Annotated in this window: 59 protein-coding genes (1 of these 59 running past the window's edge); 31 read left to right on the forward strand and 28 right to left on the reverse strand. The window is 51.2% G+C overall.

Translation table 11 applies throughout. The features are described 5' to 3' along the window. Positions 1-6 precede the first annotated feature (6 nt). The 11 genes from KG631_RS02895 to hemB all read left to right on the forward strand — a co-directional run bounded on the left by KG631_RS02895 (position 7) and on the right by hemB (position 8,638). A complete protein-coding gene (locus KG631_RS02895) occupies positions 7-1,083 on the forward strand; it encodes a GGDEF domain-containing protein (protein ID WP_301003554.1) in 1,077 nt (358 codons plus the stop codon). 96 nt (positions 1,084-1,179) lie between these two features. Next, the gene (gene ubiE / locus KG631_RS02900) at positions 1,180-1,935 is read left to right on the forward strand and encodes a bifunctional demethylmenaquinone methyltransferase/2-methoxy-6-polyprenyl-1,4-benzoquinol methylase UbiE (RefSeq protein WP_213995132.1); all 756 of its coding nucleotides are present in this window, start codon (positions 1,180-1,182) and stop codon (positions 1,933-1,935) included. Continuing rightward, positions 1,935-2,543: an SCP2 sterol-binding domain-containing protein gene (locus tag KG631_RS02905; protein ID WP_213995133.1), complete on the forward strand. Its 609-nt coding sequence runs from the start codon at positions 1,935-1,937 to the stop codon at positions 2,541-2,543. Before ubiE ends, KG631_RS02905 begins: the two co-directional genes overlap by 1 nt. 3 nt (positions 2,544-2,546) lie before the next feature. Next, the gene (gene ubiB / locus KG631_RS02910) at positions 2,547-4,175 is read left to right on the forward strand and encodes a ubiquinone biosynthesis regulatory protein kinase UbiB (protein ID WP_213995134.1); all 1,629 of its coding nucleotides are present in this window, start codon (positions 2,547-2,549) and stop codon (positions 4,173-4,175) included. A 53-nt stretch (positions 4,176-4,228) separates the two neighbouring features. Next, positions 4,229-4,474: a twin-arginine translocase TatA/TatE family subunit gene (gene tatA, locus KG631_RS02915; protein WP_213995135.1), complete on the forward strand. Its 246-nt coding sequence runs from the start codon at positions 4,229-4,231 to the stop codon at positions 4,472-4,474. Further along, on the forward strand, positions 4,475-4,840 hold the full coding sequence (gene tatB / locus KG631_RS02920) for a Sec-independent protein translocase protein TatB (RefSeq protein WP_213995136.1): 366 nt from the start codon (positions 4,475-4,477) through the stop codon (positions 4,838-4,840). Next, the gene (gene tatC, locus KG631_RS02925) at positions 4,830-5,588 is read left to right on the forward strand and encodes a twin-arginine translocase subunit TatC (RefSeq protein ID WP_213995137.1); all 759 of its coding nucleotides are present in this window, start codon (positions 4,830-4,832) and stop codon (positions 5,586-5,588) included. The genes tatB and tatC overlap by 11 nt, the downstream gene beginning before the upstream one ends. Then, positions 5,585-6,112: a hypothetical protein gene (locus KG631_RS02930; RefSeq protein ID WP_213995138.1), complete on the forward strand. Its 528-nt coding sequence runs from the start codon at positions 5,585-5,587 to the stop codon at positions 6,110-6,112. The genes tatC and KG631_RS02930 overlap by 4 nt, the downstream gene beginning before the upstream one ends. Beyond that, positions 6,113-6,913 (forward strand): TatD family hydrolase, encoded by an 801-nt coding sequence (locus KG631_RS02935; protein WP_213995139.1) that lies wholly within the window; start codon positions 6,113-6,115, stop codon positions 6,911-6,913. Then, a complete protein-coding gene (locus KG631_RS02940) occupies positions 6,910-7,644 on the forward strand; it encodes a GGDEF domain-containing protein (protein WP_213995140.1) in 735 nt (244 codons plus the stop codon). The genes KG631_RS02935 and KG631_RS02940 overlap by 4 nt, the downstream gene beginning before the upstream one ends. Continuing rightward, entirely contained in the window at positions 7,634-8,638 is a 1,005-nt protein-coding gene (gene hemB / locus KG631_RS02945; protein ID WP_213995141.1) for a porphobilinogen synthase, read from the forward strand. Before KG631_RS02940 ends, hemB begins: the two co-directional genes overlap by 11 nt. Here the strand turns inward: hemB and KG631_RS02950 are convergent. The 6 genes from KG631_RS02950 to KG631_RS02975 form a co-directional block, all read right to left on the reverse strand. Further along, positions 8,635-11,055 carry an endonuclease/exonuclease/phosphatase family protein gene (locus KG631_RS02950; RefSeq protein WP_213995142.1) on the reverse strand — a complete coding sequence of 807 codons (2,421 nt, stop codon included), beginning with the start codon at positions 11,053-11,055 and terminating at the stop codon, positions 8,635-8,637. The two genes, hemB and KG631_RS02950, sit on opposite strands and share 4 nt — an antisense overlap. Positions 11,056-11,130: 75 nt before the next feature. Further along, positions 11,131-12,426, reverse strand: coding sequence for a glycosyltransferase (locus KG631_RS02955; protein WP_213995143.1), 1,296 nt, complete (start codon positions 12,424-12,426; stop codon positions 11,131-11,133). Next, on the reverse strand, positions 12,426-14,681 hold the full coding sequence (locus KG631_RS02960; protein ID WP_213995144.1) for a hypothetical protein: 2,256 nt from the start codon (positions 14,679-14,681) through the stop codon (positions 12,426-12,428). The genes KG631_RS02955 and KG631_RS02960 overlap by 1 nt, the downstream gene beginning before the upstream one ends. Beyond that, positions 14,678-15,451 (reverse strand): VTT domain-containing protein, encoded by a 774-nt coding sequence (locus KG631_RS02965; RefSeq protein ID WP_213995145.1) that lies wholly within the window; start codon positions 15,449-15,451, stop codon positions 14,678-14,680. The genes KG631_RS02960 and KG631_RS02965 overlap by 4 nt, the downstream gene beginning before the upstream one ends. 5 nt (positions 15,452-15,456) lie before the next feature. Next, positions 15,457-16,365, reverse strand: a complete 909-nt coding sequence (pip, locus tag KG631_RS02970; protein WP_213995146.1) for a prolyl aminopeptidase — start codon at positions 16,363-16,365, stop codon at positions 15,457-15,459. A gap of 22 nt (positions 16,366-16,387) precedes the next feature. Then, positions 16,388-16,615 carry a ChaB family protein gene (locus KG631_RS02975; protein WP_213995147.1) on the reverse strand — a complete coding sequence of 76 codons (228 nt, stop codon included), beginning with the start codon at positions 16,613-16,615 and terminating at the stop codon, positions 16,388-16,390. A gap of 285 nt (positions 16,616-16,900) precedes the next feature. On the opposite strand from KG631_RS02975, the gene KG631_RS02980 reads away from it, so the two are divergent. Continuing rightward, positions 16,901-17,515: a superoxide dismutase family protein gene (locus KG631_RS02980; protein WP_213995148.1), complete on the forward strand. Its 615-nt coding sequence runs from the start codon at positions 16,901-16,903 to the stop codon at positions 17,513-17,515. A 58-nt stretch (positions 17,516-17,573) separates the two neighbouring features. Here the strand turns inward: KG631_RS02980 and gppA are convergent, their stop codons facing one another. Together gppA and rhlB are read right to left on the reverse strand one after the other, a co-directional pair. Beyond that, a complete protein-coding gene (gene gppA, locus KG631_RS02985) occupies positions 17,574-19,133 on the reverse strand; it encodes a guanosine-5'-triphosphate,3'-diphosphate diphosphatase (RefSeq protein ID WP_301003555.1) in 1,560 nt (519 codons plus the stop codon). After that, on the reverse strand, positions 19,099-20,385 hold the full coding sequence (gene rhlB, locus KG631_RS02990; RefSeq protein ID WP_213995149.1) for an ATP-dependent RNA helicase RhlB: 1,287 nt from the start codon (positions 20,383-20,385) through the stop codon (positions 19,099-19,101). Before rhlB ends, gppA begins: the two co-directional genes overlap by 35 nt. A gap of 101 nt (positions 20,386-20,486) precedes the next feature. On the opposite strand from rhlB, the gene trxA reads away from it, so the two are divergent. The 3 genes from trxA (at position 20,487) to KG631_RS03005 (ending at position 23,649) form a co-directional block, all read left to right on the forward strand. Then, positions 20,487-20,813, forward strand: coding sequence for a thioredoxin TrxA (gene trxA / locus KG631_RS02995; RefSeq protein WP_213995150.1), 327 nt, complete (start codon positions 20,487-20,489; stop codon positions 20,811-20,813). Positions 20,814-21,005: 192 nt separating this feature from the next. Further along, entirely contained in the window at positions 21,006-22,271 is a 1,266-nt protein-coding gene (rho, locus tag KG631_RS03000; RefSeq protein ID WP_097112836.1) for a transcription termination factor Rho, read from the forward strand. 82 nt (positions 22,272-22,353) lie between these two features. After that, entirely contained in the window at positions 22,354-23,649 is a 1,296-nt protein-coding gene (locus KG631_RS03005) for an NAD(P)/FAD-dependent oxidoreductase (protein WP_213995151.1), read from the forward strand. Here KG631_RS03005 and KG631_RS03010 read toward each other — a convergent pair. The 5 genes from KG631_RS03010 to KG631_RS03030 form a co-directional block, all read right to left on the reverse strand. Next, positions 23,596-24,480: a hypothetical protein gene (locus tag KG631_RS03010; RefSeq protein WP_213995152.1), complete on the reverse strand. Its 885-nt coding sequence runs from the start codon at positions 24,478-24,480 to the stop codon at positions 23,596-23,598. The two genes, KG631_RS03005 and KG631_RS03010, sit on opposite strands and share 54 nt — an antisense overlap. Positions 24,481-24,550: 70 nt before the next feature. Then, positions 24,551-25,867: a thymidine phosphorylase gene (gene deoA, locus KG631_RS03015; protein ID WP_213995153.1), complete on the reverse strand. Its 1,317-nt coding sequence runs from the start codon at positions 25,865-25,867 to the stop codon at positions 24,551-24,553. Between the two features lie 2 nt (positions 25,868-25,869). Next, positions 25,870-26,301: a cytidine deaminase gene (locus KG631_RS03020; protein WP_213995154.1), complete on the reverse strand. Its 432-nt coding sequence runs from the start codon at positions 26,299-26,301 to the stop codon at positions 25,870-25,872. A gap of 79 nt (positions 26,302-26,380) precedes the next feature. After that, positions 26,381-27,160, reverse strand: a complete 780-nt coding sequence (locus KG631_RS03025; protein ID WP_213995155.1) for an amidohydrolase — start codon at positions 27,158-27,160, stop codon at positions 26,381-26,383. Further along, positions 27,148-28,335, reverse strand: coding sequence for a methionine aminotransferase (locus KG631_RS03030; protein ID WP_301003556.1), 1,188 nt, complete (start codon positions 28,333-28,335; stop codon positions 27,148-27,150). The genes KG631_RS03025 and KG631_RS03030 overlap by 13 nt, the downstream gene beginning before the upstream one ends. A gap of 91 nt (positions 28,336-28,426) precedes the next feature. On the opposite strand from KG631_RS03030, the gene KG631_RS03035 reads away from it, so the two are divergent. The 5 genes from KG631_RS03035 to KG631_RS03055 all read left to right on the forward strand — a co-directional run bounded on the left by KG631_RS03035 (position 28,427) and on the right by KG631_RS03055 (position 32,142). Further along, the gene (locus KG631_RS03035) at positions 28,427-29,065 is read left to right on the forward strand and encodes a methylthioribulose 1-phosphate dehydratase (protein ID WP_213995156.1); all 639 of its coding nucleotides are present in this window, start codon (positions 28,427-28,429) and stop codon (positions 29,063-29,065) included. Then, positions 29,062-29,745: an acireductone synthase gene (gene mtnC, locus KG631_RS03040; protein ID WP_213995157.1), complete on the forward strand. Its 684-nt coding sequence runs from the start codon at positions 29,062-29,064 to the stop codon at positions 29,743-29,745. The genes KG631_RS03035 and mtnC overlap by 4 nt, the downstream gene beginning before the upstream one ends. Then, positions 29,742-30,284: an acireductone dioxygenase gene (locus KG631_RS03045; RefSeq protein WP_213995158.1), complete on the forward strand. Its 543-nt coding sequence runs from the start codon at positions 29,742-29,744 to the stop codon at positions 30,282-30,284. The genes mtnC and KG631_RS03045 overlap by 4 nt, the downstream gene beginning before the upstream one ends. Before the next feature lie 234 nt (positions 30,285-30,518). Beyond that, the gene (locus KG631_RS03050) at positions 30,519-31,406 is read left to right on the forward strand and encodes a LysR substrate-binding domain-containing protein (RefSeq protein WP_213995159.1); all 888 of its coding nucleotides are present in this window, start codon (positions 30,519-30,521) and stop codon (positions 31,404-31,406) included. Between the two features lie 211 nt (positions 31,407-31,617). Continuing rightward, entirely contained in the window at positions 31,618-32,142 is a 525-nt protein-coding gene (locus KG631_RS03055) for a hypothetical protein (protein WP_213995160.1), read from the forward strand. Between the two features lie 324 nt (positions 32,143-32,466). On the opposite strand, the gene KG631_RS03060 is transcribed toward KG631_RS03055, so the two are convergent. The 13 genes from KG631_RS03060 to KG631_RS03120 all read right to left on the reverse strand — a co-directional run bounded on the left by KG631_RS03060 (position 32,467) and on the right by KG631_RS03120 (position 40,684). Further along, positions 32,467-32,826 (reverse strand): DUF1496 domain-containing protein, encoded by a 360-nt coding sequence (locus KG631_RS03060; RefSeq protein WP_213995161.1) that lies wholly within the window; start codon positions 32,824-32,826, stop codon positions 32,467-32,469. A 9-nt stretch (positions 32,827-32,835) separates the two neighbouring features. Continuing rightward, positions 32,836-33,129 (reverse strand): hypothetical protein, encoded by a 294-nt coding sequence (locus KG631_RS03065; protein ID WP_213995162.1) that lies wholly within the window; start codon positions 33,127-33,129, stop codon positions 32,836-32,838. A 16-nt stretch (positions 33,130-33,145) separates the two neighbouring features. Next, positions 33,146-33,349, reverse strand: a complete 204-nt coding sequence (locus KG631_RS03070; protein WP_213995163.1) for a hypothetical protein — start codon at positions 33,347-33,349, stop codon at positions 33,146-33,148. A gap of 78 nt (positions 33,350-33,427) precedes the next feature. Continuing rightward, positions 33,428-34,129 (reverse strand): signal peptidase I, encoded by a 702-nt coding sequence (gene lepB / locus KG631_RS03075; protein WP_213995164.1) that lies wholly within the window; start codon positions 34,127-34,129, stop codon positions 33,428-33,430. A 172-nt stretch (positions 34,130-34,301) separates the two neighbouring features. Beyond that, entirely contained in the window at positions 34,302-34,952 is a 651-nt protein-coding gene (locus KG631_RS03080; RefSeq protein ID WP_213995165.1) for a hypothetical protein, read from the reverse strand. A 9-nt stretch (positions 34,953-34,961) separates the two neighbouring features. Next, positions 34,962-35,177, reverse strand: a complete 216-nt coding sequence (locus tag KG631_RS03085) for a hypothetical protein (protein ID WP_213995166.1) — start codon at positions 35,175-35,177, stop codon at positions 34,962-34,964. 10 nt (positions 35,178-35,187) lie between these two features. Further along, complete coding sequence (locus KG631_RS19145; protein ID WP_213995167.1) at positions 35,188-37,293, reverse strand: ABC transporter transmembrane domain-containing protein; 2,106 nt, start codon at positions 37,291-37,293, stop codon at positions 35,188-35,190. Then, positions 37,294-37,590 (reverse strand): hypothetical protein, encoded by a 297-nt coding sequence (locus KG631_RS03095; RefSeq protein ID WP_213995168.1) that lies wholly within the window; start codon positions 37,588-37,590, stop codon positions 37,294-37,296. It abuts the gene before it with no gap. 55 nt (positions 37,591-37,645) lie between these two features. Next, positions 37,646-37,831: a class IIb bacteriocin, lactobin A/cerein 7B family gene (locus KG631_RS03100; RefSeq protein ID WP_213995169.1), complete on the reverse strand. Its 186-nt coding sequence runs from the start codon at positions 37,829-37,831 to the stop codon at positions 37,646-37,648. A gap of 1 nt (position 37,832) precedes the next feature. Next, the gene (locus KG631_RS03105) at positions 37,833-38,003 is read right to left on the reverse strand and encodes a class IIb bacteriocin, lactobin A/cerein 7B family (protein WP_213995170.1); all 171 of its coding nucleotides are present in this window, start codon (positions 38,001-38,003) and stop codon (positions 37,833-37,835) included. Between the two features lie 52 nt (positions 38,004-38,055). Continuing rightward, positions 38,056-39,306 carry an HlyD family efflux transporter periplasmic adaptor subunit gene (locus tag KG631_RS03110; protein WP_213995171.1) on the reverse strand — a complete coding sequence of 417 codons (1,251 nt, stop codon included), beginning with the start codon at positions 39,304-39,306 and terminating at the stop codon, positions 38,056-38,058. 350 nt (positions 39,307-39,656) lie between these two features. Continuing rightward, on the reverse strand, positions 39,657-40,409 hold the full coding sequence (gene mtnA / locus KG631_RS03115) for an S-methyl-5-thioribose-1-phosphate isomerase (protein WP_213995172.1): 753 nt from the start codon (positions 40,407-40,409) through the stop codon (positions 39,657-39,659). A 5-nt stretch (positions 40,410-40,414) separates the two neighbouring features. Next, positions 40,415-40,684: a hypothetical protein gene (locus KG631_RS03120; protein WP_213995173.1), complete on the reverse strand. Its 270-nt coding sequence runs from the start codon at positions 40,682-40,684 to the stop codon at positions 40,415-40,417. Positions 40,685-40,798: 114 nt separating this feature from the next. On the opposite strand from KG631_RS03120, the gene mtnK reads away from it, so the two are divergent. From mtnK to KG631_RS03160, 8 genes are all read left to right on the forward strand, one after another. Continuing rightward, positions 40,799-42,001, forward strand: coding sequence for an S-methyl-5-thioribose kinase (gene mtnK / locus KG631_RS03125; protein ID WP_213995174.1), 1,203 nt, complete (start codon positions 40,799-40,801; stop codon positions 41,999-42,001). Between the two features lie 168 nt (positions 42,002-42,169). Then, the gene (locus KG631_RS03130; RefSeq protein ID WP_301003557.1) at positions 42,170-42,862 is read left to right on the forward strand and encodes an ABC transporter ATP-binding protein; all 693 of its coding nucleotides are present in this window, start codon (positions 42,170-42,172) and stop codon (positions 42,860-42,862) included. Beyond that, on the forward strand, positions 42,838-43,821 hold the full coding sequence (locus KG631_RS03135) for a multidrug transporter (protein ID WP_213995176.1): 984 nt from the start codon (positions 42,838-42,840) through the stop codon (positions 43,819-43,821). The genes KG631_RS03130 and KG631_RS03135 overlap by 25 nt, the downstream gene beginning before the upstream one ends. Next, entirely contained in the window at positions 43,818-44,849 is a 1,032-nt protein-coding gene (locus tag KG631_RS03140; protein WP_213995177.1) for an efflux RND transporter periplasmic adaptor subunit, read from the forward strand. The genes KG631_RS03135 and KG631_RS03140 overlap by 4 nt, the downstream gene beginning before the upstream one ends. Further along, positions 44,839-46,044: an efflux RND transporter periplasmic adaptor subunit gene (locus KG631_RS03145; protein WP_213995178.1), complete on the forward strand. Its 1,206-nt coding sequence runs from the start codon at positions 44,839-44,841 to the stop codon at positions 46,042-46,044. Before KG631_RS03140 ends, KG631_RS03145 begins: the two co-directional genes overlap by 11 nt. Continuing rightward, positions 46,013-47,284 (forward strand): ABC transporter permease, encoded by a 1,272-nt coding sequence (locus KG631_RS03150; RefSeq protein WP_301003558.1) that lies wholly within the window; start codon positions 46,013-46,015, stop codon positions 47,282-47,284. Before KG631_RS03145 ends, KG631_RS03150 begins: the two co-directional genes overlap by 32 nt. A 61-nt stretch (positions 47,285-47,345) precedes the next feature. Continuing rightward, entirely contained in the window at positions 47,346-48,254 is a 909-nt protein-coding gene (locus KG631_RS03155) for an exo-alpha-sialidase (protein ID WP_213995179.1), read from the forward strand. Positions 48,255-48,326: 72 nt separating this feature from the next. After that, positions 48,327-49,208, forward strand: a complete 882-nt coding sequence (locus KG631_RS03160; protein ID WP_213995180.1) for a TraB/GumN family protein — start codon at positions 48,327-48,329, stop codon at positions 49,206-49,208. A 67-nt stretch (positions 49,209-49,275) separates the two neighbouring features. On the opposite strand, the gene KG631_RS03165 is transcribed toward KG631_RS03160, so the two are convergent. Next, positions 49,276-49,875, reverse strand: coding sequence for a redoxin domain-containing protein (locus tag KG631_RS03165; protein WP_213995181.1), 600 nt, complete (start codon positions 49,873-49,875; stop codon positions 49,276-49,278). A 48-nt stretch (positions 49,876-49,923) separates the two neighbouring features. Further along, positions 49,924-52,032 carry a protein-disulfide reductase DsbD domain-containing protein gene (locus KG631_RS03170; protein WP_213995182.1) on the reverse strand — a complete coding sequence of 703 codons (2,109 nt, stop codon included), beginning with the start codon at positions 52,030-52,032 and terminating at the stop codon, positions 49,924-49,926. A 216-nt stretch (positions 52,033-52,248) separates the two neighbouring features. Between KG631_RS03170 and KG631_RS03175 the strand changes: the two genes are divergently transcribed. The 3 genes from KG631_RS03175 to msrA form a co-directional block, all read left to right on the forward strand. Continuing rightward, entirely contained in the window at positions 52,249-54,471 is a 2,223-nt protein-coding gene (locus tag KG631_RS03175) for a TonB-dependent receptor (protein ID WP_301003559.1), read from the forward strand. Positions 54,472-54,647: 176 nt separating this feature from the next. After that, complete coding sequence (gene ltaE, locus KG631_RS03180; RefSeq protein WP_213995184.1) at positions 54,648-55,724, forward strand: low-specificity L-threonine aldolase; 1,077 nt, start codon at positions 54,648-54,650, stop codon at positions 55,722-55,724. An 87-nt stretch (positions 55,725-55,811) separates the two neighbouring features. Next, a protein-coding gene (msrA, locus tag KG631_RS03185; RefSeq protein ID WP_213995185.1) for a peptide-methionine (S)-S-oxide reductase MsrA crosses the window boundary here: on the forward strand, positions 55,812-56,421 show its 5' portion. The gene runs 683 nt beyond the window's last position; 610 of the gene's 1,293 nt are visible here — the first part of the coding sequence; its start codon is at positions 55,812-55,814; its stop codon lies off the right edge, out of view.

The raw sequence follows: 56,421 nt of genomic DNA on the forward strand, positions 1-56,421 counted from the left end.
GTTACTATGGAACCTGAAAATAATAATAAAGTGATTGGCCCCGGAGCTAAACATCGTCTTATGAAGTATCAGGATTCGCTGCAACAAGCGCTGGAAAAAGCGGGCTTAGTAAAAGCTTTCCTGCAGCATAACCAACTTGCTATCCACCCAATCAACTATGCGGTGGTATACGACTATATAAGCGGGAATAATGCAGGCTTGTGTCAGGCAATAGAGCAGAAGCTTGCCAGCAAAACGGCGTTAGATGACTTTATTATGGCTGAGTTGTACCAGCGCTGGCTGGCCGACGAAAATACCGAACAGGAACAATTACTGCAGGAAGTCACTGGTATCGTGGGCCGCTTATCCGGCTATACCGATTTAGCCGCAGAGGCAACGGGTCAGTTTATTCAGCAACTTGAGCAACATTTAGATAATTTAGCGACAGCACCGGCCAAAGTGTCTGATATTACCGGTGTCATTAAAGCGCAAGCCCAGGCTTATCAGCAACAGCAACAGCAATTACATAACCAGCTGGAGATGGCAAACAAGCAGAGCCATCAACTACGGCATGAACTGGAACAACTGAAATTACAACGGATGCAGGATCCGCTTACCGGCTTATATAACCGTATTGCCATGCAGAATCAGGTTGATCTCTGGTTAACTGAACAGCCGGAACGACGAATTGCCGCCATTGTGGTCGACATTGACCACTTCAGTCGTTTTAATCAGGATTATGGCCAGACCATTGGCGATGTGATTCTTAGCAAAGTAGCCCGTAAAGTCGGCAGCTATGTGCAGGCCAGTGGTATGCCGGTGCGCTCAGGTGGTGAAGAGTTTTTATTACTACTGCCTGATATCGATTTACGCACGGCTAATGAAATTGCCGAACAAGTGCGCAAAGGCGTTGAGAAACTGCGGTTTGTGTCATCCCGCGATAAAAAAAGTTTGCCAAAAGTCACTATTTCGCTCGGCGTGTCTTTGTTTCAGGCCAAGGAAAGCTGGTATCAGTTCCTCGCCCGCAGCGCCCAAGTCCTAAAACTGGCCAAAGAACGCGGCCGTAATCAGGTCGCTGACGAATTAATGTTGCAACAGGGCTGAACCCGAAGCCACCTTTCCCGTATGTAACCAGCAGTTGGCTAGTGAGGCCAATTCTTTTACACTAACCATTCTTTTAGTGCTGACACGGGCAACTTCATGACTGAACCTAAACACGACACGACTCATTTCGGATATAAAACCGTTCCCGCCGCTGAAAAAGTCTCGCTGGTGGCAAATGTGTTTCATTCAGTTGCCGCCAAATACGACATTATGAATGACGTCATGTCGCTGGGTATTCACCGCTTGTGGAAGCGTTTTACCCTGGACTGCAGCGGTGTCAGACCCGGCCAGCAAGTGCTTGACCTGGCAGGTGGTACTGGCGACATTGCCGCTCTGTTCTCACGCCGGGTCGGTCCTGCCGGTAAAGTGGTGTTAGCCGATATTAACGAGTCAATGCTGAATGTCGGGCGCGATAAGCTGCGTGATTTAGGCCTGATTAACAATATTGAGTTTGTGCAGGCAAATGCCGAGGCCCTGCCGTTTGCCGATAACAGCTTTGACATTATCAGCATTGGTTTTGGTCTTAGAAATGTCACCGATAAGGCGGCGGCGTTAAAATCAATGTTTCGGGTATTAAAACCCGGTGGCCGCCTACTGGTGCTGGAATTTTCCAAGCCAGAACAACAATGGCTGAGTAAAGTATACGACATGTACTCCTTTAAACTGCTGCCTGTTATGGGCCAGTTAATTGCTAATGATAAAGAAAGCTACCAATATCTGGCAGAGTCTATCCGGATGCATCCGGATCAGGAAACCTTAAAAGCCATGATGGTTGAGGCCGGTTTTGCCGAAGTTAGCTACCATAATCTGACGGGTGGTATTGTCGCTTTGCACCGCGGTTTTAAATTCTGATGATAACCGCCCTGTTGCCGCAACTGCTGTGTGCCAGTGCCGAACGCCTGTGCCAAAGCCTGATTAGCATGGATACCAGCGCGGCTGAGCGCTTAAAAAAACTCCAGGGTAAACAACTGGCTTTTACGTTGCGCGAGTTTAACCTGCGGTTAGTACTTACCGCCGGCAACGACCGCCTGTTATTTAACCAGCATAGTGAAGCGGTTGATTGTGCTATCAGTACCGATTTAGCCAGCTTGCGCCAGCTACGCGATGCCAGCCAGCTAACCCGCTTAATTAAGGCCGATGCGCTGCAGATTGATGGTGATATCCAGGTAGCTCAGCAATACAGCTACTTTTTACAAAGCCTGGATCCGGACTGGCAGGAAGCGCTGTCAGGCTACGTTGGCGATGCCATGGCGCACAAAATTGCGATAAGTATTGGCCAGCTACAACACTATTTGCAGCAAAAAACCCGCTTGCTTGAACAAAGTGTCACTATGCTGGCGCAGGACGAGTTGTTACTCAGCCCCGGCAGCCTTGAATTGCAACAGTTTAGCCAGGACGTCAGCGACCTCAGTGCCCGGGTTGACCGGTTGATCGCCAGCCTGCCGGGCCTTAAGGAGTAACAGGTGCGATTCAGCCGTTTTTATCACATTCAGAAAACGCTACTGCAATACGGTCTTGATGAGCTGATCCCTCCGACCTGGCAACCCTGGTATGCCAGGGGTATGCGCAAAAGTGCATTCTGGCTGAGCAACCGTTACCCTGATTATCCGGTCGGTAAACGGCTGCGACTGGCATTGCAAAGCCTGGGGCCGGTATGGATTAAATTCGGCCAGATGTTATCTACCCGGCGCGATTTATTACCCGCTGAGATTGCTGACGAGCTGGCCAGGCTGCAGGATAAAGTCGACCCTTTCCCCGGCGAGCAGGCCCAGCAGTTAATTGAGCAAGCCCTGGAGCTGACAGATATTAGTGAGCTGTTCAGTAGTTTCAGTGTCACCCCGCTGGCATCCGCCTCAATCGCCCAGGTGCATGCTGCTGTGCTGCGCCAGGCTGATGGCAGCGATGCTGACGTGGTCATAAAAGTGATCCGGCCGGATATTCGCAAGCAAATTATTGCTGACCTGGATTTAATGGATGGCCTGGCGGCTATTGCCGCCCGCTACTTACCCGACGGCAAACGACTGCGCCCACGTGAAGTCGTGTCGGAATACCGCAAAACCATCCTTGACGAGCTCGACTTGCAGCGCGAAGCGGCCAATGCCATTCAGCTGCGGCGGAATTTCGAAGGCTCGGATTCCCTTTACATTCCTTATGTATACAGTGATTTCAGCCGGCCGAATGTGATGGTAATGGAGCGAATTTACGGCATTCCGGTATCAGACATTGCCGCATTAAATGCGCAGCACACTGACATGGAGTTGCTGGCCAAACGTGGGGTGGAAGTCTTTTTTACTCAGGTGTTTCGCGACAGCTTTTTTCACGCTGATATGCATCCGGGCAATATTTTTGTCTCACGAGACCATCCCGAAAACCCAAAATATATCGGCATTGACTGCGGTATTGTCGGCACCCTGAACAGTGAAGATAAACGCTATCTGGCCGAAAACTTTGTCGCTTTTTTTAATCGCGATTATCGCAAGGTCGCCCAGTTACATCTGGACTCCGGTTGGGTGCCTGTCGACACCAATGTTGAAGAATTCGAAAGTGCGATTCGCACCGTTTGCGAGCCAATTTTTCAAAAGCCGCTGGCCGACATCTCTTTTGGCCATGTACTGCTGAATTTATTCAGCACCGCCCGGCGCTTTAATATGCAGGTGCAGCCGCAACTGGTATTGCTGCAAAAAACCTTGTTGTATGTCGAAGGGCTGGGCCGCCAGCTTTATCCACAGCTGGACTTGTGGAAAACCGCCAAACCCTTTCTGGAAAGTTGGGTTAAACAACAAGTGGGCTTGCCCGCACTTTGGCGCCAGGTTAAAGACAACGCACCCTTCTGGGCTGAAAAGCTGCCACAAATGCCCACCCTGCTGCATCGCTACCTGGAACAGGGGCCGAAGCAACAGGCAATGATGCTGCAACAACTGCAATTGCTGCAATTACAACAACACAAAGCCAACCGGCAAATTATTGCGGCAGCGCTTGCCGCAGGCACCCTGATAAGTGGTACTATAGCCTTTAGCGTTGGGGCGTTATGGCTGGCCGGAGCGCTGCTGGGCGGGGCTATCTTTTTCGGTGCAAAAGCACTATTGTCATAAACTTGTTGCAAACTAACGCAGCAATTTCAGCATAAATTACAGAGGGTGTGATTATGGGTTTTGGCGGCATTAGTATTTGGCAGTTACTTATTGTTCTGGCAATTATTGTCTTGTTATTTGGCACAAAAAAATTGCGAGGCATCGGTACTGATCTGGGTTCGGCCATTAAGGGCTTTCGCAGCTCTATCAAAGATGAACCAGCAGAAGAAGATAAGCCGGAGCAGCTGGCTGACCAAAAGCGTGAGCAAAGCGATATCCCGGCTGACAAAGCCAAACACACAGATAAAGAACCACACTAAATGGGTTTCTGGGAGCTGCTGGTAATAGGGGTTATTGCCCTGCTGGTGCTGGGGCCGGAACGGCTGCCCGGTGCCATCCGCAGTACCGTAAAAACCATTCGCAGTATTAAACAATTTGGCAGCCAGATGCAGGCCGAGCTTAGCGAAAACCTACGGGTGCACGAGTTACATCAGAAGTTAAAAGACGCAGAAAGCAAAAACCTGCTTAATCTGACCCAGGATGAACAAGCGGCGTTAGATGAATTGCGGACGGCGGCAAAATCCGTTAACCCGCCTGCAGATCTGGCTAAACCAGAAACCAGAGATACTGCAACAGTGAAAACTGACCCTGACCCCAAGTCTGTTGAAAATAAACATGAAAACTAAACCGGAAGCCGATAGCCTGCTTGGCCATTTACTTGAGTTACGCAACCGGCTGTTAAAATGCGTTATTGCTGTGGTTGTCGTTTTCGCCTGCCTGGCCTATTTCGCCGCCGATATATATCAGCTACTGGCCGCGCCACTGATTGCTGTGTTGCCCGAGGGCAGCAGTATGATCGCCACTGACGTTGCGGCACCTTTTTTTGCCCCTTTTAAACTCACCTTCATTGTCGCAATCTGTCTGGCGATACCTTACATTTTACTACAGGTATGGCAGTTTATTGCGCCTGCGCTGTACGGCAAAGAAAAGCGGCTGGTTGCACCGCTGGTTATCAGCAGCACCTTGTTGTTTTATGGCGGCATTGCCTTTGCTTATTTTGTGGTATTCCCACTGGTATTTGCTTTTTTTACCAGCGTAGCGCCGGTGGGTGTCACCGTTGCTACTGATATCAGTAGCTATCTCGACTTCGTCCTAAAGCTGTTTTTTGCCTTTGGCTTATCATTTGAAATTCCGGTGGCTATTTTATTGCTGGTCTGGACCGGTACAGTCACTCCAGCCACCCTGGCCAGCAAAAGACCCTATATTGTGGTCGGCGCTTTTGTGCTGGGAATGCTGCTGACACCACCGGATGTGTTATCTCAAACCTTACTGGCAGTGCCCATGTGGTTATTATTTGAAGCCGGTTTATGGTTAAGCCGCTTTTATCAACCCGCACCCGAGCCGGAACAGACTGCAGAGGAAGAACAACGATGAAAAAATCACTTTGCCTGATAAGTACCCTGGTTATAGCAAGCAGTTGTCTGCTAAGTACGCCAGTGCACGCCAACCCGCTGGCTGACGCCCTTGCCGAATGCCGGCAGCAAACAAACGCCTTAAAGCGCCTGGTCTGTTATGACGAAATAACGATAGCAACGACAGCAGAAACATCAGCCGGCCCGGCAGCGGCGAGTAAAGCAGCGGCTACCCCTGCCCGGGCTGCAGAGCCGGCTGCGACCCGCAAGGCAGCAGCACCTGCTGATAACTTTGGCCTGGAGCATAAAAAAGCGGCTAAGGAACAGGCAGACCAGCTTTACCTGACAGTGCAAAATATTAGTTACAGCCCCCGCAAGGAGCTGATTGTCGAATTTGACAATGGTCAAATCTGGCGCCAGAACGACAATAGCTACTACGATATAAAGGTTGGTGAAAGGCATTATATTAAACGCGGCATGCTGAATTCTTTTACCCTGGGCAACGACGAGAATAACCGGACCATTAAGGTTCGCCGGGTCGAGTAAATGGATAGTGCTACGCCAGGCTGGTTTGACTGCGGGGTAAACCTGTTCAGTGCTCAGTTTGCCGGCGCTGAGCAGCAAGTCTGGCTACGGGCACAGCAGGCCGGCGTCAGCAACATGCTGCTTATTGGTTCTGATATCACCGAAAGCCTGCTTAATCAGCAGTTCTGTACTTCTCACCAGGGTTGTTACACCACTGCCGGTGTCCATCCGCATCAGGCTGGCAAGGTAGCTGCAGACTGGCTGGCCCGGCTAACCCAGCTGCTGACACTACCGGCGGTAGTTGCCGTTGGCGAATGCGGCCTGGATTTCAACCGCGATTTCTCACCTCGTCCTATACAGCAACAAGTATTTGCCAGTCAGTTACAACTGGCAAAACAACTGCAAAAACCGGTGTATCTGCATGAACGTGATGCCTTTAGCACCCAACTGGCGATGCTAACAGAGCAGCAGATCAACCAGGGTGTTGCCCATTGCTTTACCGGCGATAGCAGGGAGCTTAGGGCCTACCTCGATTTAGGTTTATACATTGGTATTACCGGCTGGGTGTGTGACGAACGTCGCGGCCAGAGCCTGCAACAGGCCATTCAGTATTTGCCGCTGGATCGGATCCTGCTGGAGACAGACGCCCCTTATTTGCTGCCCCGTACCCTGAAACCCCGCCCCAAACATAATGAGCCAGCGTTGCTACCGGCTATTGCTGCAGAAGTTTGCCGCCTGAAAAATATCGATAGTCAGCTGCTGGCAGCCACCTGCGCCGCCAATGCCCGTCAATTGTTTGGTTTAAGCGGAGTAGCGGCATGAGCAGTTTACTCTGGTTGGCAGCCGGTGCCCTAACCGGTGCCCTGCTAACTGCGCTGGTAATGGCATGGCAGTGGCGCCGCTGGCAACGACAACATTCTGAACAACTTGAAAGCCGTATTCAGAGTCATAATCTGGAGCTGCAAATCGCCCTCGATGAACTGGCTGAAAAAAACCGCTTGCTCGAACAGCAAAATATGCTCGATACCTTAAGTGGTATTTATAACCGAGCGTGCTTTGACAAACGCTTAACCAGTGAACTTAAACGCAGCCGACGGGAAAAAACTACGCTGGGCCTGGTATTGGTTGATATTGACCATTTTAAAAAAATAAATGACACCTATGGCCATTTGATCGGCGATGCCGCTATTCAGCAAATAGCCGCAGCGTTAGCTGCCAGTTTGAAACGCAGCAGCGATGCGGTATTTCGCTATGGTGGTGAAGAGTTCGCCTTATTGTTGCCAAATACCGAACTGGCTGGCTGTATTGAGCTGGCAGAATATGTACGGCAAACAATCAGCAATACGCCCATTCAGATTGGCTCACTGAGCTTATCGGTCACCCTTAGCGCCGGTTGTTATGCCGCAGTTGCTGATGCCAGCACCAGCAGTAACAATTATATTGCCGCAGCTGACAGTGCTCTTTATCAGGCTAAACACCTGGGCCGCAACCGTACCGCTAGTGCCAGCGCTATCGTTACTCCTCTCATTCAGGAATCAGCAAATGAAAGCTAATCGTTTTTTTCCGGCCAGCCGGCCCCGCCGCCTGCGCGAGCACGACTTCAGCCGTCGACTGATGGCCGAGCATCAGCTTACTGTCGATGACTTAATCTATCCGATGTTTATTATTGAGGGTAAAAATCAGCGGCAAACTATCAGCTCAATGCCGGGCATTGAGCGGCTAAGCCTGGATTTACTGGTAAGCGAAGCGAAAGAGCTGGTGGCTCTTGGTATTCCGGCCATCGCCCTGTTTCCGGTAACCCCGGCTGATTGTAAATCGTTAGAGGCGGAAGAAGCCTGGAACCCGGATGGTCTGGCCCAGCGGGCGGTGCGACTGCTGAAACAACACACCCCGGAGCTGGGGGTTATTACCGATGTGGCGCTCGACCCGTTTACCACCCACGGTCAGGACGGCATTATTGACGAAAACGGTTATGTCCAGAATGACATCACTACTGCCGCGCTGGTTAAACAGGCGTTGTCACATGCCGAAGCCGGCGCCGATATTGTAGCGCCGTCAGATATGATGGACGGGCGGATTGGCGCTATTCGTGAAGCTTTGGAAGAGGCCGGTTTTGTTAATACCCGTATTCTGGCGTACTCGGCTAAATATGCCTCCAGTTACTACGGGCCGTTCCGCGATGCAGTGGGCTCTGCCGGCAATCTGAAAGGTGGCAATAAGAAGAACTATCAGATGGATCCGGCCAACAGTAACGAAGCGTTGCACGAAGTGGCAATGGATCTGGAAGAAGGCGCCGATATGATTATGGTCAAGCCTGGCATGCCGTATTTAGATATTGTACGGCGGGTAAAAGACGAATTTGGCGTGCCGACCTTTGCCTATCAGGTCAGTGGCGAATATGCCATGCATATGGCCGCGATTCAAAACGGTTGGCTGGCAGAGCAGCCTGTCGTTATGGAATCCTTGCTGGCCTTTAAACGGGCCGGCGCCGATGGCATCCTGACTTACTTCGCTAAAAAAGTAGCCATCTGGTTAAAACAAGCTTAGTTCACAGCGTCAGATAGCTGTGGCCGCGGTATAGCAAGGGCTATCAGTAGCGGCAGGTGGTCTGACGCCATTTTTGCCTGCTGTGACCCGGGTATGTCCACCGCAGTCACCTCCACGTTTTCACTAACGTAAATATGGTCAATTCTGATAGCGGCAAAGCGGCTGGGGAAAGTTCCTCTTGGCCGGTGACCTTCCAGCAATGTCTGGGCATCCGTCATTTTTTGGCCCAGTCGGCGGCAGACCTCTGAACCCGGCTGGGCATTTAAATCACCACAAAAGATGACAGGCCCGCTGCAATCCGGATGACCCAGCCACTCCTCACCCAGCAAAGCATCAATTTGCGCCAGCCGCTCCCGCGGTTGCAGCCCCAAATGGGTATTAATAATATTGATCTGCTGACCATGCAGTTCTACCGTTGCCCAGATTGCTCCCCGCGGCTCCAGTTTTGGTTTACTCGCCAGGCCGGGCAATGCGTCCGCCTTTACCAGCTTAAGCGGCAAGTGGGTTAGAATGGCATCACCGTACTTTTCTTCTTCCAGATGCATTGCCGGATGAAAATGAAACTCCATTTCCAGATAACGGGCAATCAGCTCGGCCTGATCGAGGCCCTGAGTGCGATCACGGCCAACATCCAGCTCCTGCAATACCACGACATCCGGCTTAGCCAGGGCGATGACTCTGGCGATCCGTTCTATGTCAATTTTACCGTCCAGACCGATACAGCTGTGGACGTTGTAGGTCATCACCCGCAGGCTGTCACAAGACTTTTTGCTGGCAGCAGTCCGACCAGCAAGCCTGGTTGCCCGGCCAAGTTGCTGCAACGCGGCATGGTAAATATCTGATGGTCGGATATAGCCATAAGGCGTGTCAGGCAACACCACATCTTCTGGCAGCAAAGCAAAACCATGGGTTTCAGCGGGCGTGGCGCCAGCATGGGCGCCATTTTCATCGGCAAATGACTGCGCCTTCACGCCTTTGCGCCAGCCCATAATTACCAGATCGCCAGCGTTGGGGTGCTGACACAACCGCAGAATATCCTCACTGACACTGTCCAGAAACGGGTGATCGGCACCAAATATTGCTGCTTTATCGGCCGGCAGATAAAACTCACCTTCCGCGGTGGTTGCCCGCAGCCGATCAGGCCCTTCCACCACTAACACCAGTGGTACCTTGTGCTCACCGGCCAGCTCTGTTGCCAGCAGCCGGCTGTCAGCCTCTGTCAGCGGCGCTCCGGCATAGATATGGCCCACCGGGCCCTGTGCAGCAACCTTGATCTCATTCTCGCCGGCAGCATTGTCATAACCATTATTAACCGTAAACAGTCGCTGTACTTTTTTGCCCCCCAGTAATCTGGCGCGCTGGGTATGCACGCTGCCAGTAACCTGATGCTGAAAATGGCGGGGGGTGGCGGTGAGTTTTTCAAAGCTTAAATCAATAGCCTGCTGCAACGGGTAACCCTGCATCTGATGATATGGCGTTACCTTCGCCTGGCCATGGTCAGAATACAGCCACACCTGATAGCTGCGCCACTGCGACCGATGCGCGGCACGCCACAGCCGGGCAATGCTGTCATCAATCCCTTTCAGGGTCCAGTGCGCGAACAACGAAGAGGGCCCGCGCCGGTGCGATTGCTCGTCGTATCCCAGTAAATTAATATGCACTACCGGCAGGCCCCGGGCGATATCCATTTTACCGCCAATAACACAAAGCTCGCGCAACACTATAGATACCGCAACCCGGGCCGGAATGAATTTTAATTCGCTGAGAAAATCCTGACCTTTAATCAGGCCCCGACAAAAATCAACGATTGCCAGTCCCAGCTCCAGAAAAAACAACGCAATGGTCCGCACGGCACTGTACAAATTACTTAAAACCAGCCCCAACAATACCAGAGGGTTGGCCGCGCGCAGCGCGGCGCCCCAGCCCATCGTTGCTGCGCAAAAGTGGGACTCAGCTGCGCCGCCAGTGTAAATATTGGAATAAGCACTACCGTCTTGCAGCAGCGCGGCCTCACTCTGTTGTTGCAGCTCTTGCTCCACCTTGGCGGCGGTATCGGGCTGCAACATCCGGACAATTTCCCCGGTTTGCTTATCGCGAAACGAAAATGCCGGTACCGCGGTTTTCACCCCGTAAAACAGTTCAGCCTGTACCGCAGGTGTGGTGGCCGGTAGCCCGCTGTAATGTGCCTGCAGTTTATAATGCTCTCGTTGCAGCAAGCGTTGCAAAAATGGCATTTTGCCGCGCTTTAATGCCTGCTGTAACTGCGGTTGCGATAAACCATCAATCTGGATCATAATCAGGCCGGAGCGCACGCCAGAACCTTCTGACACCGGTAATTGCAGCAGCTTTGTAAACCAGTGGCTACGACTAAGGCTGCGCCTCAGCCAGCGAAACCACACTTCAACCCGACTTATCATAAGCTCTCCGGACAGTATTAACGGATAAATAGTAAAACGGATAAACTAACCAAATGCTCTCACTGTGCACTGTCGTTACTTTTTGCTGGTAGCCAGTTTACTGTCAGCGAATAAGCCACTCCCTACCGCTGTGGTACCGGCTACCGCCACACTGCTTAAAATATCCCATTCAGCTTTTATCCATGCCAGCACATCTTCCCAGTCTCTTTCCGTTTTAGTGTTGACAGGCATACTGTCCATAACTGAACGAAAACAAAGTAGCGCCCGGGCCGCCGAGCGCGACATAGCAAATGTTTCAGCGGTGTTGCGGGCGCCCCGGCTCAGCGCAGTAAGCCGGCCGGGGTCGTCCAGTAGCTGAACAAGCGCGACAGCCATTGCCTCTGGTGTCTTTTGCTGTAACAACAAACCATTAGTGTCATTGTCAACCACCTCACGTACGCCCGGGGCATCAAAGGCCACTACCGGCAGACTTGCCGCCATCGCTTCGGTAATTACCATGCCCTGAGTTTCACTGGCCGAGGCAAACGCAAACACATCCATGGCATGTAATGCGTCAGTTAACTGCTGTTGTTGCAGGATGCCTGTCATATGTAACCGGTCAGCAACACCCGCTTCCGCAAATACGCTATGAATTGCCCGCTCAGACGGCCCTGCACCAACTACCAGAAAATGTGTTTCCGGCCTGGTGCTGACAACATCTGCTACCGCCCGGGCTAAGACTTCAAGGTTTTTTTCAGGCGCCAGCCGGCCCAAATGGCCGATGACGCAAGCGTTAACGGGAATAGCAAATTGCCGCCGCACCCGCTCACCATCACCATCAGCAAACTTCTCCAGATATACACCTGTCGGAATAACTTTTACCGGACTGGTAACACCGCGCTGCTGCAGTAAGTCGGCAATACTCTGGCTCGGAGCAATTACCTGATCGCACAGATTGGCATAGCGGGTTGCCAGGGTGATAGCGAATTGCTGCATCGTCAGTGAGTCACCCGGAACATAATGGGTATACTGCTCATACAACGTATGATGAGTGAATATCAGCGGTAATTTGCGATAGCGGGCAGTGCGCAGGGCACTCATCCCTAACAAAAACGGGTGCTGGGAATGAATAATATCGGGTTTAAAATCATCAAGGATCTGGCTTAGCTTATCGTGATACGGCAGGGCCACGGAAAAGTCAGTGGCGTTAAAATTCTGAATCGCAGCAATCCTTACTACATCCAGCTCATCTTCAGGCATATCTGCAAATTCCGGTGCTACCACTAATACCCGGTGCCCGAGTTTCCTGTATTCCGTCACAAACGCCTCGACTGAGCGCGCCACGCCACCCACATGCGGGGTATAAGTATTAGTAAAGATAACAATATTCATCAGTCAGTGCTCCGTTTTTCTAACCTGACGATACCTGTCGCCGCAGCTGCTGTAGTGATGGTCCGGTAGCCGGGTAAACTAATTTCCAATTGCGGCCCCTCAGGTTTATGCCAGTTAGCCTGCCACTCCAGTACCGGCTGTTCATCCTGCTGCCGCGAAATCTGCAGGCTGATGGCGCCAAAGCGAGTCGGAGCCGGGCCAAAACGGACCACATTATCTTGCCCCAGCCAGCGCTGTGGCACGCCAGCTGCCAGCACCAGATGATCACCCTCCTCGCGGACAAAACAGTTTCTGATCATCAACAGCCATTCCGCTGCAGCCCAGACATGATGGCCATCACCCATACAGCCACCACCCGTGCCAGGATGAATCGCCTCCGGCCACTGGCCGGTCGGCGAGGCAAGCCCGGCTACCGCGTCCATTAACACCAGATAGCGGGGGTCATTGGCCCGCAGCAAAATCTGGGCAACATGCAGGGTTAAGTAAGCATTTAAGCCTGAGTGAATCATATCCTGGTAGAACGCATCCTGAACAAAACAGCGTTTTAACAAAAATTCCACGGTATCCAGCAGCCGCGGATCGTCAGGGCGGCACAATTGCACCGGGTAACCGATAGCCAGTGAGCCAATGGCGCCCGCATCCAGCCGCCGGTAAGGTGATGCGGGCATGCCTGGCCGCTTCAGCCGGCTGGCACACTGCTGCAGACTGCTATCTATCGCCGTACTGAAATCCGCGGCGGCCTGACTAAACTCTTGTTGCAGTTTGGGATCGACATTTTTAAACAGCGCGGCGGCGGCCTGTAAGCCAGCTACTCCCCAGAAATCGTCCCAGTAATAATAATCGTTGGGCCCCAGATGTTCGGCACTAAAGCCAGCAGGTAATAAACCGGCATGTGGCGCATCCAGCTTATCTGACAGCCGCTTGTTGATGATCCAGCGGGCCCCTTTTTTCAGCGGGCTATGCCAGTCAGTTGATAATTCGCGGCCGGTTAATTCAGCATAGCGCTGCAGGATCCAGAGTACTTCACCATTGGCGTCCCACTCCCCTTCCTGGGAACGAAAGTAGCCCAGCAAAGTTTGCCTGGCTGGAAATTGTTGCAAGGCGCGGGCGGCACGCTCAGTCAGGCCGGCGCAAAGTAAGGCATGAATAATAAAGGCTGCATCCCGGAACCAGAAGCGTTTGTAGGTATAGGGGCCGGGATACACATCCTCTGGTGAATGCAGGATCAGTGAACTTAACGCCGCATCATATAAGAACTGATAGTGCGGGTCCGGGCAGGTCAGCTTGCAACATTTTTGCTGCTCGGCCGGCCAGGCACCAGGTTGCAGCTTTGGCTGAGCCGCAGACATTAACGGCACTGCCACCTCAACGTCATGCCAGTCATTATCTGGCAATTTAAACAGCGCTGCTGCCGTTACCATCCCGACATTACAGATGCCTTCGGCCTGCTGCTGCGCATCGGCAAGATGAATGTAAACGTCACCTTGTTTGTACGCAGACACATGATAACGATCTGCCGGTCGGCTGAACTGAATTCGTTTATCCTCATCAACCAGCCACTGGTTGCGCTGCTCGTTCAAGGCCACTTTATGAATAAAGCTGACACCCTCCGGGTTTTGTGGCCGCAAGGCCAGCACCAGATAACCGGGCTTGTCCGCTTTCGCCCTCAGCCGCATTTTTACAACTGGCACGCCTTGTTCAAGCGCCACCCAGGCCTTATTCTGCAAGGTCATTCCCTGCTGGCGGGTAGTGGTAGTAATACTGACATCTCCGGCGACGGTCAACTGCTGTTGGCACTCGTCCAGGCGGGATGGCAGCAGACAGTCCCCGTCTTCAGGCATTATCCAGCCATCGAGTGACCAGCTGTCCAGAAACGGGGTTAACAGACCGCGGGGGTCAACAATGGGTAGCTCAGGACAATCCGGATAACCAATTGCCGTCCAGTTGCGATGCGTCAGGTTAATATGGGTAATTGAAAATGCCCGGGGAATGAACGATTTATCACAAGGGTCAAACTGACGCTCAATCCAGTATGGCCACACCCAATCCAGGTTATGCTGGATAACTCTGCTGTTAATTAAGCCACGTGCGTGGAACACCACGCCAGCACGTAGCAATTCGATAGGTTCACCGACCTCAGAGGGCTGAGCAAAATTATGCAGTTTCGCCAGTAAAGCAATCGGGTCGATAAAACCATTTTTGTGGGCGACATACCGCACCACATAGCGCCAGGGCAACCACTTTAACCAGGTCATACCTTAGGCTCCTTTTCAGTGTCTTGCGTGGTATATTTGGCCAGCGCCCGGTTGGCCAGCCGGTTCAGATAAATCACAACCGCCACCGCCGCCAGAAAACCACCCAGATACAGGGCCCACTCCCAGCCAGAGCGCTGCTGCTGACCAAACTCAAAAGTGGTGATATCAGCAATCAGCGAGCCCAAATACACGTTATGCACGGTAAACGGGATAAATCCGAGCAGGGAGCCGGCAATATAGCCGCGCAAAGAAAATTGCGTTAAACCAAAGAAATAATTGGATATCTTGCTGGGAAAAAATGGGATCAGCCGGGTCAGCAAGACGATTTTCCAGTCATTTTTGCTCAGTTCGTCATTAACCAACTGCAGCTTCGCCCGGGCCATAATGAATTGTCTGGCGCGTTGGCCAAAGGTATAACGGGCAAGCAGGAAAGCAATGGTGGCCCCCAATGTCGTGCCCAGCACCACATACACTGAACCTTGCACCACACCAAACACAAAGCCGGCACCTATGGTAAACAGAGCGCCGGGTAGCAGTAATACCACTACGGCGGCCATAATCAGCATAAACAGTAATGGCGCCCAGGCCCCCTGCTGCTTAAACCACTGCAGCAAGTGCAATACTTCGGTGTGCACACCAAAGTACACCAGTAGCGCCAGCACCACCGCAACAAACACCACACTGCCTGCCATACCGAGAATAGCAGTCCTGGTACTGTTTTTTTTCTGCGGCTCAGCCGCTGTTTTGCCGTTCGTAGGCTCGGGGCTCACTATTTCTACTCCTCAGGTTCTATTGTCCGCAGGATAGTCCGCAAGGCCTTAAAATTTTCAGGTTCGCTGGCATCGTGTGCCGCATGCGGCGTAATAGACAACCGGGCCTGATTAAGTGATGCGGCCAGTTGCCAGGCTGAATCACAGGGACAAATCGTGTCATAGCGGCCCTGGACAATATCTGTTGCGATGTCCTGCAATCTTGCGCTGTGGCGCAGAATATAGTCTTCCTCAATAAAACCATGGTTATAAAAATAATAGCTGGCCAGTTGCGCCATTGGTAAACTGACAGCCGGTTCAGAAAACTCCGCAATTTTCTGTTTGTCAGGCGTTAAAAATGAATTGACGGCTTCCCATCTGGCCCAACTGACTGCCGCAGCCTCCTGCTGCCGGGCACTGCCCGTGCTTAGCAACCTGAAATAGGCCGCCACCGGGTTGTCTGGCTGGTCAATCGCATCTATAAAATGCTGATATTCATCCGGGTACAACTGGTTAGCGCCCTGCCGGTAAAACCAGTCCAGTTCCTGCTGCCGGCATAAAAAAATTCCCCACAGAATTAACCGCGATACCCGCTGCGGATTATCAATAGCATAGAGCAAACTGAGCGTACTGCCCCAGCTTCCGCCCACCAGAATAAATTGCTCAATCGCCAGCGCACGGCGCAACTGCTCGATATCGGCAATCAGCTGCGCAGTAGTATTGGCATGCAACCGCTCGGTATATTTGCTAAGACCACAACCACGTTGATCAAAATAAATCACCGGCCGGCGCAGCCCGGCAAACAGTTGCTTGTCAGCCTCACGGACGCCCGCACCAGGGCCACCATGGACAAACAAAAGGGGGGTAGCACTGCGGATATCGCCCTGGATCTGGTAGTGAAGCTGATGGCCGTCGCCAACCTTAAGATACGGCATCTGTGCACTCCCTTACCGCTACTTACGTGGCAACCCAATTGCCGGCATCGTTTTTATGATACTTTTGCTTAACTGCTGCCCAGGCAACTTTATGAGCGACCTGCTCCCGGCTATCATCACCATCCCGTTTTTCCGGGTCTTTATATTCATCCCAGGCGCTGTTAAAGGCTTCCTGATAAATCTCCTGGGCATGCTTGGGTAAGTTATCTTGAACTGAATCCGGTAACTCGCTGCGTTTATCGTATGGCATTGAAACTCTCCTGCTGACAGTTAACTTCCCTAACTGATGCTGGTGTTGTTAACAGAATGCAAAAGCAAAGCACGTGCCAGCTTGAAAAATCGCCTTAAGCTGAGTTGGCGTCAAAATTGCTACTTAAACCTTAGTTTAGCCTGGTGCAACCCTGGACAACTCTGGGTTAGTGCAACTTTGGAGTAGTGTAACTTTGGAGTAGTGTAGCCTTGTAATCGTGCAACCCCCGGAAACGACGGGGGTTGCACGAAAGAAAAATTTTTAAACCAACCGAAGGAGATCATTATGAAATTACGGATTTTTTCATTATCAGTCATTGCGACAGGTTTATTAGTGGCATGTAGCCCGGATCCCCGCCCGACCAATGAACCGGCGAACAACGCCACCCCTATGGCTGAACAGCCGCGCTCGCCTGCCGCGACCGAGACAGATCCAAACACAGATGCAGATACCCTGATTGTCTATATGAACCGGGTTACCCCGGATGAAGTCGGGGCAGGTGCCGGCACCATTTCGGTCAGACAAAGCCCAGAGGGCCTGGTTTTTACGCCAAATCTGCTGGGGTTAACGGCGGGTAAGCATGGTTTTCACGTTCACCAGAACCCAAGCTGCGAGCCGGAAATGCAAGACGGTAAAAAAGTTGCTGCGGCAGCGGCGGGTGGCCACTATGATCCGACCAATGCCGGCAAACATACCGGGCCAGAGGGCGATGGCCATAAAGGCGATTTACCCATGATCGAAGTGGATAGCGCGGGCGTTCAGCAGCAAGTTACTATTAACGGCTTAACGCTGGATGATCTGAAAAACCGCTCGCTGGTTGTGCATGAGCGTCGTGACGATTATGCCAGTGATCCGGCAGGTGACAGCGGTGCCCGTATTGCCTGTGGTGTGATCAAATAATCCGTAATAATTACAAAGGGCCCCGGTAATATTTACTGATAACGGCTTGCGGCAGTGGCTATTTAATCAGCAACTGCCAGCCAGCCTGCTGCTGATATTGTATTTCCTGCTCTAACTCTGCCCGCATTAGCGGATGCTGCTCCAGCCAGTTGGCTGGCATTTGTAAAGTAAGGGTTTCTGCTTTAGTGGTAATTTTAACTTCAGGCAATACTTCGTGCCGGCGGCGCATTGACAGAATAACTGCCAGCCGCAAAATTCGGGTTAGCCGCACCGTCAACAGCACTGATGTCATGGTTTGGCGGGCAATCACTTCGCGGCTGATGTCAGCGCGATGATTGTAAACCAGCGCCATAACCAATTGTTGTTGCGCCCGGGTAAAGCCCGGCAAATCAGAATGATTAATAATATAGGCGCCATGATGGTGATGGTTTTTATATTCAATCAATAAGCCAAGCTCATGCAACAGGGCGCCGGAGCGCAACATACTGTGGCCTTCAAATTTGTCCAGGTCCCAGCGATGTTGTAACTGCCCGGCCAATTCAACCGCCATATCAGCCACCCGTTCAGCATGGCGCTGATCAATAAAATAGCGCACCATCAGGCTGGCAACAGTGCGATTGCGTACATCACTGTGCTGTAACTGCGGTAACATGCTATACAGCACGCCTTCGCGCAGAGCACCACCCGACAAGGTCATGCCATGGATCTGTAATTTACGAAACAGCGCCACCAGAATGGCCAGTCCCGAAGCAAACACCTGTTTTCGCTCCTGCGCCAGGCCAATAATATTCAGCTGGGTTATCGGGCCGCAGGCCATGGTTTGCTGCATAATATCTTCCAGCTTACCCAGGGTAATGACTTCATCTTTACCCTGGGCCACCAGAATTTCCTGCACCGCCTGGACCGTGCCCGATGCACCAACGGCAATTTGCCAGCCTTTGGCCAGAAACTCAGCACCAATAGGTGCTATTTGCTCAGTAGCTGCCTGAATAGCCTGGTTAAAATTATCTTCACTAAGCTCACCATCGCCAAAATAGCGCTCCAGATAGGTCACACAGCCCATATTCAGGCTGGCCAGTAGTTCAGGGGTAAAGCCCCGCCCCACCACCACTTCGGTACTGGCACCGCCAATATCAATCACTAAACGGTTGGAGTCACAATTTGAGGTATGGGCGACACCCAGGTAAATGATCCGGGCTTCATCGGCACCGCTGATCACCTGCACCTGCTGGCCCAGAATAACTTCAGCTTCTTTCAGAAAGGTTTTTACATTTTGGGCTAACCGCAGAGTGGCGGTGCCGACTATCCGGATATTGGCAGCCGGTATATCCTGCAATCGCTCAGCAAATAATGCCAGGCATTCCCAGCCCCGCTTCATTGCTTTGCGGCTTAACACTAAATTATCGTTTAAGCCGGCAGCCAGACGCACTTTGCGCTTTACCCGGCCTATTACCTGCACAGAGCCGCCAACCACTTTCACCATTAACATATGAAAACTGTTGGAGCCAAGATCGATGACCGCATAGATATCGCTATGCGGTGAGGTGTCGCTGAGGAGTTCGCCTGTAACCAGCGGCTCGGCCTTAACGGGGCCGGCTGCGGGGATTTCTCGGGCCATTACTGCTGCGTCCACTGTTGCCACGGCCCGGACCACTGCGAGCCTGACCCGGACGCCGACGCACCCGTGGTTTAGGTACAGTCAAATCATCAAGTAAGGCATTAGCATCATACTGAGTTAACGCTATTGGATGTTTTATATAATCTTCAATAGCCGTTAAGTTCAGAGCATAGCGCTCGCAGGCAAAGCTGATGGCTTTACCGCTTTCACCGGCCCGGCCAGTGCGACCAATCCGGTGTACGTAATCTTCGCAATCATCGGGTAAATCGTAGTTAAAAACATGGCTGACTTTCGGGATATGCAAGCCACGGGCAGCGACATCTGTTGCTACCAGGATATCCAGCTTGCCGGTGGTAAAGTCATCCAGAATTTTCAGGCGCTTCTTCTGAATAACATCGCCGGTAAGCATGCCTACCCGGTGACCGTCTGCTTCCAACCAGGCGTAGACATCTTCACAGGCGTGTTTAGTATTAGCAAACACGATAGCTTTGTCAGGCCAGTCTTCTTCCATCAGCGTCAGCAGCAACTTCATTTTATGCTCATGCGCCGGGTAAAATAATTCTTCACTGATCTGGCTGCCGGTCATTTCATCCGGCGCTACATGAATATGCACCGGCTCGTTCATTTTCTCGAATGCCAGCTCCTGTACCTTGTAAGATAAGGTGGCCGAAAATAATAAACTTAACCGTTCGGTGGCCGGGGGCATGCGGTTAAACATAAACCGGATGTCTTTAATAAAGCCTAAATCGAACATCCGGTCGGCTTCATCCAGCACCACAACCTGAATTTGATCAAGGTCATAGAGCCCTTGTTTTAAATAATCAATTAAGCGGCCGGTGGTGCCAATTAAAATATCTACACCTTGTTCCAATAATTGCCGTTGAGAATCGTAACCCTCGCCACCATATATTAAGCCAAGCCGCATATTAGTTTTTTGCGCAAGCATAACGGCATCATTATGGATCTGCACGGCAAGTTCCCGCGTAGGAGCCATAATGATAGCGCGCGGCTGGCCAGAACCTTTAGGTTCATGGTTAAGCAAATAATGAAAAGTTGCAGTTAAGAAAGCCAGGGTTTTACCGGTGCCGGTTTGGGCCTGACCCGCTATGTCTTTACCAGCCAGTGCCAGGGGTAAACACTGAGCCTGAATTGGCGTACAATAGCTGTAACCTTGCGCCGCTAAGGCGTCAAGAACCTGTGGTGCCAATGCGAAATCGGCGAATTTATGTGAGGTTAAGTGAGTTTTATTCATACCTGCCTAGCATAACTGTTACGCTTGCAATAAGAAACAGCCACGTTTAAATTGATAACACATTTTTGCAGTGTAACTGCACAGCCTGAACGGAGAAATAGATGAGCGAACAAATTTTACAGGTTTCTGACGACAGTTTTGAAGCTGATGTTTTAAAAGCTGAAGTGCCGGTACTGGTCGACTTCTGGGCAGAATGGTGTGGCCCTTGTAAAATGATCGCACCTATTCTGGAAGACGTTGCTGAGGAATACAGCGGTAAAGTGAGCATCGCCAAGGTGAATATTGACCAGAATCCGAATACCCCGCCTAAATTCGGTATTCGTGGCATTCCAACTTTACTGTTATTCAAAAATGGTCAGGTTGCTGCGACCAAGGTCGGCGCCTTATCGAAAACCCAATTAAAAGAGTTTTTAGATAGTAATATCTGAAAATGACGGAAAAAGGCGTATTTTTGTACGCCTTTTTACTGTTCGCTGCTGGACGTGCCAAACAACTGCTGCTATTGTGTGGCTAAGCAAATATCATAAACCACGCTTGTCTGTCGAATAAACCAACTTCCAAACCTTTATTATCGAGCCGATAAGCATTTTCTGTTTTTACCAACAAGAACCCATCAAACTATGCATTTAACAGAACTGAAACTGAAACCAATTAGCGAACTGGTTGATTTGGCCGAGTCCATGGGCCAGGAAAACATGGCCCGCCTGCGCAAACAAGACATTATCTTCGCAATCTTAAAAGCCCACGCTAAAAATGGTGAAGAAATTTTCGGTGCAGGCGTATTGGAAATTCTGCAGGATGGTTTCGGTTTTTTACGTTCTTCTGACAGCTCATACTTAGCTGGCCCGGACGACATTTACGTTTCTCCCAGCCAAATTCGTCGCTTTAATCTGCGCACCGGTGACAGCATTTCCGGTTTAATCCGGCCGCCAAAAGAGGGCGAGCGCTACTTTGCCCTGTTAAAAGTGAACGAAGTGAACTTTGGCCGGCCAGAGCAAGCCCGTAACAAAATTTTATTTGAAAACCTCACCGCACTGCATGCCAACTCGCGGCTGCGGATGGAGCGTGGCAACGGCAGCCGGGAAGATATCACCGCCCGGGTGCTCGATTTAGCCTCACCTATTGGCCGTGGCCAGCGCGGCTTAATCGTGGCGCCGCCCAAAGCCGGTAAAACCATTTTGCTGCAAAATATTGCCCAGTCAATTGCCGCTAACCACCCGGAATGTGTGCTGATGGTATTGCTAATTGACGAGCGGCCGGAAGAAGTAACAGAGATGCAGCGCCTGGTAAAAGGTGAAGTTATCGCCTCTACCTTCGACGAGCCCGCCAGTCGCCATGTTCAGGTTGCTGAGATGGTAATAGAGAAAGCCAAGCGGCTGGTTGAACATAAGAAAGATGTCATTATCCTGCTCGATTCTATTACCCGTTTAGCCCGCGCTTACAATACCGTGATCCCTAGCTCCGGTAAGGTCCTTACCGGTGGTGTCGATGCCAATGCGCTGCATAAACCAAAACGGTTTTTCGGGGCGGCCCGTAATGTCGAAGAAGGTGGCAGTTTAACCATTATTGCCACCGCCCTGGTCGATACCGGTTCCAAAATGGATGAGGTTATTTACGAAGAGTTTAAAGGCACCGGTAATATGGAACTGCATTTGTCGCGCAAAATTGCCGAACGCCGTATCTTCCCGGCCATCGACTTTAACCGTTCAGGTACCCGCCGCGAAGAATTACTGGCCTCGCCGGAAGAGTTGCAGAAAATGTGGATCTTACGCAAAATCTTGCACCCAATGGACGAAAGCGACTGCATGGAGTTTTTAATCGACAAACTGTCGATGACCAAAACTAACGACGAATTTTTCGACGCCATGAAGCGACAAAAATCTTAACTCCTGAAACCGGCCCCCGCGCCGGTTTTTTTATGGCTGACAAGCACTACCCGATTTAGAAATAACGGAAGGAAAGCGTAACATGATCCCCCCTCGCATCGTAGTTGTTGGCGGTGGCGCCGGTGGCCTGGAACTGGCTACCCGGCTAGGTAACAAACTGGGCCGGAAAAAACGCGCCCACATCACTCTGGTCGACCGCAATCATACTCATATCTGGAAGCCGCTGCTGCACGAAGTGGCCACTGGTACGCTTGATGTTGAAATTGATCAACTCAGCTACCGGGCCCACGCTGCCAGCCACCACTTTGAGTTTCAGCTGGGTAACTTTACCGGATTAAACCGCGAGCAACGCACGGTGACCCTGGCTGCCATTGCCTCAGGTGATGGCGAGCAACTATTGCCAGAACGCGAGCTGAGCTACGACTATCTGGTGCTGGCCATTGGCAGTATTTCCAATCACTTTAATACCCCGGGCGTGGCAGAACACTGTATTTTTCTGGACAGCCCGGGCCAGGCTCATCGTTTTCAGCGACGTTTACTCGATGCCTATCTGAAGCTGAATTCGCCTGAACATCCGAAAGACAAACTGAATATTGCCATTGTCGGGGCCGGCGCAACCGGGGTAGAACTGGCTGCAGAGCTTTATCACGCTGCGGCAGAGCTGAACCTGTATGGCTTTGCCGATTTACGCTCTGAACGGCTGAACATTCATCTGGTTGAGGCCGGGCCGCGTATTCTGCCGGCCCTGCCGGAACGGATGGCGAATGCGGCTTTAAAAGAGCTACAGAAACTCGGGGTAGATGTCCGGGTTAATACCCGGGTTACGGCCGCTGACAGTCAGGGTTTGCAACTGGGCGACCAGCATCTTGACGCTGAGTTAATGGTCTGGGCAGCCGGGATTAAGGCGCCGGATTTTATGGCTGATTTAGCCGGGCTGGAAACAAACCGTCTTAATCAGCTGCTGGTTAAGGCCACGCTGCAAAGCAGCCGCGACGCCAGTATCTATGTGATCGGTGATTGTGCGGCTTGTCCGCTACCTGACGGCAAATGGGTCCCTCCGCGGGCCCAGTCAGCGCATCAGATGGCCAGCCTGGTAGCCGCTAATCTTATCGCTACCCTCAATAGTAAACCGCTACGGGAGTTCCAGTATAAAGATCACGGCTCGTTAATCTCATTAAGCCGCTTTGGTACCGTAGGCAGCTTAATGGGCAATCTGGTAGGCGGCGCTATGATGATCGAAGGCCGGATAGCCCGCTTGGCGTATATTTCGTTATACCGGATGCATCAGGTTGCGCTGCATGGCTGGCTGAAAATGCTGGTGATCTCACTGGTCGCGCGCATTAATCGCATTGTCCGGCCACGACTTAAACTGCATTAACGCGTTCTGCTGTAACTGGTTGATGTCAGTGCTCAGCCTGCGCCGGGCACTGTCATCAAGCCAGCGCTGCATCGCCTCAATATAAGACTGTTGTTGCCATAGCTCTGGTAATAGCCGATCTATCACCGCAATTGCTGCCTGGCCTACAGCATCGTTGGTGCAGGTTACATGGGACACACTGGCGATATTGGCATTAACAATAGCACGGTGCTCCAGAGTCGCCGCTACCGGCAGTAACTGGTTGAAATACTCCATTCGCTCCGGATACTCGACTACGTAATCTACCCTGCCGCTGAGCAGCAACGCCGCTGCATTTACATCACCACTTAACGAATAACTGCTAAGGTTACTGCCTGCTTGCTGCAGCACCTTCAATACCGGTTCGGGATAAAACCGGTTGGGTTGGTACACCCCGGTTAATGCCGGGTCCTGCGTCAGCTTTTCAATTACCACGCCATCAGGCTGATTAGCCTGATGCTCACTAAGACGACCAGCGAGAAAGCCAACAGCCAGTGCAGGCCCTACCGCCATGGGTCTGGAAAACAGCCGGTTGCCCGCGCGCTGCTCTGAATATAAGGTACCAACGGTACAATTAGCAGTTTCAGCGTCAATAAACACCTGTTCCAGTTTGGCCAGGCTGACCAGCCGTGACTGATGATTAAACTCAGGCATTAAGGTCGTTATTTGCTGATGTAATAAATCAAACGTACCCTGGCCCTGATAGGGGCCATTGATAATCTGATGTGGTGGCCAGTCGGTCTGCAACCAGTTAAGCTGAGGCTTAGCCTGAGCGCCGAACGCCAGCAGCAAAAATAAACCTCTTAGTAACATAAGTAGCCCCGATATTAACCGATTTAACTTTAGCCAATAACGGGACCAAATGCCAATCCCTTATTCAGGTTTAACCAATAGTATGATGTACCAGGGGTAACCGTTCCGCATTTTCCGGCGTAACTGTCAGTGCCGCCAGATATTCCTGACAGGCAATAGCAGCAGCCTCGGTGCTGGCGGCATGCACAGTCGCAAGCCGGTCACCCTGTTGTACCTTGCTGCCGTTACTGAGGATATCGCTAAATCCGACAGCCGGGTCAATTTGCTGGCTGGGGTGCGAGCGGCCGCCACCTAAACGCACCACGGCCATACCCAGGCCAACGGTATTGTTATAACTCAGATAACCACTCTGAGGCGCAATAATATCCTGCACCACCGGTGCGCTGGCTAAATACTGCTGTGGTTTTTCCAGTAAATCGGCCGGGCCACCCAGCTCCGCCACCATTTTGCTGAATATTTCCGCGGCTTTACCGGAACTCAGGCTGTGCTCCAGGGCATTAATTGCCGCGGCTTTATCTGAATGCAGGCCACCGAGCATTAACATATTGGCACCCAGCTCCAGGGTCAGCTGATGCAACCGCGGCTCGCGGTACTTACCGCTCAGGTAATCAAGGGTTTCTATTACTTCCAGGGCATTACCGGCTGTGCTACCTAAAATCTGGTTCATATCGGTAATTAAGGCGCGGGTGGCCACGCCAGCGCCGGTGGCGGTGTTAACAATGCTGGTGGCCAGCGCACTGGCATCCTCAGCGGTGGCCATAATAGCGCCATTGCCCACTTTGACATCCATCACCAGCGCATCCAGGCCCTCAGATAACTTTTTCGACAAAATGGAGGCGGTAATCAGCGGAATCGACTCTACTGTCGCGGTGACATCGCGAATGCCATACAAGCGGCGGTCGGCAGGTGCCAGTTCGCTGCTCTGGCCAACTATCACGCAACCGAGCTGCGGCAACAGCTGCTCAATCCGGCTGAGGCTTTGGGTACAGCTGTAGCCCGGAATACTTTCCAGTTTATCAACCGTGCCGCCGGTATGGCCCAGGCCGCGGCCAGCAATACTTGGCATAAAAGCACCACAAGCCGCCACCATAGGTGCCAGCATCAGGGTCACTTTATCGCCCACGCCACCGGTGCTGTGTTTATCCACCACCGGGCCGTTCAGCCTGCCCTGCCAGTTCAGCACGGTGCCGGAATCGCGCATCGCCAGAGTCAGCTCGACAATTTCACTGACCGCCATGCCATTTAAGTAAATCGCCATTGCCAGCGCGGCTGCCTGGCTGTCACTGAAGCTGTCATCGGTTAAGCCTTGCACAAACTGACGAATTTCAGCATGGCTTAACGGTTTACCGTTACGTTTGGTTTTAATAATTTCCTGTGGAATGGCCATGATTAACTGTCCTTACTGATTTTTTCGCTGGCAGCCAGATAAGTTGGGGTAAAGGCATCGGGCAGCAATTGCTGCAGGCTCCAGCTTTGCTGCTGGCCTAAATGGTTACTGCTGGCAATCGGGGCTTCTGGCATAAAAAACTCGGCAATCACCTGGCGGCAAATACCACAGGGCGGGGTTAGTTTACTTTGTGGCGTGTACACCAGTAAGGCAACGAACTTGCGCTCGCCAGCCACCACTGCCGCGGCTATGGCATTACGTTCGGCGCACACGGTGCCGCCATAAGAGGCGTTTTCGACATTACAACCGGCATAAATTTTGCCACTCTCGGCCTGGATAGCCACGCCAACCGGGAACTGACTATAGGGTGCATAGGCCTGCTCTGAGGCCGCTTTGGCGGCAGCATTCAGTGCTGCCCAATTAATTGCTGTCACGCGGAATAACCTGCTTAATTACGGCCGTACAGTGTTGCCGCGAAACCGCTGCAGGTCAAGCTTGTTAGTTAATCTGATGTTAGTTTTTCAAGGTAAACACATCTGCATCTAAATGTGCCGGAAACGCCTGGCGGTATTGCGCCAGTGCGCTGCCATCCAGCGTGGCCTGCAGCACGCCGGCTTCTCCTTTAGGAAGGCCCGCCAGTAACTGGCCCTGATAATCGATCACCACACTGTCGCCGCTGTAGTGGACGTCATTACCGTCCTGACCGACGCGGTTCACACCCAGCACAAAAGCCTGATTCTCAATGGCCCGGGCTACTAACAGGCTGGTCCAGGCGTAGCGGCGCGCTGCCGGCCAGTTTGCGACATAAATCAGCACATCATAGTCATTCAAATTGCGGCTGAATACCGGGAAGCGCAGGTCGTAACAGACCTGCAGGCAAAAGCGCATACCGCGCCAGCGCACGATAACCCGCTGTTGTCCCGCCTGATAGGCCTGATGCTCGCCGGTCATCCGGAACAGGTGTTTTTTATCGTAGTAGCTAACCGCACCATCCGGCGTGACAAAATACAGCCGGTTTACATAGGCGCCGTCGGCTATCTTTACCGCCAACGAGCCGGTTATCGCGGCGTTTAACGCTTTTGCCTGGTCAATTAAAAAGGCCAGACCCGGGCCCGGCTCAGCTTCAGCGATTTCAGCACTTTGCATACTAAAACCGCTGCTAAACATTTCCGGCAGCACCACTAAATCGGTAGGCGGTAACCCAGCTAACAGCGTGCTGAAATGGGCCAGATTAGCCGCACTATCCTGCCAGTACAGTTCAGTTTGCAGCAGGCTGACTTTTATAGCTGACATAATATCTCCGCGGCCTGGTTTAAGGTTGCCGGCGTTTTGGCAAAACAAAAGCGGATCAGCCGGGCATCGCCGGTTTGTTGATAAAACACACTGAGCGGGATAGCGGCAACTTTATGTTCAATGGTTAACCAGCGGCAAAACTCGACATCGGCCATATCACTTATTGCCCTGTAGTCTGCCAGTTGAAAATAGGTTGCTGCACTGGGTAACAACTGCAAACGACTGCTGCTAAGCGCACTGACAAACTGGTCGCGCTTCTGGCGGTAAAACGCGGCCAGGCCGCTAACCTGCTCCGGCTGCATTGCCAGCATATCGGTAATGGCATATTGGGCCGGGGTAAAGCTGGAAAAGGTCACATACTGATGAATTTTCCGAAACTCCGCACTTAACGCTGGCGGCGCAATGCAATAACCCAACTTCCAGCCGGTAACATGAAAGGTTTTACCAAAAGACGAGACGATAAAACTGCGTTCCGCCAGTGCCGGATAACAGTGGGCACTTAACTGCGGCGCGCCGTCAAACACCATATGCTCATACACTTCATCGCTAAGGCAATACAAACCATGCTGACATACTAGCTGCTGCAAGGCCTGCCAGTCGGCATCACTGAATACCGTGGCGGTCGGGTTGTGCGGGCTGTTAACAATAATCAATTTAGTGCGCGGGTTTATGGCCGCTGCTACCTGCTGCCAGTCTACCCTGAATTGTGGCGCCAGCAGGTTCAGATGTACCGTGCTGCCACCAGCTAACTTTACCGCCGGTGCATAGCTATCGTAAGCCGGGTCAAACACAATCACTTCATCACCGGGCTGCACTAACGCCTGTATCGCCACAAATAATGCCTCTGTTGCCCCGGAGGTAACAGTGATCTCATTATCGGGGTTAATGCCGCGCCGGTAACAACGCTGCACCAGCTCAGCAATTTGCTGGCGTAACGGCAAAATACCCGGCATTGGCGCATATTGGTTAGCACCATGCCGACTATGGTAACTAAGTCGCTGCAACAGATAGTTATCCGGGGCAAAATCCGGAAACCCCTGCGATAAATTAATGGCTTGCTGCTCCGCCGCCAGCTGACTCATCTGGCTGAAAATGCTGCTGCCCAGCTTGGGTAGTTTCGATTGTAAGGCCATATGCTCAGAAAAAGTTGCCAAAACCAGCGTGAATGCTATCATTCAGCCTGTTTTGTGTATAGACATCTAAATGGTTAAACGTTTAGCTATCGACGTTTTATGTAACAAGAGCAGATTTTTATGACGGGCTTTTATGAATAGTACTGCGCAGCTACATCAACTCAATCCCAATGCCATCGCGCTCTGCGCACTGGGCCGCTGGGTAGCCAACCGGCAGTGGGTACCGGCTACCGGCGGTAACTTTTCCATCCGCAGCGGCGATAACAGCGCGCTGGTAACTGCCTCAGGGAAAGAGAAAGGTGAGCTCAGCCCGCAAGACTTATTGCCGGTTAGCTGGCAAGGCCAGCAGCTCAGTTGCAGCGGCACGCCCTCGGCTGAAACAGCATTGCATGCCATGCTGTACCAGCTAAACCCGGCCACTAAAGCGGTGTTGCATACCCACTCGGTGCAGGCCACGGTATTTTCCAGGCTATTCACTCAGGATAACTACCTGTTTGCCGGCTATGAAATGCAAAAAGCCATTAGCGGTATCAGTAGCCACGAGCAGCTGCTGCCTCTGGCCATTTTTGATAACACTCAGGATATCCCGGCGCTGGCCGCCGAGGTTGCACAGCGCTGGCACAAGCAACCGCTGCAATATGGGTTACTGGTGCGCGGCCATGGCCTCTATGTCTGGGGTAACAGCCTGGAACAGGCAAAAAGGCATTTAGAAGGCTGGGAGTTTCTTATAAACTGCGAGCTGGAACGTTTTAAAATTGCAGGCCTGCCGTGAATTACACCGCCATTATTACCGATATTGAAGGCACCACCAGTCGCATCAGCTTTGTCACCGAGGTGCTGTTTCCTTATGCTGCAAAACATCTACCGGCATTTATCCGGGCGCAGCAACAGGATCCCGCCGTGGCGACTGAACTGCATGAAGTACGTAAGCTGCTGGGCGAGCCAGCAGCCGATACCGAGCGCTGCATAGCACAATTACTGAACTGGCTGGCAGCTGATCAGAAAGTAACGCCACTGAAAACCCTGCAGGGCATGGTCTGGGCCGACGGCTACCAGAGTGGCGCTTTTACCGGCCATGTTTATCCGGACGTTGCAGCCAAACTAGCCGACTGGCACCGCCAGGGCATTAAGCTCTTCGTCTACAGCTCCGGCTCGGTCGCGGCGCAGCAACTGCTATTCAAACACAGCGATTTTGGCGATTTAACGCCGCTGTTCACCGGCTATTTCGACACCCGCATCGGCGCCAAGCGCGAAGTCTCCGCCTATGCTGCCATTTTACAACAGCTGCAAATGCCACCGCGCCAGGTGTTGTTTTTATCTGATGTCACAGCGGAACTGGATGCCGCCTGCCAGCTGGGTATTGATACGGTGCAGCTTATCCGGGAAGGCCAGAGTATGGGTAAGCATAAAACCGCCCACGACTTTTATCAGGTGCAGGAGGTAATGCCATGAGCCGCTTAACGGTATTTAACGACACTAACCCCGAGCAGGTATTGCTCGACAGCACTAATGCAACCGTTATTCAGCAGCAGCTGCAGGCAGCCGGCGTGCAGTTTGCAAAGTGGCAAGCCAGGGCGCCAGTTACTGCAGATAGCCGCCCGGAGCAAATTCTGGCAGCGTATCATCACGATATCGAGCAATTAAAAGCAGCCGATGGCTATGTTACGGTGGATGTTATTTCGTTAAGTCCGGGCCATCCGGATAAACAGACGTTACGCCAGAAATTTCTGGCTGAGCATACCCACAGCGAAGATGAAGTGCGGTTTTTTGTCCGTGGCCAGGGCCTGTTTTGCCTGCATATCGGCAGCAAGGTGTATCAGGTATTGTGTCAGCAACATGATTTAATCAGCGTACCGGCCAACACGCCGCACTGGTTTGATATGGGCAGTGAGCCAGACTTTACCGCGATCCGCTTATTTAATAACCCCGAGGGCTGGGTCGCTCACTTTACCGGCAGTGATATTGCCAGCCGCTACCCGTTATTAACCTGACAGTCGCCAGTTGCTGCGGCGTTAAGCGGCTATTGCCCGTAGCCGCTGCATAAGCTGCTTCAGGCTGGTGCAAACAATCACCACCGCGCCAGCCTTTTCACGCTATGCTATTGTTTTAGCATTGCTTTAGCGTGCAGAGAAAAGTGGTTTAACTTTTGCAGTCAATTTGTCATCCCAGGCTAGTATAATAGGCCTTATATACTAGCCTGTATCAGACACCAGGTATTACCAACTATGACTATTCACACGCCACTTCGTGGCTTGCGCTGTTTTTGCGTAGCTGCCGAGTGTTTAAGTTTTAAAGAAACCGCCAAGCAGCTGTATTTAACACCGTCGGCAGTAAGCCACCAGATTAAACAGCTGGAAGATAACTTAAACCTCAGTTTATTTGAGCGCAAAACCCGCGCTATTGCCTTAACGGAAACCGGCAAGCGCTTTTATCAGGAAGTGCAGCCACTGTTGGCCCAGCTGGCCGATACCATTGCCCAGTTCAGCCAGGTAGAGCGGATGCAGGAAGTCAGCATTTCGATGCCGGAATTTTTTGCCAGCGAATTGTTTGTGCCGAAATTAATTGGCTGGTCGGCGCAATACCCGACGATTAATTTAAAACTGGAAACAGTAAAGTCACGGCGCGACAGCCCGAAATACACCGATTTATCGATTATCTTGTCCGGCAAAAAGCCGGAGGAAATGCAGGCCTATGATCTCTTCCCGATTAGCTATGTCCCGGCCTGCAACCCAAAACTGTATGAGCAAATTCATGGTAAAAGCTACCGGGCACTGGAGAAAACCCCGCTAATTCTGCACCAGGCCCGGCCCCATGCCTGGCACCAGTGGGCCGAGCATGTTGGCTACCATAACTTTAAACCAAAGCAAATTATTCAGCTCGACAGTATGTTCAGCGTTGCCCGCGCAGCCCAGCAGGGCTTAGGTGTAGCCCTTATTCCGCTACCTATCAGCCAGAGCTGGTTTAGTAGCGGCAGCCTTGTAAGGCTGTTTGAGCAGGAGCTGTTAAGCCGCGATCGTTACTACTTAGTGCGCCACGATGACGATGCTAACCGGCCGGAAATTCAGTTGTTAATTGACTGGGTGTTAAAAAGTTTTCAGCCTGCCAACGGCTGAAAACCAGCTGCGGTGAACAACAGTGGCATAGCAGTGTTTTATGACAGTTGCTGGGGGTTTAGCGCGAAGCATAAGTGAATTTTCTTAACCTATCGGTGTGATTTATCTCGTTTGTCAGACCAGTTGCTACTGGCTAAAGTATCCCTGTCGCCACAAAAACTTTCACTACGAAAGGCCGGTGACCCAAATTTAAACCAAGGGAGAATACGACATGACATTCACAGCCAAAAAATTTGCTACTGCCGTGGCACTGAGCGTGCTGGCCTCAAGTCCATTTCTCGCTTCAGCTGCGAGCAATGGTTACAAAATGGTGTTAATTGAAGACACCCCGGGCGTTACTACCATTCAGGCAGGTCAGTTGCAGCAAGGCATCAGCGAAGTAACCAACTATCGCGGTGCTGAAGTAGACAGCTTTTCATTACAAATGAGCCTGTGCGTAGCGTACAGCCGCTTAAGCCAGCTTGACCAGGCGCAAAGCGCGTGCAGCAAAGCAGTAAGCCTGGCGCAAAGCTCGCAGGCACTGCCAACTGATGCCAAGCGCGAAATGCGCGCCCTGGCTTACAGCAACCGCGGTGTAATGCATGTTCTGGCTAACAACCGGGTAGCTGCACTGGAAGATTTTAAGCGCGCAGTATCGTTACAAAACAACGATATTAACCAGCACAACCTGGCCCGCTTAACCGCCGATATCAACGGCGTTGAAACTAACCAAATTGCCTATAACAGCGCGGAATAAGCCGTTATATGCAAAACCTGTTTTAACTGTAACAAGTTTTACCCCGTTTTACCCTCGTCCTTTGCCCGGTTAATTTAACCGGGCTTTTTTTATTCGGACTTAAAACTTGTTTCGAGAAAAATGCTGTTAGCGCCGTATCTTGAACCGAACTTGTAAAGCACTTCCCCTTTAACACTGGACAAATTTACAAGCCAAAAAATGTCTGGCTGAAGGCGCCGCTAATTCCGCACCCTTGATGTCCATGCCAATCCAAACCCGAAGCAACGCTATTTGTTATAACCAACTATCCGTTCCTGAGCAGACTAATTGAATGTGAACGCATGTTTAATCCTTACAAGTCACTTCCATATTGTCGGTCTTGATATACTTCACATTTCCGCTGGCACAGATATCAATGGCTTTATTAGCGTTTTTCCAGTTTTCATAGGAGCTCGCCAGGTCATTAAGCGCCACTTTCAAACGTTCTCCCTTTGCATTTAATTCATGCCAAGCTAAAACGCCCGACGCGTCTGGCAGGCATTGCAATATTTTATCTTGGTGGCCGAACCTTGCGCCCATTGAATATGCTTTTTCAGCTACGTAGCAATATTTATCGCTATGCTCGGGGTCTTTCTGTTCCTGTGTGGCAAGCACCTGGCCACTGCCAAAAGCACTTACTAATATCCATAAAAATGAACGACTCATGCAAACCCCTTATTTATCACTACTACCATTTGTTAAACTGATCTCGCACTTAGCTTCACTTATCTGTTTCACGGTAAAGCTATCAGCATAAAAAACCCGGCCGCTAAAACTAATTTCGACTCCCTTTGTATTTTGTGCAGCCGGTTTTACCGCAAAGCTGCAGGGTGTTATCACAAAGCTTTTTAGCTCTTTGCTAAGCCTGACATTCTGGTTAAGTACAGTATGCATTTTGCCAGAAACCACTCTGGTAATTGGCAGCTCTGGCTCGGCAGCAGCAAGCAGTGTAATTAGTGTTAGCAACATAAAATCTCAGTGGGGCTTAAAATAAAGCATAAATAAAATACGAACTTGCCATACCTACAACCCACAACGCGACCGGAACCATCGCGGCAAGTATATTTTTCCATTCACTCTTATAGGTTGGCCAGGCTTCAAACAATGTTAAGCCAAATGACTTTTTGACCACAAATGCCAGGGTGATATTAACCACGACTACAATAGAGATCAGAGTCAGAAACGCCATTTTATCCTCACCTATACCATCCTACTAAGAATTGACGTCCGGAAATTTTCATAGCATTACTGGCAAAATTCTTCGCTGTTAATCAGCCAGTTCTGGAATTCTAAATTGTTTTTTTAACGGCACGACATTGTCGGACCTATTCTGCACCAGCAAATACAACGAATTAGCGAAAATAGCGGAAGCGGATACCGAACCATAGCTGCGGGAGTCAAAACTGTTCGCCGAATTGTCACCCAGTAAAAAATACTCATCCTCTGCCAGAGTTAGGTTGTCGCGACGGTTAAAGCAGCTTCGGGTTTCACTTTTTGCCAGCCCCAACCAATCATTGGCGGCGCTGTAATGCCAGCCATTAACATAAACAGTATTGTCACAAATATCGATGACATCACCCGGTACGCCATGCACGCGCTTGCGATAATGCTTGCCATCAACGTCTACACCTACCATGTCGCCAGGTTGCAGCGATAAATTAAACCACTTATTAATCGCAACATCTCCCGGCCGGATCGTCGGTATATTTGACGTGGAGTCTGCGATACTTACGCTGTAACCAGACCAAAGGGTAAATCGCAAGCATATAAAGGTGCTAAGCAACATTAAACCGCTTAGCAACATGCCAGCTTTTAAGCCTTTAACCCGCCAATACCATAAACCGCAACCAATAATCAGCGATATAGCAGTAATAAACCAGCTAGCAATACCCGTCAGCGAGTCGCCCAACTCAAATACGCGAAAAGCAGAAAATAGTAAAACGAATAGCAGTATGGGTATGAAATGCATTTTTTAACCTAAAATCCGACAATTTATATATCTGTAATTACTTCATTGTCTAACCATAAGCAAGTTGCTTAGAAAGGCTATAAGTTAGAATTCTTACCAATTTATCCAGCTATCAGACCGCCCATTTCACTCATCTGTCAGATTCTTTAAAAAGTGTGGATAGACAACTTCTCTATTTGCCATATTCACTCTCACAGTAATGGATGTTGTGCACGCCATTTTGCTCAAACTCGGCTTTATCTGGCATCCAGAAAATAATCTCTCCTGCGGCAAGTCGCTCATGCAGGTGCTCTGGCGGGTTAATCAGAATATCCATATTGATATTACGGTCGTGGTAAAACTGCTCAAAACGGAGGTTTTCCCTAATCAGGCTAATTTTAACCTCATCGGTAAAATCTAAATCAATAATGTCTTTTACCGGTACCGGGCCGCCATGAATAGCAACAATACCCTGATGGATAACATACTTGTTTGCAGCCTGCATATACAAAAATTGCGAGCAAGCTGAAATACAGTGGCGACTCACATAAATATCGTAGTCGCCCAGGTACTCGGCAATATCAATGGACGAATTGACAACACCTCCGTCACTGTTGACCACCAAATTAAGCGGCCGCTGGCGGTCTATTGGTAATTTTTCAACTAAGGGCGGTGTACTGTGATCGATAAGACCATTTAAACAAACAGTGTTTGATGCTTCATCATAGGTAATCTCTTCTGTTTTCTCACAAATTTTTGCGATACTTATCGGCTTCTTGCACTCGCCGGCACTGTTAAAAGATACTAAGGCAACTATTAAACTGGCAACCCGGAAAATCTTCATAAATATCTCTCAGCGCTTTGCAAAAATCAGTTTTGAAAACGACAAATAAGCCACAAAGGCGCTTATCGCCAATATTGACGCTTTAGCCATAACAGTAATTTCAGGGAAATAAAAATCTAAAGAAAAAAACATTACTACCACTAAAAGCGCTGTAAGAATTGATTCAGTATTTTTTTTCATTGCGCTAACCGACGCAAACTGCTGTCGCTCTTTTTTAGTAGCCATCTATTACCTCTCAAACTCCTGGTTCCGTTACTGGCTTCGGCAAACCAAATTTTGCTTTATACGCCTTAGTTACATCACGCAGCTGGCCTTTATGTAACTGCATAATGCGCTCGGCATTAACAATAGTTTGTGGCCGGTGAGCGATGATAATCCGAGTCATATTCAACTGTTTAATGGCCTGGTTTACATAGCGCTCCAACTGCACATCTAAATGGCTGGTGGCTTCATCCATAAACAAAATTTTCGGTTTGCGATAAAGCGCCCGTGCTAATAACAGCCGCTGTTTCTGGCCGCCCGATAACGAACTGCCCATATCGCCGACCAGACTGTTATAGCCCATTTGCATGGCGGCAATATCCTGATGAATACCCGCCAGTTGAGCACAAGCCATTACCTGCTGCATATCCATTTGGCTATCAAAAAAGCTGATATTTTCAGCCAGGGTGCCCGACATTAGCTGATCATCCTGCATTACTGCGGCGATCTGGCTACGGTAGTTGCGCAAGCCAAAGTGGCGGATATCCACGCCATCCACCTCGACCTTGCCGCTCTCGGCTGTCATCAGGCCGAGCATAATTTTCATTAAGCTGGTTTTGCCGGTACCGGATGGGCCGATAATCGCCACATTTTCGCCGGCGTTTACGTTAAGGTTCAGGCCGTTAAACAGCAGCGGGTCGTTATTGGCATAACGAAAGCGAATATCGCTAAGTTGCAGCTGGCCAGTTAATTCGCGGTTATCGCTGTCACTGCCCTCATCTTCTTTGTCGGTTAAGGCGATATCGGCTAAGCGGTCTAAGTGCAGCTTAGTCATCTTTATTTCTACCACCTTATCAATTAGCGCGGCAGTGCGTTCGGTAAACTGGTTTTTATAAGCCATAAAAGCAAAAAGCATACCCACGGTTATGTTGCCGTCCATCACTGCTAATGCAGCCAAATAGACAACCAACACATTTTCAATACCAAACAGTAACTGATTAATTGTGCCGTAGGAGATTTGCCAGCGTCCGAGCCGGTAGTTCTGGTTAACCGCATCGGCAAAGCGGTTTTGCCACATATTAAGGCGCTGAGTTTGCAAGCCAAACAATTTAATACTTTGCATACCGCGCACGGTTTCCATAAAGTTGCTTTGCTCTTTGGCCGACGCCACGATGCTGGCTTCGGTGAGCTGATGCAAAGGCCGGTATAACGCCCAGCGCAATAAGCCATAAATCAGCACCGCAATACCCACCACCAGACTTAGTTGCGGGCTGTATAAATACATCATAACCAACACGGTAATGGCCATAATGCCGTCAATAACGCCTTCAACCAGACTGTTAGTCAGCAGTTCGCGCACCGCATTAAGTGAGCCAAAGCGTGATACCACATCGCCCATATGGCGTTTTTCAAAATAGCTTAGCGGTAAATGCAATAAGTGGCGCATCAGGTTAGCGGCCATTTGCACGCTCATCACCGAGCCCAAATGCAGCACCACCCAGCCGCGCAGGGTTTGGGTAAGTACCCGCAGCAGCATAATTAAACCAAAGCCCAGCGCCAGCACCACCAGCAATGGCTTATCCTGGCTAATTAACACTTCATCCACCACCAACTGAGTGTAATAAGGCGCCGCCAGTAAGAATATTTGCAGTAGCAGGGATAATATAAACAGCTTGGTCAACGACGGTATTAAGCCCTGAACCTTGGTCCAGAACGCGGTTAAGCCCAGGCGCACCCGCTCGTCTATTTTTTTAAATTCGTTACTGGGTGTCAGTTCCAGCGCCACGCCAGTAAAGGCTTTATCTACCTCGGCCAGGGTTAAACGCCGTTCACCCATTGCCGGGTCAAGGATGGTAATACCATTGCGATGGACTTTTTTCAGTACCACAAAGTGGTTCATCTCCCAGTGCAAAATACAGGGCGTACGCAGGTTTTTTAAGTCGTCTAAGTCCAGCTTTAACGCCCGTGGCGTTAAGCCCAACTGATTGCTCAGCTGCATTAACTGCTGCAGGCTAGCGCCTTTTAGCGACACGCTATAACGGTTACGTAAGGTGGTTAAGCCCAGCTGATGACCATGATGATTGGCCACCATCGCAATACAGGCCAAGCCACATTCAGCGGCTTCAGATTGGTAAATCACTTACAATGTAGTCTTATTACTAACATTTTTTATCTCTAACGGGAACGCCAGTCTTAAAAAAGGACTTGCTATCAGATATGCAAAAAAAGTAAATAATACTGCTTTGAGTACGGGTAAATCCAAAAGTACTTGTGTAATTAATAGTGCAAACATGCCTACAGCGATAGCGCTATTTGTCATGGCCCGGTTGCTAATTCCAAGTTTAGCTTTGCAATAAGGGCATTCAGCAGCGCTTTTGAACATAAGAGGGACACGCATTTTTAAGCCAACATTATTCTTACAATTAGGACATTTCATATTTAATGCTCCAATATTAATTTGGTGCGCTATATCAACGCACCAAAATCTTTAATTAACAGGTAGGTTCACAGCCTGCGCCAGGCGGTGGAGTAATCGCGTTATCGTCTTTATTCCGGTTATCGATCATCTTGCCAACAGCCCCGACTATTACACCACCTACGAAAGTTCCGATTAAAACAGGTACAAAGGCAAAGCCACCATTAACTTGTTCTAGCTCTTCAAATGCTAATTCTTTCATTTTAATCTCCTACCAATGCTTCGCCCACTTCCATTCCTGCCCACCCTACAGCGACTACAGCTGCAGCTTTTGTTGCAGCAACAACGTGGGGGGATGCAAGCACTAAAGCCCATGCTACTGGCAAAATGCCACCATTCACTTCTTCAACTTGCTCAAATGTTAACTCTTGCATATTATCTCTCCTTGAGATGCTTTTAAGTTTAAAGGTTTGCTCTGTTTCAGAGCTATAAGCGCCCTTTCAGGCTTAAAATCGGCTCAAACAACCAGGCTAACAGACTGCGTTGTTCCAGCACGATATCTGCGCTTAACAGCATGCCCGATTGCAGCGGGACTGTGTTGCCATAAGCGCGGATCAGTTGCGAATCCAGTGCTACCTGAACACGGTACACTGGCTCCTGTACGGCGACAGGCATATCGACTTCATTGGGAAGCACGATAGCCTGCGCCGTTTTTATTACTTCCCCTTCATACAAACCAAAACGCTGGTACGGAAAGGCATCAAAACGTAAACGGGTGCGCTGGCCCGGCATAACAAAGCCATAGGCGCGGGTCGGTACTAATAACACCGCCTCAAGCATGGCGTTGTCGGGCATTATGGTCAGTAGTGGTATACCCGGCTGCACATTGTTGCCTATCTCGGCCATTAAGTTGGTTACCCGGCCGCTGATAGGCGCGGTAATCAGCATTTCGCCACGGGCATTAAGTTCGGTTTGCTGCTGCGCCAGACGCGAGATATCACTGTCCAGTAAAGCCAGTTGCTGCTCACGCTCGCTGGGCAGGCGCTGTAACAGGCCGCTTAGTTGGGCTAGCTGGGCTTTGTGGTTTTGTTCATTGGCATTAAGTTCGGCCAACTGCTGGCGAATATTCAGCACCAGTTCTTGTTGCTGTTGCAACTCGCTAGTGGAAATGGCGCCACGCTTGTGTAGCCCCTGAAAATCCTGCTGGCGCTGCTGGTTCAGCAATAGCCGCTGTTGCAGCAACTGTTGCTGGGCATGAATATCGTTTAGCAGGTTATCGCTTAAGGTAAGGCGGCTGTTGTACTCGGTCTCTTGCTGGGCAAACTGACTAATCAACTGTTGCTTGCGCAGACTTACCAGCTCAGTTTGTTGCACCAGGCCCTGAAATAAGGTGCCGGTCAGGCTGCCGCCTGCTGATAAATGCTCGGGAATGCTTACTAACGCCAGGCGATCGCCGGCCTTAACCTGTTGGCCGTCTTCAACAAACACTTGCTGAATAACCCCGGCCCGGGATGACATCACTTTGGCCAGGCCAATATCGGGTTTTAAATAACCGGTAACGGTTTCTTTGCGGTTAAACGAAGTAACACTAAGGAATACAATAATGGCTACTACCACACATAATAAGATAGTGGTGAGCACTGTGCTGCTAAGCGGTTGGGCAATAATAACATCGCCATCTAAACGCGCGCTTTGCTGCTTAACCGCATTAGCGCGAAACAATCCTTGTTCTGCCACAACAACCTCGCACTTCTATTGTGTTTACAATACTGCAAACTTTGTAATGCGGTGGACAGTACTGAACAAGCGATGAATACACAATAATTTGTTATATTCTTTTTTGTTATATTAATATTATTTAATCAACAAATTAACAGGGGGGGGGTGGTAAAATCAGGTACTTAACACTAATATTTTTGGCCTATAAAAATTTGTAGAAAAACTGATCGATTAAATTTTAAACAACTAATTTGAAGGTTGAAGTAAAAACGGCTGGAACCTCGACTTGGGCGGCACAGAGTGTTTGAGCGAAGCGAGTTGCTGTGCCGAGCCAAGGCGAGTGTTGCAGCTGGTTTCCGTTGCATCTATTACTTAGCAAACTGTTTTAACACACCATTGGCAATATCTTGCTGCGAATACACACCCGTATCCAACACCCAGCCGGTGACCAAACTGGCGGGGGTGACGTCGAACGCCGGGTTAAATACCGGGGCGCTTTCCGGCGCCCATAGCGTCTGACCGAAAGCACCGCTGACTCCACGTACTTCATTGGCGTCGCGCTGTTCTATCGGAATAACGCTACCGTCCGGGCAATTTAAATCGACCGTGGTATGCGGTGCCACCACGTAAAACGGTACCTGATGATACTGCGCCAACACTGCCAGGGCGTAGGTGCCGACTTTATTGGCAAAGTCGCCATTAGCGGCGATGCGATCTGAGCCGACAAAAATGCGGTCGACCTGGCCGCGGGCCATTAGCATCGCTGCCATATTGTCGCAAATTAGCTGATACGGAATAGCCAGCTGCTCGCACTCCCAGGCGGTTAAGCGGCCGCCTTGCAGCAGGGGCCGGGTTTCATCTACCCACAGCCGGATATTTTTGCCCTGCTGATGGGCTAAATTAATAACCCCCAGCGCGGTCCCTACCCCGACGGTGGCCAGGCCGCCGGTGTTACAATGGGTCAGTAACTGTTCACCCTGTTGCACCAGCGCCGCACCGTGGGCCGCCATTTGCTGGCAAAGCGCCACATCTTCAGCAAATAACGCCTCGGCGCAGGCTACCACCGCCTTGGTATAATCAGGCTCGGCCAGCGCTTGCAGCATACTGTCAATATTATTCATCAGGTTTACGGCGGTAGCCTGGCGGCACGCAGAATTTCGGCATCTGCCCGCAGCTGCTCGCGGCTGCTGCCCTGCTCTGCCCGCACGGCCAGCAGCAAACAGGCACCAATACCAATAGCCGGAGCGCCGCGTAACTGCAGCTTTTTGATCATGCTGACCATATCAGCCACGGTGCTGCAGCTAAGCCACTGCTGGCGGTGGGGTAATAAGGTCTGGTCCAGCACAAATAACTGACCTTGTTCGGTTTTCAGGCTGAGTGCAGTTAAATTTTGCATAACTTATTCCTGCTTAACTTTTGCTGGATATTGCAGATGGCTATCGGGTTTGCGATTATGCAGCCCTGCTTTTGTCTTTACAAGTAACGGTGTCCCTGATGAATGAGTATAAAGATGAGTGAGTACAAAACCTTTAATGCCGATGATGCCATGGCCTTTGCTGATGAGCATAGCGAACTGTTTGGTGACCACAGCAAACTTACCGCCAAAGAATTTGGCGATGGTAACCTGAACCTGGTGTTCCGGGTAGAAAACGACAAAGGCACCTCGCTGATTGTCAAACAGGCGCTGCCCTACGCCCGCTGCGTCGGCGAAAGCTGGCCACTAACCACCGACCGGGCGCGGATTGAAGCTGAAGTATTAAAAATGCACCGCCGCTTCTGCCCCGAGCATACCGTCGAAGTACGCTATTTTGACCCGGTGGCCTGCGCCATCTTAATGGAAGATTTAAAAGCCTACCGAATTTTGCGCACTGAACTGAATGCCGGCAAAAAGTTTAACCATCTGGCGCCGCAAATGGCCAAATATCTGGCCAATACCCTGTTTTATACCAGTGACTTTGTACTGAGCAGTGAAAACAAAAAAGCCGAAGTGGCGCGCTTTTTAAACCCGGAGCTGTGCCTGATCACTGAAGATTTATTTTTTACCGACCCGTACTGCAACCATGAGCGCAACAATATTGAGCCATCCATTCTGGAAAAAGCCAAAACCCTGTGGCATGACGAGGCGTTAAAAGCCGAAGTGGCCGCGTTAAAGGCAGATTTCCTGAGCAAACCGCAAGCTCTGCTGCATGGCGATTTACACAGCGGCAGTATTTTTATTGACGAAGAAAGCTGCAAGGTTATTGACGCCGAGTTCGGTTTTTTCGGGCCGATAGGCTTTGATGTAGGCAGTTTGCTGGGGAATTTACTGCTGAATTATCTCGCCTGTCCTGGCTTACACGACACGGAAGACGCTGCTGAGCAGCAAGCTTTTTTACTGGAGCAAGCCGAGCAGCTATGGCAGCAATTCAGCGAGATTTTTACCGAACTGATGAGCCGGGAAACCCAGGACCCGGCGCTGGAAAACAGCTTGTACCAACGGCGGTTTGTGCGCCAGGTGTTCAGTGATGCTGCTGGTTATGCCGGCTGTGAGCTAATCCGCCGTACTGTTGGCCTGGCCCATGTGGCCGACATGGATAGCATCAGCGATGCCGGCAAACGGGCGCAGTGTCAGCGTAGTGCGTTAAAGCTGGGGCGCGAGCTGATAATGCAGCGGAATGACTTAAATAATATCAGCCAGTTATTGAATGTAGTGCGTTACCAGCAAACGGACTAAACCAGAGATTCGCGCAACGATTTGCTACTAAGTAAAGCTGGCTTGACGTTTATTACATCTGCTTACAATTAATCAACCTGCTAAATTAGCTGTTTGGCTAAAGCGGCTACCAGCATAGTTTCGCTTATGGCAAACTGTGGCGATTCTAAATACAAACAGATTACGCGGATGATTACAGCTAACGGCCTTTATAAAAACTTTGGCAGCGGCGACAGCCAGGTTCAGGCGCTGCGCGATGTTAGCCTGAGCATTGCTGAAAACGAATTTGTGGCCGTTATGGGCAGTTCGGGCTCGGGCAAATCGACTTTGATGAATATTCTCGGTTGTCTTGATACGCCAAGTGCCGGCCAGTATCAGCTGGCTGGGCAGGTTATTGGCCAGCTGGATGATGTCAGCCTGTCAGCGATGCGTAACCAGCATATCGGCTTTATTTTTCAGTCATTTCATCTGCTACCCCGGCTAACTGCCGCTCAAAACGTGGCGCTACCGCTGCGTTATACCGATACCGAGCCAGAACAAGCTATTGCCCGGGCCAATGCGCTGTTGGATCAGGTAGGGCTGGGTCATCGTAAAGATCATAAACCGCACGAAATGTCCGGCGGCCAGCGGCAACGGGTCGCGATTGCCCGGGCGCTGATAAACCGGCCGAAAGTCATTTTTGCTGATGAGCCAACCGGTAATCTCGACAGCAAAACATCAAAGGAAATTATGCAGTTGCTGTGCGATTTACACCAGCAAGGCAATACCATCGTAATGGTAACCCATGAAGACGAAATTGCGGCTTACGCCGGCCGGGTGATCCGGATGCGTGATGGCCAGATCATGGAGGACAGTGCATGTTCAAACGCACGTTCAGCTTAATATTGCTGGCTGCCAGCCAGCTTAGCTTCAGTGCCACCACCCTGGCGACAACCGGGCCAGACAGCGAACTGCCGCTATTGCTGACCGGCACCCTGCAATCAGCCGACCGCCAAAGCATTGTCGCCCCGATGTCCGATAACTGGCGGGTCCAGGTGCAGTGGTTACATAGTGAAAGCGAGCCGGTTAAAACCGGCGATTTAATTGCCGTATTTGATGCCGGCAACACCCAGGCCCAGATAGAACAGCTGAAAAGCAGCCTGATTAATCACCAGGAACGGCTGAACCAACTGAAAAGCGAACATAAACAAGCCGTAATGGAAGCCGAGTTTGAGCAGAACCGGCGTCAGTTACTGCTGGAAAAAGCCGGTATTGATGCCGGTGTACCATTGGCTAATTTAAGCCAGTACGATTACGAGCAATACCAGCTGGAGCAAAAGCGCGCCCGCACTGAAGCCAGTAAAGCTGCTGAGCAACTGGCCGTTGCCCGGATCACGGCCGACGCGGCCTTAACCAAACAGCAGCTGCAAATTGAACAGACCCAGGCTGAACTGAATGATGCTGAAAATCTGCTAAGCCGGATGAGCGTGTATGCGCTGCAGGATGGCAATATCAGCTATGGCAACCATCCGTGGTACGGCACTAAAATTTATGCCGGTGTTACCGCCCAGCCGGGCTGGATAATTGCCGAATTGAACCGCAAAGAAAACTTATATATTGAAGCCTGGGTGCATGAAACGGATCTACCTCGGCTGCAGCAAGCCAAAACGCTGCAGGCCCGTTTTGATATCGCCCCCGACCAGCCTTTTACTGTTGCACTGAGCGAACTGGCGCAACAGGGCGAAAAACGCCAAAGCTGGGGCACCGCGTTATATTACAAAGCCTCATTTAATGCGGCCAGTTTACCGGTAGCCAGACCAATGCTGGGTATGGGGATGTTAATAGAGGTTGCCAGCGAATGACCTTAAGCAAAATTAAGTTTTTTTTATATGGCGCTGGCTTAGGCATAAGCAGCCTGTTGCTCAGCGCCTGTCAGCAGGAAGCGGCTGCCGGCAAGACCAGTGTGGTAGCCAGTCATGTCCGGGCGACCGGCGAACTGACTGCCGCCAATTCATTTAAGGCATCCCCACCGTCTGTCAGCAACATGTGGCAATACAACATTAAACAATTAGCACCGGAAAGCAGCATGTTAACCGAGGGTGCCATGGTCGTGGCATTCGATGGCCAGAGACTGGTGGACGAGCTGAATAATAAGAGTATAGAACTACGCAGTGCCGAGCAGGAACTGGCTAACCGTTTACGTACTGATGAACAAACGTATGAAGAGCTGAAACTGACCCTGGCTGAGCGGAAAATGGAGTACGACCGCGAACAACGTAAAGCCGAAATTGTCGATCAGTCCCGTTCTGCCAATGACCGGCGCAAAGCCCAGATTGACTTTACCATTGCCGACAACCAATACCAGCTGGCGCAGGCGCGGCTGGCCAGCCATCAGCAACAGCGGCTGGCTGAAGAGCAAATGCTGGTGGCCAAAGTCAGTCGCCTGCAATCTGAAGTCAGCCAGTTGCAGCGTAATATTGCCAGTATGCAGGTAAAAGCGCCGTTCGCCGGCGTTATGGTGTATACCATCGGTTTTGACGGCGAGAAATTCTCGGTTGGCGATACCGCTCAGTTTGGTCAGCCAGTGGCTGAAGTCAGCCAGCTTGATAGCCTGTATGTTAAAGCTGAAATTGATGAAATCGATTTAAAGCAACTGCAACCGGGGCTGGCCGTAGAGGTTACCCTGGATGCGTATCCGGAGCGGCGCTTTAACGGTGTGTTGCAAAGCCTGGGTAATGCGGTGCGGGATAAATCAAATGACAACCTGCGCCGGGTGGTGGATGCCAGTGTCAGCCTGACCGACCTTGATACCGAACTAATGCGGCCCGGCATGTCCGCCCGTCTGAATATCAGCCTAAACACCAAACAAGGAGCGGACCATGCAAATTAAGCTATTTCGCTCGCTGCTGGCGGTGGCGGCCACGTTGAGCCTGCTTACTGTGGCCGGCTGCACTGAGCCTGCACTGCAGCAGGTTCCGGTGTATAAGGTAGCGCCAGATACTCTGGTGCATAAGGTGCATACCGAAGGCGAATTGTTTGCCGTTAACTCCGTTACCATCAGCGCGCCACGCAATGTGCAAGGGCCGCGTTTTATTGCCAGTCTGGCCAAAGAGTACAGCCGGGTAGCACCCGGGGATGTGGTCGTCACGTTCGACGCAACTCAGTTAGAACGTTCCCAACGCCAAGCCAATACTAAACTGAGCAGCGTGCTGGCCGATGAGCAACAAAAACTGGCCGAGCAGCAAAATGAACAAAAATCCCTGGGCTTAGATCAGACCCTGATTGCCCAGGAGTTTAATTTTGCTGACCGTTTCAGTATTGATGATGTGCAAATTCGCTCCAAGCTGGAAATTCTCGATTCAATGCAAAATAAAGAGTACCTCGGCGAGAAGAAGGAATATCTTGGCTGGCAAGAGCAAAGTTTCAGTCAGCGCAGCAGCGGCGAGCTGGAGCTGTTACAACTGCAACGCGGCCAGCATCAGAATTTGCTGCAGCAAGCTGAAAGTGGTCTGGCCGGGCTGGAAGTCAAAGCGCCGCACGCCGGCATTTTGTTGTTCGAGACTAACTGGCGGGGCGAAAAACCTGAAGTGGGCGGTATGGTTTTTCCCGGTTCAAAAATTGGCAGTATTCCCGATCTCGCGCTGCAGCACCTGAAGTTGCAGGTAATTGAGCAAGAGGCAATAGGGCTGGAAGCCGGCCAGCGGGTCACCTTTTACCTGGCGGCCTGGCCGGAAAAAGTACTCAACGGCAGTATAGTGTCGGTAGCAGCGGTAGCCCAGTCGCGGGAGCGGCGCGACCCGCGCAAGTATATTGAAGTTATCGTCGCACCCGAACAACAAGATCCGAATTTTATGCCGGGCATTAAGGCGATTGCGACCTTATGGGTAAATGAAAAGCCCGGAATATTAAATGTGCCGCTGCAAGCCATTTTCAGCGAACAGCAGCAATTGTATGTCTATAAACGCAATGGCAGTGGTTTTGTGAAACAGCCTGTCAGCATCGGTAGCAAAAGCCTGAGCCACGCAGAAATCAGCACCGGCCTGAATGCCGGTGATGAAATTGCCCTTATTAACCCGGAAAGCTGACGCCATGAAACATACGCCACTGATTAAAGATACCCTGGCCGAACTGGCCCAGCACAAACTCCGTACCTTTTTAACCCTGCTGGGCATGATATTCGGCGTCGGCGCGGTTATCGCTATGCTGAATATCGGTGAAGGGGCCGAGCGCGAAGCGTTAAAAACCATTGAAACCATGGGCCTGCGTAACCTGATAGTTGAAGGTCGCAAGTTTGATGAAAAAACTTTACAAGAACAGCGCAAGCACTCGCTGGGGCTGAACCAGAGCGACATTGATGCCGCAGTCGCCACCATTCCCGGTGTTACCTCATACAGCGCCGAGCGTACCCTGGACACCCACGGCATATACAGCCACGATGGCAAAAGTGATGGCGTGGCAATTGGCGTCTCACCGAGCTACATGGAACTGAGCAAACTGCAGTTTGTCACTGGCCGCAATTTCACTGAGCAGGAAAACCGCTACGCGGCGCAGGTGGCTATTCTGGGTGCCCGGGTGGCCCAAAGCTTATTCCCCAACGGCGATGCCTTGGGGAAACCGGTCAAAGTAAACCATGTCTGGTTGCAGGTGGTGGGCGTACTGGCTGAACCCTATGCCGGCAGCAATGAGTTTCAGGGTATCAAGCTCGGTGGTGAGCAAAACCAGTTATTTATGCCATTGAATACCGCGCAAACCCGCTTTAAAGCAGAACCGTTAAGCGCTGAACTAACCTCATTCCGGCTGCAACTAAGCGAAGACGCGAACAACGCTTTAAGTGCCCGGGCACTGGATTTTTTATTAAAACAGCGCCACAACGACATTGATGACTACAATATTATCGTACCGGCAGCCTTATTAGCGCAGCAAAAACAAACCCAGCAAATCTTTAATATTGTGATGTCGTGCGTCGCCGGTATTTCATTGCTGGTTGGCGGCATTGGCATTATGAATATTATGCTGGCCACAGTACTGGAGCGAACCAAGGAAATCGGCCTGCTGCGGGCAGTTGGCGCCACCCGGCGCGATATTAAAATTCAGTTTGTCGCCGAAAGCTTTGCTATTGCGATCCTTGGCGGATTATTGGGTATCGTATTTGGTATTTTACTGTCGGAACTTATCGCCTTTTACTCCGACTGGGCTGTTAGCTGGTCGCTGCTGGCCATAGGTTTATCGTTCAGTATTTGTGCACTAATTGGCGTGGCCTTTGGTGTCTACCCGGCAATAAAAGCCTCAGAGCTGGACCCGATAACCGCCCTGCAAAGTGAATAGTTTGCCGGCCAGTCTATAATTGGCGGGCGGCTACGCACACTGGCAAACTTCGGGAGGATTTATGGTATCGGCGCGCTGTATCTGGCAACAGGCTGAGCACAATGCCTTTACTGACCTTATCTGGTTCAGGCAGGCGCTATGGTGTGTGTTCCGTGAAGGCAGCGAGCATGTCTCACCTGATGGCGCCTTCCGGCTCCTGCGCTCGGCTGATCAGGGCCAGAACTGGCACAGTGTAGCGCTGATTAGCGCCAGCGACGCCGATTTACGCGATGCCAAGCTAAGCGTTGATCCCAATGGCAAGCTGCTGCTACTTGGCGCCGGCGCCCTGCATAACCGCGAGCAGCAAACTCATCAATCTTATATCTGGCAATCAGCGGACGGTTATAGCTGGTCGGCAGCGCAACCAATTGGTGAGCCCAATATCTGGTTGTGGCGCATGGCCTGGCAGCAAACGCTACCCTCACCATGTTTCGCTGTCGGTTACCGGGTAGGTAAGGATCGGCTGGTCCGCTTGTATCAGGGCGAAAGCCCGTTGCAGTTAGCACCATTAACCGATTTATACAGTAGCAGCTATGCCAACGAAAGCGGCCTGCTGTTCGAGCCTGATGGCACCGCCCTGTGTTTACTGCGCCGTGACCCAGACAATGGCTTATTCGGCCAGAGTAAACCACCTTATACCACCTGGCAATGGCAGGATATTGGCTGGCGGATTGGCGGCCCGCAGTGGCTGCAACTCCCCGATGGCCGGCTGCTGGCCTGTGTCCGTTTGTATGACGAAACCGTACGCACTAGTCTATGCTGGATTAACCGCCAAACTGGCAAGTTAACCGAGTGGCAAACCCTGCCATCAAGCGGCGATTGCAGCTATGCGGGTATGGTGCTACGCGATAATACCCTGTATATCAGCTACTACTCGTCACACGAGGGAAAAACCAGTATTTATTTTGCCCGGCTCTTGTTAGTTGACTGACCCAGCCATAACCACAGACAACCGCAGTTCAGGCCGCAACAGGGTCATAATCAACTTATGCAAGGATTACGCATGAACCCAACCCAGCTAAGCAAAGTAATTTGTGTCTGTATCGCGCTGTTCAGCAGCGAGCTTTGGGCTAAAAGCTTCGTCTGGCAAGTCAGTCATGGCGAACAACACCTGTATATTGGAGGCACCGCCCACCTGCTGCCTGCTAGCCAATTTCCTCTGCCGGCTGAATTTGATCAAGCCTATCAGCAAGCAGAAAAACTGGTGTTTGAAGCGGATATTAGTCAATTGGCAAAGCCCAGCATTAATTCTATGTTTATGAGCCTTACCTTGTACCAGGATGGTCACACCTTGAACTCTGTCCTTAGCGCGGAAAGCTATCAGCACTTGCAAGAAACTGCCGCGGAGCTTGGAATTGACATAAATACTCTGGCGCAATATAAACCGGACTTCGTCCTAATACAAATGATGCAGCGCAAACTGACCCAACTTGGAATAGCCGGGGAAGGCGTGGATGACTATTTTTTTAACAAGGCCACCCAAGATGGCAAAAGTAAGGATTTTTTGGAAACCATCGAGCAGCACTTGGTGATGGTGTTTTCAATCTCGGATGGTGTTGAAAACGAATGGGTAGCGTGGCAACTTAACTTGCTAGATGATGCCGAGCAGTATATGCAGCGAGCCCTCACAGCTTGGCGCAGCGGAAATCGTGAGGCATTAGCCGAGATGGTTAGCGAAATGCTCGATACTGAAATTGGTCATCTCGAGTATCAGCGCTTGTTATCCGAACGCAACAAAGGCTGGGTGGACCAAATTGATACAATGCTGCAAACGCCAGAAATCGAATTTGTGCTGGTGGGCGCCATGCATTTAGCCGGGCCGGAAAATGTGTTGGACTTGCTTGCCGAGCGCGGCTATCAAGTGCGACAACTAAGCGTCGATTAAGGACCAGGAGCAAACAGCAGCAGAACATACTGCTGATTGCTCTTCCTTATTTGATACCAGCTAATTCTTAATACTTGACACTACAGCCATAAGGCCGGGTGACGGCCGGGTCTGGGGTATTGCCGGCCAGTACCGCTTTGGCGGCGTTGGCAAAGTACGGGGTGGCCTTGGCGATATCGTCCACCTTGGCTGACGGGATACTGTCGATACCCCCCATATACTGCAACACACCGTTTTTATCGATAACGTACATATGCGGGGTAGTTTTGGCGTCATAAGCTTTGCCCATGGCGCCGCTTTCATCAAACAGGATGGCCGTTGGGCTGGCATTGCGACTGCTGGTTAACTCTGCCGCCTTGGCGCTGTCGATATGGCCCTGCTTGCCCGGCGCGGATGAAATAACGCTCAGCCAGACCACGTCTTTGGCCTGCATATCCTGTTGCAACGCCTGCATATTGCCACTGTAATGTTTAACCACAAACGGGCAGTCGTGGTTAGTCCACTCCAGCACCACGTTTTTACCGGCAAAGTCTTGCAGGCTGTGGCGCTGGCCATTGGCATCCTGTACCGTAAAATCCGGTGCTGGCTGGCCAACTTGTGGTGCGGCAGCCAGGGTGGCTGCAAATAGCATGGCACCAGCGGAAACAACGAGTTTTGCTAATTTCATATATATCGCTCCTGTTGCGTAATTAATGACAACTTGATGGTTGGCAGCTTACTGCTGACTTAACGATTCAAACGTTTGCCTGAGGGTATCAGGCGTTAAAATTTGCGGCAGCACTTGTGGCGGCTGCCCGGGCCAGTACAACACATATAACGGCACGCCATCGCGCTGATATTGCTGCAAATAAGCAGTAATATCGCTGTCACGCCGGGTCCAATCACCTTTTAGGTAACTGACATTATATTCATTAAGTGCCGCTTTGCTGCGCTCGGTATTTATCGCTACCCGCTCATTAACCAGGCAGGTAATACACCAGTCAGCTGTCATGTTAACCAGCACCGGCTTACCTTGCTGGCGCAACTCGCTAAGCGTGTCAGGAGCCCAGGGCTGCCAATGCTGTGCATTGGTGTCAGGGCTGGCATCTGTGTTGTTAGGTGCTGCTATAGCGGTAACCTGCCAGGCTAATAGTAGCGCCAGCACCATTAACGCCAATGCAGCCAGCCGGTTAAACCAGCCGGCACCGAGCTGTACCCTGCCCCATAGCCATAGAGCAGCAGCGAGTGCCACCATCCCGACTAACAACAGTGCCATAGCGTCGATGCCCGCCTGACGGCCAAATACCCACACCAGCCAGACAGCACTTAAATAAAGCGGCCAGGCTAACCATTGTTTTAAGGTTTCCATCCAGGCTCCGGGTTTGGGTAACAACCGGGCCAGAGCCGGCACAAATGCCAGCAACAGGAAGGGTAATGCCATACCTAACCCCAGCGCCGCAAACACCAGTAACGCCACTTGCGGGCTTTGGGTAACCGCATAACCGAGCGCCGTGCCCATAAAAGGCGCAGTACAGGGGCTGGCAACAATAACGGCCAGCACCCCGGTAAAAAAGGAACCTTTGCCACCACTTTTTGCCGTGAGCTCACCACCGGCATTCATTAAGCCGAGGCCAAACTGCACCAACCCGGATAAACTTAAAGCCAGTGCCAGCAGCAAATAGGCCAGCAGGCCAACCAACAGCGGGCTTTGCAACTGAAAACCCCAGCCGATAGCATTACCAGCGGCGCGCAGCGCAATCAGCAAGCCGGCCAGTGCCAGAAAACTCAGCACCACACCCGCGGTATAAAACAATGCATCACGTCGTTGTTGTTGCCGCTGCTGGCTATTAGCGGCAATGCTCAAGGCTTTAAGCGACAGTACCGGGAATACACACGGCATTAAATTCAGAATAAGGCCGCCGCCAGCAGCCATCAGTAATATCAGCCAGAAACTGGTTGCGCTAAGGGTACCGCCAGTGACCAGAATTTCTGTCGTGTCTGGCGCGTCTTCCTGCGGCTGGCGCAGCTGCATATTAACGCGATAACCCTGCCCGTCAGCATCAACCAGCACGACCTCTGTCAAGCCGGGCGCACTGCTGAAATAAGTATTAGCCGCTTGCTGCAGCAACACTTTGCCATCCTGCTCAACGATTTGCTGCGGGGCAGCATGGTCTACCAACTCGGTGCCGGCCACAAAAAAAGCCCGCGGCCGCTGTGGCAGCGCGTGATCCAGCACAGCAGAAAAGGCACCGCCGCTGATGGCATACTCAGCCACGATACCGGTGTCGAGCGGCAAGGCCTGACGGGCTTTTACAAACAAAGGTTGCTGGCTGGCGGCCAGCTCTGGTTGCCCGGCAACATTCAGGGTTAATTCAAAACTGGCATCAGCCGGAATGCAAATTTCCTCACAAACCAACCAGTCGACATCGGCACTGATGGTCAGGCTGTCTGCAGCGTAGTCAGCTGGTACGGTTATATCGGTTAACAATAAGGTCTGGCCGGCAAAACCATAATTAACCAGCGGCGGAATAACAAAGGCCTCTGGCGTCGGCCACTGCATGTCGCCTGCCTGCACCCCGCCGGGTAATTGCCAGCTGATACTGGTTGGCAAGCCAGAGTCGCCGGGGTTTTGCCAGTAAGTATGCCAGCCGGGATCGGGCTCAAAATGCAACAATAATGCAAATTGCTGACCAGCAGTAACCGTGTGGTATTCGCTGACCAGCTCTGCTTTAATATGCTTCGCCTGCTGCCAGCCGCTGCTGCTGGCCTGCACCGCAAAACCTGCCAACACGCAGCTTAACAACAGCAACACCCGGATTATCAGCCATCTGCTTAGTCGCGACATTATTTTACCTCGTTATTTGCTTACGCTGTTAAGCTACTTCAGTTCAAAAGAATGTTCAAAATAACTGCGATAAATGCGGTTTTATTACGCCATATACAGCAAAATTCACGACAAAATGCTATATTAGCTGCGCTTTATTCTGTGGTTAGTCGTGGTCACTCCGGCTAGCCTGAACCCACCCCAGTGATGATATGAAGGTCAAACTTAATGAAAGGCATGAAAAAGTCTGCTCTGAATCTGGCGATCTGCGCCGGTTTGTTTGGTGCTGTAAGTTTTGCAGCTGCAGCACAAACCCAGGATACCGACAGCGAACAACAAGAAAATAAGCTGGAAACTATTACCATTACCGCGCAAAAGCGCAGCCAGAGTATCCAGGAAGTGCCTATTTCGGTAGCCACCATCAGCCAGGAGCGTTTCAATGCTATTTTCTCCAGTGGCGATGATATTACCGCGCTGGCGGTAAAAGTACCGGGTTTATATGCGGAAACGTCCAACGGCCGCGCGGCACCACGTTTTTATATCCGCGGGTTAGGCAATACCGATTTTGACCTGGCTGCATCACAACCGGTGTCCATCATCATGGACGAGGTAGTGATGGAAAACGTTATTCTAAAAAGCTTCCCGTTGTTCGACGTGCAGGCGGTTGAAGTGATCCGGGGCCCGCAGGGTACCTTATTCGGCCGCAATACCACTGCCGGTATTATTAAGTTTGACAGTGTCAAACCCCGCCAGGACTTCGACGGCTACTTTAAAACCAGCGCCGGCAGTCTGGGCATGCTGAATGTAGAAGGCGCCATCGGTGGCGGCTTAACCGATGAGTTATCAGCCCGGGTATCATTGATGTCTAACCACCGCGACGACTGGGTTAGCAACAGTTTCTACGGCAATAAAGATGTGATGGGTGGCTACGATGAACAGGCCGGCCGGCTGCAGTTCTTATACGAAGGCGATGATTTTGACGCCTTGCTGAACCTGCATACCCGCAACTACGACGGCACCTCCAGCTTATTCCGGGCAAATATTTTAACCCCGGGCAGCAATGAGCTGAATGAGAATTATGATCGCGACACGGTGGCCTACAACGAAGGGCGCAATAACCCGCAAAGCTATGATGCCTGGGGTGGCTCACTGAAAATGGATTTCGCACTACAGGATATGACGTTAACCAGCATATCAGCCATAGAAAAAGCCGATGGCGGTGGTATTGGTGATATCGACGGTGGCAACCCGACCGGTCCTGGCGTAGTGCCGTTTCAGGCGGTTACTGAAGATCAGCTGCGTGGCCTTAAGCAGGTAACGCAGGAAATCCGGCTGGCCAGTGACACCAACAATGCGCTGAGCTGGCAGACCGGTGCCTTTTACTTTGACTCTAAGTTCTCAGTAAACAGTATTGACGGCTTCTTTGGTGCCACGGAAGTGTTTCATGGTAATACCAGCTGGGCATTGTTTGGCCAGAGCTCATATAAAGTTGACGACAAACTGGATATTACCGCCGGTATCCGCTATACCGACGATGAAAAAACCTTTTATGTCGGTCAGCAGAATGTCGATGGCTTTGCCCTGGTTATCGGTGCCGCTGAAGAGCAATACTATGCGCCGATTAAAGTAGCGGACGACAATATCAGCTGGGAGTTAAGCGCTAACTATCGCTTAACCACCACCACCAGCTTGTTTGCCCGGGCCGCTGAAGGTTTCCGTGCCCAGTCTATTCAGGGCCGCGATGTGGCCTTTGAAGCGCCGCCATCGGTTGCTAACGCCGAGACCATTACCTCATTTGAAGTGGGTGCCAAGTCTGATTTACTCGACAACACCCTGCGCTTAAACGGTGCATTGTTTTACTACACCATTGATGACATTCAGTTGTCAGCGATTGGTGGTCAGACCCAGGGTAACCAGTTAATTAATGCCGATAAGGGCGTAGGTTACGGTTTTGAAGTTGACTTTGACTGGCGTGCCACGCCTTACTTCACCCTCGGTGGCGGTTTCAGTTATAACAACACTGAACTGCAGGATGATACCCTGACGGTAGCGCCTTGTGGCTCAGGCATGTGTACCGTGCTGGACCCGGTTAACGATGATGGCCAGGCCTTTATTCGTGGTAACCCGTTCCCGCAGGCACCGGAAACCATCTTAACCTTAAATGGCCGTTATGATTTCCCGATTGAAAGCGGTGAAATTTATGTTTACGCTGATTATCAGCTACAAGGTGAAACCAACCTGTTCCTGTATGAGTCAGCCGAGTTCAGCTCTGATAATAACTTTGAAGCTGGCTTACGGGTAGCGTATATCAACTACGAGCATAACTATGAAGTGGGCTTCTTTGGCCGCAACATCACCGATGAAGATAACCTGAAAGGCGCCATCGATTTTAATAACCTGACCGGTTTTGTTAATGAACCACGGGTATTAGGCGTTGATTTTAGGATCAACTTCTACTAACGCTGCCACTGTTAAAGGGCTTTAGCGTAACAAAAACCGCCTGGGTTACATCAGGCGGTTTTTTTATTTCCCGGCCAGCAGGTTATTGGCCGTATCGACCTTGCTTTTTACCCGGCTGCCGATTTAGCCTGCAGTTACCTAAGCTAACCGTCTGAACTTACCCAGCAGAGAACCCTATGGCCGACTTTCGCAGTGATACCGTAACCCAGCCCTGTGCCGCCATGCGCCAGGCAATGCATGATGCCAAGCTTGGCGATGACGTGTTTAATGACGACCCTACCACCCTGGAGCTGCAACGTTATGCTGCAGAACTGCTGGGGTTTGACGCCGCCTTGTTTGCCCCCAGCGGCACCCAGACCAATTTAATTGCGATGATGAGCCACTGCCAGCGTGGCGATGAAGCCATTGTTGGCCAGCAGTGGCACACCTATAAATGGGAAGGTGGCGGCATGGCGGTGCTGGGCTCTATTCAGCCGCAACCGCTGGAACTGCAAACTGACGGCACCCTGGCGCTTGACGATATTGCCGGCGCGATAAAACCGGACGACCCGCACTTTGCCCGCACCCGGTTAATCGTGATTGAAAACACGGTAGGCGGTAAAGTACTGCCTCTCGCTTATATGCGTGATGTCGCCGCGCTGGCGAAGGATAAAGGCTTAAAGTGTCATATCGACGGTGCCCGGCTGATGAATGCCGCCGTTGCCCTGGCCGGCGAGCACCAGCTTAGCCCGCAGCAAATGGCCCGGCAGTTGTGTCAGGGGTATGACTCCGTATCGCTGTGTTTATCTAAAGGCCTGGGCTGCCCGGTGGGCTCGTTATTACTCGGCTCAGCAGATTTTATAACCCGGGCAAAACGCGCCAGAAAAATGCTGGGTGGTGGTATGCGCCAGACCGGGGTGCTGACCGCTGCCGGGCTGTATGCCCTTAAACACAATATTGAGCGGCTGGCAGATGACCACGCCAACGCCTGCTATCTGGCCGCTGGCTTAACTGAGCTGGCCAGCCGGTTGCCCGTGCTGCAATCGCTGACGGTGATCGCGCCGCAGACCAACATCGTATTCACCGACATTACACCGGCACTGGCTGAGCGCCTGCTGCCTTATCTGGCACAGCATGGCATACACGTTACCGCCAGCCGCTATCAGGCGCAACAGGGCGCGTTAATGCGCCTGCGCTGGGTATGCCACCTGGATATCAGCCGGGTTCAGGTTGAACAAACGTTGGCTGTCATCCGGCAATTTGCAGGTAATTAAGCGATAACGTGAAAGCCTGCGGCCATTAGTCCGGTCTGTAACGTAATGGGTCTGTTTATCTAACCAGAGCAACCGCAGGAATATGCCATGAAATATCTTAGTTTTATCGTCGCCCTACTGCTTTCGCTGCTGGTGTTTGCAGCGTTGTATGCCCCGGCACAGGAGGCGGCAGCTACAAAAACCACAGCTGCTGAGCAGGATAGTATTGTGCTCGGTTCAGGCTGTTTCTGGGGCGCAGAAATGCGGTACGAGCAGCTGCCCGGGGTGATAGATGCCGTCTCGGGCTATGCCGATGGTAAAGGCGTTAAACCCACTTACCGCGCTATTACCAAACGCAGCAACAAAAACAACCCGGATAATCATGCCGAGGTGGTACAGGTCAGCTTTGACCCAACACAGATTAGCCTGGAAGCACTGTTACAACACTACTTTGAAAGCCACGACCCGACCCAGCTTAACCGTCAGGGCAATGATATTGGCACCCAGTACCGCTCAATTATTCTGACCAACAGCCCTGAGCAACAGGCCCGGGCTGCGGCAGTCATGCAGCAATATCAGCCGTTACTGACTGCCGCCGGCTATGGTCAGATTGTCACCCAGTTAAAACCACTAACTGCGTTTTTCCCGGCCGAGGACTATCATCAGGACTATATCGCCAAAAACCCGAATGGTTATTGCCCCGATCATGCCACCGGGG

This window comes from Arsukibacterium sp. (assembly GCF_018402695.1).
Taxonomy (GTDB): domain Bacteria; phylum Pseudomonadota; class Gammaproteobacteria; order Enterobacterales; family Alteromonadaceae; genus Alishewanella.

Excerpts from the sequence above, each read along its gene's own strand:
- rho (WP_097112836.1), top strand. The coding sequence starts at position 21,006 with ATGCATTTAACAGAACTGAAACTGAAACCAATTAGCGAACTGGTTGAT.
- tatC (WP_213995137.1), top strand. The coding sequence starts at position 4,830 with ATGAAAACTAAACCGGAAGCCGATAGCCTGCTTGGCCATTTACTTGAG.
- KG631_RS03100 (WP_213995169.1), bottom strand. The coding sequence starts at position 37,831 with ATGAAAGAATTAGCATTTGAAGAGCTAGAACAAGTTAATGGTGGCTTT.
- rhlB (WP_213995149.1), bottom strand. The coding sequence starts at position 20,385 with ATGAATAAAACTCACTTAACCTCACATAAATTCGCCGATTTCGCATTG.
- KG631_RS03175 (WP_301003559.1), top strand. The coding sequence starts at position 52,249 with ATGAAAAAGTCTGCTCTGAATCTGGCGATCTGCGCCGGTTTGTTTGGT.
- KG631_RS03030 (WP_301003556.1), bottom strand. The coding sequence starts at position 28,335 with ATGATAGCATTCACGCTGGTTTTGGCAACTTTTTCTGAGCATATGGCC.
- tatA (WP_213995135.1), top strand. The coding sequence starts at position 4,229 with ATGGGTTTTGGCGGCATTAGTATTTGGCAGTTACTTATTGTTCTGGCA.
- KG631_RS03055 (WP_213995160.1), top strand. The coding sequence starts at position 31,618 with ATGACATTCACAGCCAAAAAATTTGCTACTGCCGTGGCACTGAGCGTG.
- KG631_RS03025 (WP_213995155.1), bottom strand. The coding sequence starts at position 27,160 with ATGTCAGCTATAAAAGTCAGCCTGCTGCAAACTGAACTGTACTGGCAG.
- KG631_RS03050 (WP_213995159.1), top strand. The coding sequence starts at position 30,519 with ATGACTATTCACACGCCACTTCGTGGCTTGCGCTGTTTTTGCGTAGCT.
- deoA (WP_213995153.1), bottom strand. The coding sequence starts at position 25,867 with ATGGCCATTCCACAGGAAATTATTAAAACCAAACGTAACGGTAAACCG.
- KG631_RS03120 (WP_213995173.1), bottom strand. The coding sequence starts at position 40,684 with ATGCAAAATTTAACTGCACTCAGCCTGAAAACCGAACAAGGTCAGTTA.
- KG631_RS03065 (WP_213995162.1), bottom strand. The coding sequence starts at position 33,129 with ATGTTGCTAACACTAATTACACTGCTTGCTGCTGCCGAGCCAGAGCTG.
- KG631_RS03150 (WP_301003558.1), top strand. The coding sequence starts at position 46,013 with ATGAAATTGCCCTTATTAACCCGGAAAGCTGACGCCATGAAACATACG.
- KG631_RS03170 (WP_213995182.1), bottom strand. The coding sequence starts at position 52,032 with ATGTCGCGACTAAGCAGATGGCTGATAATCCGGGTGTTGCTGTTGTTA.
- tatB (WP_213995136.1), top strand. The coding sequence starts at position 4,475 with ATGGGTTTCTGGGAGCTGCTGGTAATAGGGGTTATTGCCCTGCTGGTG.
- KG631_RS03145 (WP_213995178.1), top strand. The coding sequence starts at position 44,839 with ATGCAAATTAAGCTATTTCGCTCGCTGCTGGCGGTGGCGGCCACGTTG.
- KG631_RS02955 (WP_213995143.1), bottom strand. The coding sequence starts at position 12,426 with ATGAATATTGTTATCTTTACTAATACTTATACCCCGCATGTGGGTGGC.
- KG631_RS03010 (WP_213995152.1), bottom strand. The coding sequence starts at position 24,480 with ATGTTACTAAGAGGTTTATTTTTGCTGCTGGCGTTCGGCGCTCAGGCT.
- KG631_RS03080 (WP_213995165.1), bottom strand. The coding sequence starts at position 34,952 with ATGAAGATTTTCCGGGTTGCCAGTTTAATAGTTGCCTTAGTATCTTTT.
- trxA (WP_213995150.1), top strand. The coding sequence starts at position 20,487 with ATGAGCGAACAAATTTTACAGGTTTCTGACGACAGTTTTGAAGCTGAT.
- KG631_RS03155 (WP_213995179.1), top strand. The coding sequence starts at position 47,346 with ATGGTATCGGCGCGCTGTATCTGGCAACAGGCTGAGCACAATGCCTTT.
- KG631_RS03160 (WP_213995180.1), top strand. The coding sequence starts at position 48,327 with ATGAACCCAACCCAGCTAAGCAAAGTAATTTGTGTCTGTATCGCGCTG.
- KG631_RS03045 (WP_213995158.1), top strand. The coding sequence starts at position 29,742 with ATGAGCCGCTTAACGGTATTTAACGACACTAACCCCGAGCAGGTATTG.
- ltaE (WP_213995184.1), top strand. The coding sequence starts at position 54,648 with ATGGCCGACTTTCGCAGTGATACCGTAACCCAGCCCTGTGCCGCCATG.
- KG631_RS03060 (WP_213995161.1), bottom strand. The coding sequence starts at position 32,826 with ATGAGTCGTTCATTTTTATGGATATTAGTAAGTGCTTTTGGCAGTGGC.
- KG631_RS03135 (WP_213995176.1), top strand. The coding sequence starts at position 42,838 with ATGTTCAAACGCACGTTCAGCTTAATATTGCTGGCTGCCAGCCAGCTT.
- KG631_RS03095 (WP_213995168.1), bottom strand. The coding sequence starts at position 37,590 with ATGAAATGTCCTAATTGTAAGAATAATGTTGGCTTAAAAATGCGTGTC.
- KG631_RS03005 (WP_213995151.1), top strand. The coding sequence starts at position 22,354 with ATGATCCCCCCTCGCATCGTAGTTGTTGGCGGTGGCGCCGGTGGCCTG.
- pip (WP_213995146.1), bottom strand. The coding sequence starts at position 16,365 with ATGCCGTATCTTAAGGTTGGCGACGGCCATCAGCTTCACTACCAGATC.
- KG631_RS02940 (WP_213995140.1), top strand. The coding sequence starts at position 6,910 with ATGAGCAGTTTACTCTGGTTGGCAGCCGGTGCCCTAACCGGTGCCCTG.
- KG631_RS02960 (WP_213995144.1), bottom strand. The coding sequence starts at position 14,681 with ATGACCTGGTTAAAGTGGTTGCCCTGGCGCTATGTGGTGCGGTATGTC.
- KG631_RS02975 (WP_213995147.1), bottom strand. The coding sequence starts at position 16,615 with ATGCCATACGATAAACGCAGCGAGTTACCGGATTCAGTTCAAGATAAC.
- KG631_RS02980 (WP_213995148.1), top strand. The coding sequence starts at position 16,901 with ATGAAATTACGGATTTTTTCATTATCAGTCATTGCGACAGGTTTATTA.
- KG631_RS03105 (WP_213995170.1), bottom strand. The coding sequence starts at position 38,003 with ATGCAAGAGTTAACATTTGAGCAAGTTGAAGAAGTGAATGGTGGCATT.
- KG631_RS02930 (WP_213995138.1), top strand. The coding sequence starts at position 5,585 with ATGAAAAAATCACTTTGCCTGATAAGTACCCTGGTTATAGCAAGCAGT.
- KG631_RS02895 (WP_301003554.1), top strand. The coding sequence starts at position 7 with ATGGAACCTGAAAATAATAATAAAGTGATTGGCCCCGGAGCTAAACAT.
- KG631_RS03165 (WP_213995181.1), bottom strand. The coding sequence starts at position 49,875 with ATGAAATTAGCAAAACTCGTTGTTTCCGCTGGTGCCATGCTATTTGCA.
- gppA (WP_301003555.1), bottom strand. The coding sequence starts at position 19,133 with ATGGCCCGAGAAATCCCCGCAGCCGGCCCCGTTAAGGCCGAGCCGCTG.
- KG631_RS02950 (WP_213995142.1), bottom strand. The coding sequence starts at position 11,055 with ATGATAAGTCGGGTTGAAGTGTGGTTTCGCTGGCTGAGGCGCAGCCTT.
- KG631_RS03140 (WP_213995177.1), top strand. The coding sequence starts at position 43,818 with ATGACCTTAAGCAAAATTAAGTTTTTTTTATATGGCGCTGGCTTAGGC.
- hemB (WP_213995141.1), top strand. The coding sequence starts at position 7,634 with ATGAAAGCTAATCGTTTTTTTCCGGCCAGCCGGCCCCGCCGCCTGCGC.
- ubiE (WP_213995132.1), top strand. The coding sequence starts at position 1,180 with ATGACTGAACCTAAACACGACACGACTCATTTCGGATATAAAACCGTT.
- KG631_RS03085 (WP_213995166.1), bottom strand. The coding sequence starts at position 35,177 with ATGGCTACTAAAAAAGAGCGACAGCAGTTTGCGTCGGTTAGCGCAATG.
- KG631_RS03035 (WP_213995156.1), top strand. The coding sequence starts at position 28,427 with ATGAATAGTACTGCGCAGCTACATCAACTCAATCCCAATGCCATCGCG.
- KG631_RS03130 (WP_301003557.1), top strand. The coding sequence starts at position 42,170 with ATGATTACAGCTAACGGCCTTTATAAAAACTTTGGCAGCGGCGACAGC.
- KG631_RS02905 (WP_213995133.1), top strand. The coding sequence starts at position 1,935 with ATGATAACCGCCCTGTTGCCGCAACTGCTGTGTGCCAGTGCCGAACGC.
- KG631_RS02935 (WP_213995139.1), top strand. The coding sequence starts at position 6,113 with ATGGATAGTGCTACGCCAGGCTGGTTTGACTGCGGGGTAAACCTGTTC.
- KG631_RS03070 (WP_213995163.1), bottom strand. The coding sequence starts at position 33,349 with ATGGCGTTTCTGACTCTGATCTCTATTGTAGTCGTGGTTAATATCACC.
- mtnK (WP_213995174.1), top strand. The coding sequence starts at position 40,799 with ATGAGTGAGTACAAAACCTTTAATGCCGATGATGCCATGGCCTTTGCT.
- mtnA (WP_213995172.1), bottom strand. The coding sequence starts at position 40,409 with ATGAATAATATTGACAGTATGCTGCAAGCGCTGGCCGAGCCTGATTAT.
- lepB (WP_213995164.1), bottom strand. The coding sequence starts at position 34,129 with ATGCATTTCATACCCATACTGCTATTCGTTTTACTATTTTCTGCTTTT.